The 55,939-nt window shown below is 48.3% G+C and carries 51 protein-coding genes and 1 riboswitch (1 of these 52 cut by a window edge); of the genes, 11 read left to right on the top strand and 40 right to left on the bottom strand.

Annotated features, from left to right (window positions below; translation table 11 throughout):
• Positions 1-267: 267 nt before the first annotated feature.
• The 25 genes from spoIID to prfA form a co-directional block, all read right to left on the bottom strand.
• Entirely contained in the window at positions 268-1,608 is a 1,341-nt protein-coding gene (gene spoIID / locus OM416_RS21695; protein ID WP_264932858.1) for a stage II sporulation protein D, read from the bottom strand.
• Positions 1,609-2,076: 468 nt separating this feature from the next.
• On the bottom strand, positions 2,077-3,423 hold the full coding sequence (murA, locus tag OM416_RS21690) for a UDP-N-acetylglucosamine 1-carboxyvinyltransferase (protein ID WP_264932890.1): 1,347 nt from the start codon (positions 3,421-3,423) through the stop codon (positions 2,077-2,079).
• Between the two features lie 521 nt (positions 3,424-3,944).
• The gene (locus OM416_RS21685; protein ID WP_076332551.1) at positions 3,945-4,202 is read right to left on the bottom strand and encodes a DUF1146 family protein; all 258 of its coding nucleotides are present in this window, start codon (positions 4,200-4,202) and stop codon (positions 3,945-3,947) included.
• Positions 4,203-4,809: 607 nt separating this feature from the next.
• A complete protein-coding gene (locus tag OM416_RS21680) occupies positions 4,810-5,214 on the bottom strand; it encodes a F0F1 ATP synthase subunit epsilon (protein ID WP_264932855.1) in 405 nt (134 codons plus the stop codon).
• A gap of 60 nt (positions 5,215-5,274) precedes the next feature.
• Positions 5,275-6,678: a F0F1 ATP synthase subunit beta gene (atpD, locus tag OM416_RS21675; RefSeq protein ID WP_047840699.1), complete on the bottom strand. Its 1,404-nt coding sequence runs from the start codon at positions 6,676-6,678 to the stop codon at positions 5,275-5,277.
• Between the two features lie 94 nt (positions 6,679-6,772).
• Positions 6,773-7,645, bottom strand: coding sequence for an ATP synthase F1 subunit gamma (gene atpG, locus OM416_RS21670; protein ID WP_036612560.1), 873 nt, complete (start codon positions 7,643-7,645; stop codon positions 6,773-6,775).
• 129 nt (positions 7,646-7,774) lie between these two features.
• Positions 7,775-9,289 carry a F0F1 ATP synthase subunit alpha gene (atpA, locus tag OM416_RS21665; RefSeq protein ID WP_047840700.1) on the bottom strand — a complete coding sequence of 505 codons (1,515 nt, stop codon included), beginning with the start codon at positions 9,287-9,289 and terminating at the stop codon, positions 7,775-7,777.
• 16 nt (positions 9,290-9,305) lie between these two features.
• Positions 9,306-9,854 (bottom strand): F0F1 ATP synthase subunit delta, encoded by a 549-nt coding sequence (locus tag OM416_RS21660; protein ID WP_062836964.1) that lies wholly within the window; start codon positions 9,852-9,854, stop codon positions 9,306-9,308.
• Positions 9,851-10,339, bottom strand: coding sequence for a F0F1 ATP synthase subunit B (gene atpF, locus OM416_RS21655; protein WP_145324424.1), 489 nt, complete (start codon positions 10,337-10,339; stop codon positions 9,851-9,853). Before atpF ends, OM416_RS21660 begins: the two co-directional genes overlap by 4 nt.
• Before the next feature lie 115 nt (positions 10,340-10,454).
• A complete protein-coding gene (atpE, locus tag OM416_RS21650; RefSeq protein ID WP_017691934.1) occupies positions 10,455-10,679 on the bottom strand; it encodes a F0F1 ATP synthase subunit C in 225 nt (74 codons plus the stop codon).
• A 78-nt stretch (positions 10,680-10,757) separates the two neighbouring features.
• Complete coding sequence (atpB, locus tag OM416_RS21645) at positions 10,758-11,576, bottom strand: F0F1 ATP synthase subunit A (protein ID WP_264932846.1); 819 nt, start codon at positions 11,574-11,576, stop codon at positions 10,758-10,760.
• 44 nt (positions 11,577-11,620) lie between these two features.
• On the bottom strand, positions 11,621-11,998 hold the full coding sequence (locus tag OM416_RS21640; protein WP_062836961.1) for an ATP synthase subunit I: 378 nt from the start codon (positions 11,996-11,998) through the stop codon (positions 11,621-11,623).
• Positions 11,991-12,245, bottom strand: coding sequence for an AtpZ/AtpI family protein (locus OM416_RS21635; protein ID WP_024632723.1), 255 nt, complete (start codon positions 12,243-12,245; stop codon positions 11,991-11,993). The genes OM416_RS21640 and OM416_RS21635 overlap by 8 nt, the downstream gene beginning before the upstream one ends.
• 186 nt (positions 12,246-12,431) lie before the next feature.
• Positions 12,432-13,589, bottom strand: a complete 1,158-nt coding sequence (gene wecB / locus OM416_RS21630) for a non-hydrolyzing UDP-N-acetylglucosamine 2-epimerase (RefSeq protein ID WP_062836960.1) — start codon at positions 13,587-13,589, stop codon at positions 12,432-12,434.
• 50 nt (positions 13,590-13,639) lie between these two features.
• Positions 13,640-14,269, bottom strand: coding sequence for a uracil phosphoribosyltransferase (gene upp, locus OM416_RS21625; protein WP_017691929.1), 630 nt, complete (start codon positions 14,267-14,269; stop codon positions 13,640-13,642).
• Positions 14,270-14,693: 424 nt separating this feature from the next.
• Positions 14,694-15,941, bottom strand: coding sequence for a serine hydroxymethyltransferase (gene glyA / locus OM416_RS21620; RefSeq protein ID WP_167350929.1), 1,248 nt, complete (start codon positions 15,939-15,941; stop codon positions 14,694-14,696).
• Positions 15,942-15,982: 41 nt separating this feature from the next.
• Positions 15,983-16,576, bottom strand: coding sequence for a TIGR01440 family protein (locus tag OM416_RS21615; RefSeq protein WP_264932834.1), 594 nt, complete (start codon positions 16,574-16,576; stop codon positions 15,983-15,985).
• 141 nt (positions 16,577-16,717) lie between these two features.
• Positions 16,718-16,799: riboswitch (ZMP/ZTP riboswitch) on the bottom strand.
• Between the two features lie 96 nt (positions 16,800-16,895).
• Complete coding sequence (locus OM416_RS21610) at positions 16,896-17,468, bottom strand: low molecular weight protein arginine phosphatase (RefSeq protein WP_062836957.1); 573 nt, start codon at positions 17,466-17,468, stop codon at positions 16,896-16,898.
• Positions 17,469-17,526: 58 nt separating this feature from the next.
• Positions 17,527-18,087 (bottom strand): manganese efflux pump MntP family protein, encoded by a 561-nt coding sequence (locus OM416_RS21605; protein ID WP_264932832.1) that lies wholly within the window; start codon positions 18,085-18,087, stop codon positions 17,527-17,529.
• A gap of 175 nt (positions 18,088-18,262) precedes the next feature.
• The gene (locus OM416_RS21600; protein WP_413775815.1) at positions 18,263-19,435 is read right to left on the bottom strand and encodes an L-threonylcarbamoyladenylate synthase; all 1,173 of its coding nucleotides are present in this window, start codon (positions 19,433-19,435) and stop codon (positions 18,263-18,265) included.
• Positions 19,436-19,699: 264 nt separating this feature from the next.
• Positions 19,700-20,359, bottom strand: a complete 660-nt coding sequence (gene spoIIR, locus OM416_RS21595) for a stage II sporulation protein R (RefSeq protein WP_264932828.1) — start codon at positions 20,357-20,359, stop codon at positions 19,700-19,702.
• 921 nt (positions 20,360-21,280) lie between these two features.
• Positions 21,281-22,501 (bottom strand): FtsW/RodA/SpoVE family cell cycle protein, encoded by a 1,221-nt coding sequence (locus OM416_RS21590; protein ID WP_264932826.1) that lies wholly within the window; start codon positions 22,499-22,501, stop codon positions 21,281-21,283.
• Between the two features lie 272 nt (positions 22,502-22,773).
• On the bottom strand, positions 22,774-23,994 hold the full coding sequence (locus OM416_RS21585) for an FtsW/RodA/SpoVE family cell cycle protein (protein ID WP_062836952.1): 1,221 nt from the start codon (positions 23,992-23,994) through the stop codon (positions 22,774-22,776).
• Between the two features lie 85 nt (positions 23,995-24,079).
• On the bottom strand, positions 24,080-24,964 hold the full coding sequence (prmC, locus tag OM416_RS21580) for a peptide chain release factor N(5)-glutamine methyltransferase (RefSeq protein ID WP_264932888.1): 885 nt from the start codon (positions 24,962-24,964) through the stop codon (positions 24,080-24,082).
• A 24-nt stretch (positions 24,965-24,988) separates the two neighbouring features.
• A complete protein-coding gene (gene prfA / locus OM416_RS21575; protein ID WP_076319226.1) occupies positions 24,989-26,056 on the bottom strand; it encodes a peptide chain release factor 1 in 1,068 nt (355 codons plus the stop codon).
• A gap of 508 nt (positions 26,057-26,564) precedes the next feature.
• On the opposite strand from prfA, the gene OM416_RS21570 reads away from it, so the two are divergent.
• Entirely contained in the window at positions 26,565-27,428 is an 864-nt protein-coding gene (locus tag OM416_RS21570) for a carbon-nitrogen hydrolase family protein (RefSeq protein ID WP_264932823.1), read from the top strand.
• 140 nt (positions 27,429-27,568) lie between these two features.
• Here the strand turns inward: OM416_RS21570 and ychF are convergent, their stop codons facing one another.
• Both ychF and OM416_RS21560 read right to left on the bottom strand, forming a co-directional pair.
• Positions 27,569-28,669 (bottom strand): redox-regulated ATPase YchF, encoded by a 1,101-nt coding sequence (gene ychF, locus OM416_RS21565; protein ID WP_017691917.1) that lies wholly within the window; start codon positions 28,667-28,669, stop codon positions 27,569-27,571.
• A gap of 192 nt (positions 28,670-28,861) precedes the next feature.
• The gene (locus tag OM416_RS21560; protein WP_264932822.1) at positions 28,862-29,332 is read right to left on the bottom strand and encodes a GNAT family N-acetyltransferase; all 471 of its coding nucleotides are present in this window, start codon (positions 29,330-29,332) and stop codon (positions 28,862-28,864) included.
• A gap of 214 nt (positions 29,333-29,546) precedes the next feature.
• Between OM416_RS21560 and OM416_RS21555 the strand changes: the two genes are divergently transcribed.
• Both OM416_RS21555 and OM416_RS21550 read left to right on the top strand, forming a co-directional pair.
• Positions 29,547-29,981 (top strand): hypothetical protein, encoded by a 435-nt coding sequence (locus OM416_RS21555; protein WP_264932821.1) that lies wholly within the window; start codon positions 29,547-29,549, stop codon positions 29,979-29,981.
• Between the two features lie 72 nt (positions 29,982-30,053).
• Positions 30,054-30,506, top strand: coding sequence for a hypothetical protein (locus tag OM416_RS21550; RefSeq protein WP_264932820.1), 453 nt, complete (start codon positions 30,054-30,056; stop codon positions 30,504-30,506).
• 150 nt (positions 30,507-30,656) lie between these two features.
• Here the strand turns inward: OM416_RS21550 and fni are convergent, their stop codons facing one another.
• The 9 genes from fni to OM416_RS21505 all read right to left on the bottom strand — a co-directional run bounded on the left by fni (position 30,657) and on the right by OM416_RS21505 (position 41,273).
• The gene (gene fni / locus OM416_RS21545; RefSeq protein ID WP_264932819.1) at positions 30,657-31,724 is read right to left on the bottom strand and encodes a type 2 isopentenyl-diphosphate Delta-isomerase; all 1,068 of its coding nucleotides are present in this window, start codon (positions 31,722-31,724) and stop codon (positions 30,657-30,659) included.
• Positions 31,725-32,058: 334 nt separating this feature from the next.
• The gene (locus tag OM416_RS21540) at positions 32,059-33,540 is read right to left on the bottom strand and encodes a phytoene desaturase family protein (RefSeq protein WP_264932818.1); all 1,482 of its coding nucleotides are present in this window, start codon (positions 33,538-33,540) and stop codon (positions 32,059-32,061) included.
• Positions 33,537-34,685, bottom strand: a complete 1,149-nt coding sequence (locus OM416_RS21535) for a glycosyltransferase (protein ID WP_264932817.1) — start codon at positions 34,683-34,685, stop codon at positions 33,537-33,539. The genes OM416_RS21540 and OM416_RS21535 overlap by 4 nt, the downstream gene beginning before the upstream one ends.
• 1 nt (position 34,686) lies before the next feature.
• On the bottom strand, positions 34,687-35,448 hold the full coding sequence (locus tag OM416_RS21530) for a lysophospholipid acyltransferase family protein (RefSeq protein ID WP_264932816.1): 762 nt from the start codon (positions 35,446-35,448) through the stop codon (positions 34,687-34,689).
• Entirely contained in the window at positions 35,417-36,184 is a 768-nt protein-coding gene (locus tag OM416_RS21525) for a carotenoid biosynthesis protein (protein WP_264932815.1), read from the bottom strand. The genes OM416_RS21530 and OM416_RS21525 overlap by 32 nt, the downstream gene beginning before the upstream one ends.
• On the bottom strand, positions 36,184-37,056 hold the full coding sequence (locus tag OM416_RS21520; RefSeq protein ID WP_264932814.1) for a phytoene/squalene synthase family protein: 873 nt from the start codon (positions 37,054-37,056) through the stop codon (positions 36,184-36,186). The genes OM416_RS21525 and OM416_RS21520 overlap by 1 nt, the downstream gene beginning before the upstream one ends.
• Positions 37,053-38,516, bottom strand: coding sequence for a phytoene desaturase family protein (locus tag OM416_RS21515; protein ID WP_264932813.1), 1,464 nt, complete (start codon positions 38,514-38,516; stop codon positions 37,053-37,055). Before OM416_RS21515 ends, OM416_RS21520 begins: the two co-directional genes overlap by 4 nt.
• Positions 38,513-40,063 carry a phytoene desaturase family protein gene (locus OM416_RS21510; protein ID WP_264932812.1) on the bottom strand — a complete coding sequence of 517 codons (1,551 nt, stop codon included), beginning with the start codon at positions 40,061-40,063 and terminating at the stop codon, positions 38,513-38,515. Before OM416_RS21510 ends, OM416_RS21515 begins: the two co-directional genes overlap by 4 nt.
• Positions 40,064-40,328: 265 nt before the next feature.
• Positions 40,329-41,273 (bottom strand): MerR family transcriptional regulator, encoded by a 945-nt coding sequence (locus tag OM416_RS21505; protein ID WP_264932811.1) that lies wholly within the window; start codon positions 41,271-41,273, stop codon positions 40,329-40,331.
• A 287-nt stretch (positions 41,274-41,560) separates the two neighbouring features.
• Here OM416_RS21505 and OM416_RS21500 point away from each other — a divergent pair, with 287 nt between their 5' ends.
• The 8 genes from OM416_RS21500 to OM416_RS21465 all read left to right on the top strand — a co-directional run bounded on the left by OM416_RS21500 (position 41,561) and on the right by OM416_RS21465 (position 51,236).
• Positions 41,561-43,027, top strand: a complete 1,467-nt coding sequence (locus tag OM416_RS21500; protein ID WP_264932886.1) for a phospholipase D family protein — start codon at positions 41,561-41,563, stop codon at positions 43,025-43,027.
• 126 nt (positions 43,028-43,153) lie between these two features.
• Positions 43,154-43,777 (top strand): TetR/AcrR family transcriptional regulator, encoded by a 624-nt coding sequence (locus tag OM416_RS21495; protein ID WP_264932810.1) that lies wholly within the window; start codon positions 43,154-43,156, stop codon positions 43,775-43,777.
• Positions 43,774-44,115, top strand: a complete 342-nt coding sequence (locus OM416_RS21490; RefSeq protein WP_017691902.1) for a DMT family transporter — start codon at positions 43,774-43,776, stop codon at positions 44,113-44,115. The genes OM416_RS21495 and OM416_RS21490 overlap by 4 nt, the downstream gene beginning before the upstream one ends.
• A complete protein-coding gene (locus tag OM416_RS21485) occupies positions 44,115-44,429 on the top strand; it encodes a DMT family transporter (protein ID WP_062836933.1) in 315 nt (104 codons plus the stop codon). The genes OM416_RS21490 and OM416_RS21485 overlap by 1 nt, the downstream gene beginning before the upstream one ends.
• A gap of 206 nt (positions 44,430-44,635) precedes the next feature.
• Positions 44,636-44,767: a hypothetical protein gene (locus tag OM416_RS21480; protein WP_260986597.1), complete on the top strand. Its 132-nt coding sequence runs from the start codon at positions 44,636-44,638 to the stop codon at positions 44,765-44,767.
• Positions 44,768-45,000: 233 nt separating this feature from the next.
• Positions 45,001-45,948: a TetR/AcrR family transcriptional regulator gene (locus tag OM416_RS21475; RefSeq protein WP_264932809.1), complete on the top strand. Its 948-nt coding sequence runs from the start codon at positions 45,001-45,003 to the stop codon at positions 45,946-45,948.
• A 33-nt stretch (positions 45,949-45,981) separates the two neighbouring features.
• Positions 45,982-49,218 carry an efflux RND transporter permease subunit gene (locus OM416_RS21470; RefSeq protein WP_264932808.1) on the top strand — a complete coding sequence of 1,079 codons (3,237 nt, stop codon included), beginning with the start codon at positions 45,982-45,984 and terminating at the stop codon, positions 49,216-49,218.
• Between the two features lie 341 nt (positions 49,219-49,559).
• Positions 49,560-51,236, top strand: a complete 1,677-nt coding sequence (locus OM416_RS21465) for a PucR family transcriptional regulator (protein ID WP_264932807.1) — start codon at positions 49,560-49,562, stop codon at positions 51,234-51,236.
• Positions 51,237-51,251: 15 nt separating this feature from the next.
• On the opposite strand, the gene OM416_RS21460 is transcribed toward OM416_RS21465, so the two are convergent.
• From OM416_RS21460 to OM416_RS21445, 4 genes are all read right to left on the bottom strand, one after another.
• On the bottom strand, positions 51,252-51,479 hold the full coding sequence (locus OM416_RS21460) for a hypothetical protein (RefSeq protein WP_264932806.1): 228 nt from the start codon (positions 51,477-51,479) through the stop codon (positions 51,252-51,254).
• Complete coding sequence (gene hydA, locus OM416_RS21455; protein ID WP_264932805.1) at positions 51,479-52,924, bottom strand: dihydropyrimidinase; 1,446 nt, start codon at positions 52,922-52,924, stop codon at positions 51,479-51,481. Before hydA ends, OM416_RS21460 begins: the two co-directional genes overlap by 1 nt.
• Entirely contained in the window at positions 52,921-54,216 is a 1,296-nt protein-coding gene (gene preA / locus OM416_RS21450) for an NAD-dependent dihydropyrimidine dehydrogenase subunit PreA (protein ID WP_062836927.1), read from the bottom strand. The genes hydA and preA overlap by 4 nt, the downstream gene beginning before the upstream one ends.
• A 657-nt stretch (positions 54,217-54,873) precedes the next feature.
• Positions 54,874-55,939, bottom strand: the 3' portion of a protein-coding gene (locus OM416_RS21445) for an NAD(P)-dependent oxidoreductase (RefSeq protein ID WP_264932884.1). Its footprint extends 302 nt past the window's final position; only the last 1,066 of its 1,368 coding nucleotides appear in the window; its start codon lies beyond the right edge, outside the window; it ends in the stop codon at positions 54,874-54,876.

The raw sequence follows: 55,939 nt of genomic DNA, 5'->3' as shown, positions 1-55,939 counted from the left end.
CTAGACACGCTAATTACTCTTATGGGAGCTATTATGGCTCCAATTCGGTGGTATATCGTGATATAACGTGTCTGAGATTCGTTAGAATTTCAATTCGTTGTGATAACGCCTGATAAGGTCTCTCAGATTCGTTAGCGCGCCAATGGTATATGGGAAGTCTGATGAGTTCCGAACCTAAACCGCTCTCATTCCCATACATTTGCATACATTCGCACATATTCCTACCCATTCGAATTATTTCGCTTTATCCATCCCTGTACTTCTCTCCTACTTCGATGCCAGCATCTTGGATGCCTGTCCGAATGAGATGCCGGTATAGTAGTGTTTGAGAATCTGGGTGGCGGTGTGACCCTCTTGCGCCATGCCGTTTGCTCCCCATTGGCTCATACCAACCCCATGTCCGTATCCGTACGTTGTAATCTGCACCTCGTCACCTGCGGTCTTCCAACTGAACTGGCTGGATCTTAATCCAAGCAGCTTGCGGACCTCGGGTCCGCTGAATGTTTCACCGGCGATCTGCATTTCCTTAATCCGATGTCCTTTGGTGGTAGATAATACTTCAATCCATGATCCATCCTTCTGAGCAGTAACCGGAATGGCATCCAAGTTTAGCTTCTGCAGAATCTCGTTACGCTTCATGGTGACCGTCTGCTCGAAGCCGGGTGCCAGGTGTTTATCCCAGGGACTGTCTACACTTTGCAGATATGGCACAGCGTTCCCCCACACATCTTCTGCATTCTCCGTATATCCATTACTTGTAGAGAAAAAGGAAGCTGTGATCGCTTTGCCCTGATATGTCATGACCGCATCTCGACTTTCGCGTACAGCCTGTTGCAGCTTCTCCCATTCCTTCGCCTTCCCCAGACGAGTCCATTCCGATTTCACCTGATCTGGCGGAATAAACACCTGGTGGCTGACCGTATCCGTCACATCCGCCGTACCCGATGGAACACCGCTTGTATCACTCGCAGCGAGTCTTCGTACGATAAATGTGCGAGCTGCAATGGCCTGCGCTTTTAACGCCTCCAGTCTGAATTCCGCTGGCATCTCAGCAGCCACTACGCCGGTAACATAGTCTTCCAGTGGCAGATTCATCGTTGTGCCCGTTGCAGACAGGTATACGCGTACTTGGGGTTCGGGATAGGTAACAGGAACCGCTGGCGCAGGAGCTGGGGTTCTTGTACTGCTGGCATCTGTTGGAGCAGGGATCGGCTTTGGTGATTCGCTCGCCCGCGGCCATACCAGAATTACCGGAATCAGTAATGCCATTGCCAATAAGGCAGATACAGCGGCAGCAGGTTGCCATCGCGTCGTATTGCGTCCCCATCGGGGCTTTCGTCCGAATGTCCTCATTCGGCGACGCTTCACTCGGCGGAAGTGGTCCAGCTCAATAACGGGTATATGGATGTGCTCGGTTGCCTGTCGGTTTAGCTCATCTGTCGACACCCGTCTTGGACTTGATATTTTTGCAGGCTGAGATGCAATATTCCTCAAGTTCGCTGAGGCAAGCTTGTCTTGTTCCACTCCAGCAACGGCATTCTCCTCTGGCTCTTGCATACCCGGGCGAGGGACAAGGGGTACCTTTACCTGTACACGAGCTTCTTTCATTCGAATATAACCCTCCGTTGTCTATGGCCGGTTAAGTGCCGGTCGTGTTGTTCAAATCCATAGTTTAGAGTATGAGCTGGCTCGATCTGATAGAACCTGATTTAAGAGAAACGAGGCCCTTTTCGTTCCGTTAAATTACAACCTTTCTATCGCCGTGTAGGTCTAAAAAACGTTGACTCGTCGCTGATTATAGGTGTTTATTCGAAAATGAAACTTCTTAAAAACTACGCTCTTTCAATTTGTTCAGAATCGGTACAGAATACGATGTTATGCTATACAAGTTAGGACCAGCTATTAATAGAATCAGGTATTAAATGTCTCGTTATTTTCTTGAAAATAAACACAAAAAAAGCCAAGCCGGATGGCTTAGCTTTATCATCTTTTACAACATATGTTCCGTCGCATTCGTAATCCACACAACCGTGTGACTCATATTACAGAACAGTATTCTTTTAAATCAATCCAGTGTTAAGCCAAAGTCGGTTGTACCTTAAACATAGGTACTTCTTTCTCCACTTTTTCACTAGGTACTTTGGTTGCTTCCAGCTTGGGCTCATCAACCGAAATCCGATAGATGTCAGCGCCAAGTCCGTTGAGCTTCTCAGCGAGATGTACATAGCCACGGTCGATGTGATGAACACCGCCCACTTCCGTTGTACCTTCAGCAACAAGACCTGCGATAATGAGTGCGGCACCCGCACGCAAATCGGTAGCCGTTACTTTGGCACCCTTCAGTTTGGCATTACCTGTGATGATGGACGAACGTCCTTCAACTTTGATCTCCGCATTCATCAATTGGAATTCATCCACATGCATGAATCGGTTTTCAAAAACAGTCTCTGTCACGACACTTGTTCCTTCAGATGCGAGCAAGAGTGCCATCATCTGGGATTGCATATCGGTTGGGAATCCTGGGTATGGTAATGTTTTTACATCCACAGCCTTAAGAGGACGATCTGCGATTACACGCACGCCATTCTCATCCGGTTGGATCGTTACACCCATCTCTTCAAGCTTCGCAATAACGGAGCCCAGGTGATCAGAGATCGCACCTTCAATGTACACGTCACCACCAGAGATTGCAGCAGCAGCCATATACGTACCAGCTTCTACCCGATCCGGAATAACTGTGTGTGTAACGCCTGTCAGTTTCTCCACACCTTCGATGCGGATCACTCCAGTACCAGCACCACGTACAATGGCACCCATTCCATTCAAGAAGTTGGCAAGATCCACAATTTCAGGTTCTTTTGCCGCATTCTCCAGAACAGTTACACCTTCGGCCAATGTTGCAGCCATCATAATATTTTGAGTGGCACCTACGGAAGCCACATCCAGATAAATTTTCGCGCCACGCAACCGACCTTGGCTACGAGCTTCGATATAACCTTGGCCCAAGCTGATCTCTGCGCCCATGGCTTCAAAACCTTTCAAATGCTGATCAATAGGTCGTGTACCGATGGCACATCCACCAGGAAGTGAGATTCTTGTATGACCCATTCGCGTCAACAAAGGCCCCATGACCAGGAAAGACGCCCGCATTTTACTTACCCATTCATACGGGGCTTCACAGGAAGTAAGTTTCTCCGCATTTACGGTAATCACTTCGTCCCGGTATGTAACTCCCGCTCCCAGCGATTCCAACACCTTGTTAATCGTCATCACATCGTCTAGAGGAGGCGCGTCAATAATAACGCTTTGTCCTTCTTCCCCTAAGAGAGAGGCAGCGATGATCGGAAGAACAGAATTTTTAGCGCCGCTAACTTTGACACTTCCGGTCAACCTTTTGCCACCGCGGACGATAAATTTGCTCATCATGGTTCCCTCCGCGCTTTTATTCCCTTTTCTTCATTCCGGAATACGTAAGCCCCACTATGCTAGAAAGGACTATTGCTGTGTGTGGAATTTCGACATATTTTGGCATATTGCCACAGATGTCTGTTCAGAAAAGAATTGGTTTTTATAATCGATATCAATGATACCATGTGCCGTGCATCTTGCTATTCAGCATGTAAAATCAGTGTCTTACAAGCCAGCAGAGCATCAGAGCAGACAGAGTGGGATGGTTATTAGCCGGCATCAACCGGATATCCCGTTTATAACTACAAAATAAGTGATCAATTGTGAATTCCCTAACTTCCATCATAACATTGTTGAATTGTACGATACAAGCATTTTTACATAAAACATCTCAAATTCATCCAATTTCACGTCACATTTTTTTCTTAATTTCTTTACCGACAACTCATACTCTAATTGTTAACACAATTAATCGATGTTATTCGACAATGAGCTCCTTGAAGATCCTAACAGATGATTAACCAACCATCTCAACATTAAAACAAATTCTTCAACATTTGGGTCCAAGACAAGTAGTCAATGACAAAGCCAGCAACGGCGTGCCCCAAAATGATGGCGAGCAACAAATGTAACAGTCTTCCCTGAGCACCTCGTGGCTGTCTGATGATTAAATCGAGTTTGAGATTCTGCAAAGCCCACCAAGATAACGCTATACATAACAGGGAGACGATAATTGAGACCAAGCCGTTGGTGCTCAGCGCCTGGTTCACCTGATTCGTCAGATCAGTATCCATATATTCATTACCTCCACATTTGTTGCAGCGATCAGCATATCATATGCCCAGCACCCATAACTTGTTAGTGTACTGGAATGCCTTGAGCATAACATACTGAGCGTACTGTCAGTTTTACTCCTGCCATGCAGGAATCTCCTGATGCCCAAAGGGCGAGCAGCAACAATCCGGCTGTGCATGACTATGGAATCTACTACGCAGCTTCCTGCTTCTGCTGACTCTATGGAATATAGGCTCTTTCATCATACATTGTCAATTACATTGATTTCCACTTCTAAAATATTTTAATTTTAAAATGCCGGGATTTTGTGACTAAAACGACATAAAAGAGCGCTATTTCGATATCGATTCTGTCATTTCCTCGGAAATAATTTGTATTCCTCCATGAAAAAAATGGTTCTCCTAGTGGTAAATGCGCCCACTACTTTAGTCCTACATTCTATTCAAATCCTCCTAATCGGTGAGTAATCTTCTTAAGAAACATCTGTTTAATGAAGGAATGTCATTGAATTTGAGGGCAGCTGTTTTACTATATTCGATAAAACAATTCTATTAAACAAACTCAAAAAAGCCCGGCAGACTAAGCCGCCGGGCTTCCAAGAATCGTTTATTTGCCGAATACATTGATCCGGTTAACCGCTTTTTGCAATGCAATCTCTGCACGACGGTGATCAAAGTGGTCCTGATTGCTTTGGCTTGCAAGCCGACGTTCTGCCCGCTCTTTCGCCGCACGCGCACGATCCACATCAATGCTTTCCGGGAATTCAGCACTCTCCGCGAGTACAACAACCTTATCTTTACGTACTTCAATAAACCCGCCACCGATAGCAACTTGTTTATTTTCTTTTCCGTTACGAATATAGATTGGTGCAATCTGCAAAGGTGTAACCATAGGAATATGACCAGGCAGAATGCCCAGTTCTCCTTCAATACCACGAGCCGTGATACTATCCACTTGTTCTGAATAGACCAGACGCTCAGGTGTTACAATTTCCAACAAAAAGGTGCTCAATTCCATCCCTCCTGAAACTATCCGAAGGATAGCCCACATAAGGACAATCCTGGATTCAGACTAAACCAGTGTTTTGGCTTTCTCCACTGCCTCTTCAATTGTACCAACAAAGAGGAAAGCTGCTTCCGGAAGATCATCATACTTACCTTCGAGAATCTCTTTAAAGCTGCGCACCGTTTCTTTAACCGGAACGTATTTACCCGGAATACCGTTAAATGCTTCAGCAACGTGGAATGGTTGGGACAAGAAACGTTGGATTTTACGAGCACGATATACAAGCGCTCTGTCTTCCTCACTCAACTCGTCCATACCCAAGATCGCAATGATATCTTGCAATTCATTGTAACGTGCCAAGATACGTTTAACGCCTTGAGCTACGCTGTAGTGTTCTTCACCTACAACTTCAGGGGACAAGATCCGGGAGCTGGATGCCAGCGGATCTACCGCAGGGTAGATACCCATCTCGGAAATTTTACGCTCCAGGTTCGTCGTTGCATCCAAGTGAGCAAACGTCGTTGCAGGAGCCGGGTCAGTGTAGTCATCCGCAGGCACGTAGATGGCCTGGATGGATGTTACAGAACCTTTTTTCGTTGAAGTGATACGTTCTTGCAGTTGACCCATTTCTGTTGCCAGCGTAGGTTGGTAACCTACCGCGGAAGGCATACGTCCAAGCAAGGCAGATACTTCTGAACCGGCTTGGGTGAAACGGAAGATGTTATCGATAAAGAGCAACACGTCACGGCCTTCTTCATCACGGAAGTATTCCGCCATCGTCAGACCTGTGAGGGCTACACGAAGACGTGCGCCTGGAGGCTCGTTCATTTGTCCGAAGACCATTGCTGTTTTGTTGATAACGCCGGAATCACTCATCTCGTGATACAAGTCATTACCTTCACGTGTACGCTCACCAACACCCGCGAATACAGAGATACCGCCGTGCTCTTGTGCGATGTTGTTGATCAATTCCTGAATCGTTACCGTCTTACCTACACCTGCACCACCGAAGAGGCCAATTTTACCACCTTTAGCGTAAGGTGCGAGCAAGTCGATAACTTTGATTCCTGTCTCCAGCATTTCTGCTTGGGTAGTCAGTTCATCAAATGCAGGTGCTGAACGGTGAATCGGGTTCTTGTGCTCAGCAGCTACAGCACCGCCAGTATCAATTGCTTCGCCGAGTACGTTAAATACACGACCCAGTGTTGCTTCTCCGACGGGTACAGAGATTGGCGCTCCTGTATCTAAAGCTTCCATACCACGAACAAGTCCATCCGTGGAGGACATCGCAATACAACGTACTCGGTTGTCACCCAGATGTTTCGAAGCTTCGAGTGTAAGGTTTACACTAACGCCGCTCTCACTTACTGTAGTGATCGTAATGGCATTGAGGATTTCCGGCAGACCGCCGCGATCAAACTCGACGTCAACAACCGGACCCATGATGCTCACAACGCGTCCTTTGTTCATCTTAACGTTCCCCTCCTACAAGCCTGCTACTTTTGCAAAAATAATGTACCGTTCGTTTATCTTTGCTCTGCAAGCCTTCATTAATAAAAAACGGTTAGCCTTGTGCTGCGTTGGCACCTGCCACAATTTCCGTAATCTCCTGCGTAATCGCCGCTTGACGGGCACGGTTGTAAGTCAATGACAAGTCATTAATGAGTTTGGATGCATTTTTGGTTGCATTACCCATTGCCGTCATTTTCGCGCCGAGCTCACTTGCCTTACCGTTCAGAAGTGCACCATAGATCAGCGTTTCCGCGTAACGCGGAAGCAAAACCTCCAGTACAGCTTCAGCAGACGGCTCGTATTCGTAGCTTGCCGTTGGTCCTTCCGCAGCAGTTACCTCAGGTGTTTCCATCGGAAGAAGTTTTTCTACCGTAGGAATCTGGGTCAACGCATTCACAAAGCGGTTATAACAAATGTACAATTCATCAAATTCAGCCAGTTCAAACCCATGAACAGCTTCGTGTGCGATGGATTTGATATCTGCAAATGAAGGAGAATCCGACAGATCCGTTGTTGTGGATGCCATCGCAATTTCACGACGTCTGAAGTAATCGCGTCCTTTACGTCCAATGACGAACAATTCGTAGTCATCCTGAGAGTTGTGGCGCTCTTTGAGCGTCTGATTAACCTGACGCAAAACGTTCGCATTGTATCCACCTGCAAGACCACGGTCCGATGTAATGATCAGGTAAGCTGTCTTTTTGACCGGACGGCTCTCCAGCATCGGATGCTGTATACCTTGCGTGCTTGATGCAATACTAGCTACAACTTCTTTCAGCTTCTCCGAATAAGGACGGGCTGCTTCCGCTTTTTCCTGCGCTTTACGCAGTTTTGCAGCAGCTACCATCTCCATTGCTTTGGTGATTTGCTTGGTGCTTTGTACGCTTTTAATTTGCCGCTTAATTTCGCGCATGCCTTTTGCCATGATTTCACCACCTCAAAACTTTGGCAGAGCCAAAGTTACTTCGTAAGCATCATCTTTTTTGACAGAGTCAAAGTATTACATGCAGACATGCGGAATCAGTTAGACAACTCCGCACCTGCAATCATTTATTTAGACAGAGACAGCAAAGCTCTTTCTGAACTTCTCAATTGCACCTTTCAGTGCATTTTCGTTGTCTGCAGTCAGTTCTTTAGTATCACGGATGGATGCGAGAATCTCCGGATGGCTGCTCTCCATGAACGCGAGGAACTCACGCTCGAAACGAGTAACATCACCTGTTGGAATCTCATCCAGGAATCCTTTAACCGCGGTGTATAAGCTGACAACCTGTTGTTCAACAGGCAAAGGCTGGTTAACACCTTGCTTCAGGATTTCCATCATGCGTGCACCACGATTCAGACGGGCCTGAGTCGCTTTATCCAGATCGGAACCGAACTGGGAGAACGCTTGAAGCTCACGATATTGAGCGAGGTCGAGACGCAGGGAACCTGCAACCTTTTTCATCGCTTTAATCTGAGCAGAACCACCGACACGGGATACGGAAATACCTACGTTGATCGCCGGGCGTTGTCCAGCATTGAACAAGTCAGCTTCCAGGAAGATTTGTCCGTCCGTAATGGAGATTACGTTCGTTGGAATGTATGCAGATACGTCGGAAGCTTGTGTTTCAATAAACGGAAGTGCGGTTAAAGAACCACCACCAAGTTCATCATTCAGCTTCGCAGCACGCTCCAGCAAACGGGAGTGCAGGTAGAAGACGTCACCCGGATAAGCCTCACGGCCCGGTGGACGACGAAGCAACAAGGAAAGCTCACGGTATGCAGAGGCTTGTTTGGTCAAGTCATCATAGATAACCAGAACGTGCTCGCCTTTGTACATGAAGTACTCACCCATCGAACAACCGGAATACGGTGCGATGTACAAGAGTGGTGATGGATCGGAAGCTGCTGCAGTTACAACAATCGTGTACTCCATTGCGCCTTTACGACGAAGAGTTTCCACAACTTGAGCAACCGTAGACTGTTTCTGACCAATAGCCACGTAGATACACTTCATGCCGCTACCTTTTTGGTTCAGGATCGCATCAATTGCGATGGATGTTTTACCTGTTTGACGGTCACCGATGATCAACTCACGTTGTCCACGACCGATTGGAACCATTGCATCAATGGCTTTGATACCTGTTTGCATCGGCTCATGAACCGATTTACGATCCATTACGCCTGGTGCTTTACCTTCAACTGGACGGAATTCCGTTGTAGCGATTGGCCCTTTGCCATCTACTGGAATACCGAGTGGGTTCACAACGCGTCCAATCAATGCTTCGCCTACAGGCACTTGCATGATTTGTCCAGTACGTTTCACTTGGTCGCCTTCACGAATATCGTAGTAAGGTCCCAGGATAACGACACCGACATTGCTTTCTTCCACGTTCATGGCGAGTCCCATAACACCGCTTGGGAATTCAACCAACTCGTTGGACATGACGTTCTCAAGTCCGTAAACACGAGCGATACCATCACCAACCTCGATTACCGTTCCGACTTCGACTACATCGATATCGGTCTTGTATTGTTCGATTTGGCTCTTAATTAATGTACTGATTTCTTCTGGTTTGATACTCAAGTGTCCTCACCCCAATCTACTGTACTCGTCTGTTAAAAGACTGCTCAAGACGTTCGAGCTTGCCAGCCAAGCTGCCGTCATAGATCGTATCGCCAATGGCGACTTTCAATCCGCCCAGCAGAGTCGGATCAACAATGTTCTCGATACGAATCTTTTTATTCACACGGCCTCCGAATTCACGGGCTACCGCTTCTTTTTCTTCATCATTCAATGCATAAGTTGAGTAGACACGCGCATCAGCGATGCCGAGTGACTCACCTTGGATCTTCCGATAATCATTCAGCAAATCTCCCAGCAATTCAACGCGTCCGCGTTCAATCAACAACAAGACTGTACGAAGGACTGACTCGGATACCTTACCATCAAGACTTGAGTGAAGCACGTTCTGTTTGGCTTCATCAGAAATATTAGGGGATACGATAAATTTCTCGATATCTGCATCTCCGGTCAATGCACTGACTACTGCAACCAGTTCCTGTTCAACCTCAAGCACCTGCTGTTGCTGAAGAGCAACTTCGAACAATGCTTTCGCATAACGCTTGGCAACAATCGTATCGCGGCTCATTGTCGGCCTCCTACCTCATTGAGGTATTGGTTCACAAGCTCTTCTTGTGCAGGACCGTTCTCAACTTCTTTTTTGATCAACTTGGATGCAATCTGAACGGAAGCTGTACCCAGTTCGCTGCGAAGTGCTGCGACTGCTTTGTTCTTCTCGCTCTCGATCTCGCGTACTGCATCGTCTTTCAGACGATTAGCTTCTGCTTTCGCATCAGCCAAGATCGATTCAGCTTGTTTGCCACCCGTTTGTTTGGATTGTTCAATGATGTCGTAAGCATCTTGGCGCGCTTGCTCAAGAGCTTGTTTTTGTTCCTCCACATAGGCGATGGCCTGTTCCCGAGTCTGTGCAGCCTCATTCATCTGCGTCAACACGAGTTCACGACGTTTTTCCATAATGGAGAACAAAGGACCGAAAGCATAACGGCTAAGCAGCCAATATAAAATTGCGAATGCAACAATCGCAAGAAGCGTATTTTCCCATATGAAACTCAATCTGTTCACTCCTTCCTGGAGGTATCCTTGGAACATTCATCTGCACGTAGCAGACATTACCTAAAAAGAAGGCGCGGATGGCTATGGCCTTCCCCGCCAAACCTTTAAAATTTAATTAAGCCATACCGTAGAACATGAACGCGAGTACCACACCGATGATCGGCAATACCTCGATCAAACCTACACCGATAAACATTGTTGTTTGAAGAGTGGATTTTGCTTCCGGTTGACGGGCAATACCTTCCACCGTTTTGCTGATTACCATACCGTTACCAATACCAGCGCCAAACGCGCCCAGTCCTGCAACAATTGCTGCTGCGATTAATGCCATTGCTCCCATTTGTATATCCTCCTTAAAATGATAAATCGAATTTTTTATTGTTCAGCCTGGTGAAGAAATCTTCGTAGGGCTTGAAACTTAATGCTCGTCGTGCGTCTCGATGCTCTGTGAAATGTACACCATCATCAAGATAACAAACACAAATGCCTGGATCGCACCGATAAAGATACTAAAGCCTTGCCACACCATTAGTAGCGGAATCGCTGCAATAGCACCAAACACTTTGAATGTGGTCAGTTTCAGGATCGTTGCGATCAGTACCTCACCCGCAAAGATATTCGCGAATAGACGCATACCGTGTGTCAACAGCTTGGATGCCGTCTCAATCAAGTTGATTGGCAAGAACAAAGCGAATGGCTTAAGGTAATGCTGGAGATATCCTTTGGTGTTGCGGAACAATCCGAGTCCATGAGATACAAGGAACGCTACGAGAGCGAGTCCCATCGTTACAGACAAGTCGGCTGTCGGTGATTTCCACCAGGCCAGTTCAACGTGTGGGTGTGCTTCCGGGTCCTTGGCATGCGCTTCTTCAAACGCCTCCACCGCTGTAACGATCGGCTGACCGAATACCTGTGCCTGATTAACATCTGTTACTTCAGATACAGCCACGAGCGGAAGACCGAGCATGTTCCCTACAAAAATGAACATAATCATGGAAAGAGCGAGAGAGATAAAATGTTTACCTTTCTTCATATCCATTGTACTGGAAATCAGATTGCGGACGAATTCTACTGCCCACTCCATAAAATTTTGCAGCTTGCCGGGGTTTTCAACGGATAATCTTCTTGTTGCCAGAACAGCAAAAATAAAAACAATTGCACCTGTAACAACCAGCATCAACAGAACCGATAGATCCAGTCGAAATCCGCCAAGCATAATAATTGGAGCTTCATGCATATTTTTCTCACCCCTTTCTCGACTTGAAAGCTGCAGCACCTAAATCATTCTGCTCTGCGGGAATGGACAATCCCTATAATCAGTAAGGAAAATTGTGCAATGACGAGACCGCCTGCAACCGCATATGTATTGAAGTACTGCGGGAAGCGCATCGATATGAATATACCGAGCACAGCGAGTGCCGCTCTTGTCAAAAATCCCAGGTTCACACGCTTCAAGTTACCTTCTGCCGCATCATCAGACATTTTCCTTACTTTGTAGCCCAAGTAAAATGCATTGATCCAGCTAATTCCTGTACCCAGGGCTAGTCCCAAAGCAATTGTCTCCACACGTGGCATAAAGGCCGCTGCGAGAAAACAAATCATAAGAAAGTACATGATGAAAACAGTCATCGATCTGCGGTATCTGGTTAGTTCACTCATCACTTTCCCCCATGAATTTTTTCGCGATAAAGTAGATGCTTACACCGCCTGCCGCAAGAAAAAAGAGAACGCTTACGGCGATCCATATTCCGTTACCTCCAATGGTCTTGTCCAACCAGGAGCCAGCGTAATATCCGGCAACAGCGAGAATGGCAATCTCGATCCCAAAAGCTGTCACGAGTCCCATCGCTTTCCATACATTATCGTCATGGTTACGGGATGAATTTGGTTTGTTCGAATCGGCCATTTTCCACGCCACCCTTGCAATCCCAGTTAATTTTACTGAATGATGAGAGCCTTTGTCAATTGAATGATTTTAGCGTTTTAAAGGGTAAAACGACGGGAATATAGACCCTCAAAGCCCATAAACCCGCGTAAACCGTACAGTTTAACTGTATGCTATACCCTTTATAAATCCGTCAGAAAAAATGTATTATTTTTTGAATTTTCTGTGAAATGATTCCGGACGGTCACTATTTACACCGAAATGATGCAAAATCGCATTGACAATTCTTTCCGAAGCATGTCCATCACCGTATGGATTAGCAGCCTGGCTCATGCTTGCATACAGTGTTTCGTCTGTAAGCAGAGCTTTGGTCCGTTCATATACACGTTCCTCTTCGGTACCAACCAGTTCCAGCGTTCCAGCTTCAATACCTTCCGGGCGCTCTGTTGTATCGCGCAATACGAGTACAGGCACACCAAACGAAGGCGCTTCTTCCTGCAAACCGCCTGAATCGGTCAAAATCAAGTGAGTATGCGGGTAAAAGTTATGCAAATCCACCACGTCTAGTGGATCAATTAATTGAATACGGGGATGATTCCCCAAGATCGCGTGAGCCGGCTCCTTCACAGCAGGACTTGGATGCACCGGGTACACGATGGCAATATCTTCGAATTCGTCGGCAATCCGTTTGACGGCCTGGAAAATGTTGCGGTGAGGCTCGCCTTGAGATTCACGGCGATGAGCTGTCATCAGCACAAGGCGCTTGCCTTGGGCCCAATCAAGTACCGGGTGCTTGTAGTCCTCCCGTACTGTATATTGAAACACATCTGTTACCGTGTTGCCTGTGACGTACGTACTAGACTCCGATTTATTTTCTTTGGCAAGATTGGAAGAAGACCAATCCGTAGGCGCAAAGTGTAGATCAGCCAGTACTCCCGTCAGTTGACGGTTCATCTCTTCCGGATATGGAGACAGCTTGTTCCACGTCCGTAGCCCCGCTTCCACATGTCCCACCTGAATCTGTTGCAGGAATGCTGCATAGCTCGCTACAAAGGTAGTCAATGTATCTCCGTGAACCAGTACAATATCTGGCTTAGCTTCGGCTAACACCGGCTCCAGACCACCAAGTACACGAATTGTAATTTCATTCAATGTCTGGCGGTCTTTCATCACATCCAGATCATAATCGGGATGAATGTCGAAAACTTCAAGTACCTGATCCAACATTTGGCGATGCTGCGCAGTTACGCAAACAATAGATTCAATAGACTCGGGATGTTTTTGCAATTCCAAAATCAGCGGAGCCATCTTGATGGCTTCCGGACGCACCCCGAAGATCGTCATGACTTTAATTTTTTTGGACATTCGAGCAAAGCCCCTTTTCTATAAGTTCCGATTACAAGCATGCAATATGCTTATTTAGTGCCGTATAGACGGTCTCCTGCATCTCCAAGTCCTGGAACGATGTAACCATGATCATCCAGACGGTCGTCCAGTGCTGCTACATAGATATCCACATCGGGATGTGCATCCTGTACAGCTTTAACGCCTTCCGGTGCTGCCACCAGGTTCATCATCTTAATTTGAGTACAGCCACGTTTTTTGAGCACGTCAATGGCTGCAATTGCCGAACCGCCAGTCGCGAGCATCGGATCAATCACAATCAATTGACGCTCTGTCACGTCTGTAGGCAGTTTGGTGTAGTATTCTACCGGTTGCAGTGTTTCCGGGTCACGGAACAGACCAACATGTCCAACTTTTGCCGCTGGCAACAATTTCACAACGCCATCCAGCATTCCGAGTCCTGCACGCAGAATCGGCACCAGTCCGAGCATACGTCCAGAGATGACTTTACCTTGTGTTGCAGCTACAGGTGTCTGTACATCAATCGTTTCCAGTTCCACATCTCTTGTAATCTCATAAGCCATCAACGTTGCTACTTCATCCACCAATTCACGAAAATCTTTCGTATTCGTACGCATGTCGCGTATAAACGTCAGTTTGTGTTGAATCAAAGGGTGATCACATATTACTAATTTTCCCATCTAATTTGTCCCTCCGGTAAGTTCTTCATGTTCAGCATTTCCAAATATACCTAGCCACCATTCATGGGCTCGATAAATCCTGTATATTATATCATCACCAACAACGAATTACACCATCAAAGGGCACGCAATCATTACAGAATACCGAATCCTATAAAAAACAGGACCGGAAAATGATCCATCCGGTCCTGTTTTACTCATGCTGTTGTGTTATTGAGATAAGGAAATGATAAATACAATTGCACTCCGCCACCAGAATGCTCCTTCGATCGCTGTTATTCCCGAATTTTATGAATCACCTTATAAAGGTGTAAATTCGGGAATAAATGCGAACGCTTCGCTTCTACGGCCTCATTCTGTCTGCTTCGTTATTTTGTATTACATTTTAGAGAAACTCAAATACAAACAGCATGAGCAATTTTTTTTAGTATTTAAGATCTGTATAGAGCGGGAATTGGTCTGTCAGTGCAGTCACTTCTGCACGCGCTTCATCCAGCTTCGCTGTATCTTTTGGATTTTTCAGCGTTTTGGCAATGATCTTACCGATCGCTACCATAGCTTCTTCGTTCATACCACGGGAAGTTGCAGCAGGTGTACCAATTCGAATACCGCTCGTTACAAACGGGCTTGTAGGGTCGAATGGAATTGCATTTTTGTTCACGGTAATGCCGATGGAATCGAGCACATGCTCAGCTTCCTTACCAGTGATGTTCACGCTGCGTGTGTCGATCAGCATCAAGTGGTTATCTGTACCACCGGATACGATGTTCAATCCTTCAGCGATCAGTGTTTCAGCCAGAACCTGTGCGTTTTTCACAACATTCTCTGCATACGTTTTGAACGATGGTTGCAAAGCTTCACCGAACGCTACCGCTTTGGAAGCGATCACGTGCATCAGAGGTCCACCTTGGGAACCAGGGAATACGGCTTTATCAATTGCTGCTGCCCACGCTTTGCGGCACAGAATCATACCACCACGAGGTCCACGCAGCGTTTTGTGTGTTGTTGTTGTTACGAAATGCGCATGTGGAACTGGGCTTGGATGCAAACCAGCTGCAACCAGTCCTGCGATGTGAGCCATGTCCACCATGAACAACGCACCTACATCATTTGCGATGGAAGCAAGCTTTTCAAAATCAATGGTGCGCGGATATGCACTTGCACCTGCAACGATCAGACGAGGGCGGTGTTTAAAAGCCGCTTTGCGCACTTCATCATAATCAATCAGGAATGTATCTTCCTGTACGCCGTATGCTACGAAGTTGTAAAGCAAACCGGATGCGTTAACCGGGCTACCGTGTGTGAGGTGTCCACCATGGGCAAGGTTCATACCAAGTACAGTATCACCAGGTTTCAACGCTGCAAGATATACTGCCATGTTTGCTTGTGCACCGGAGTGAGGTTGAACATTCACGTGTTCTGCTCCGAACAATTCTTTTGCACGATCACGCGCGATGTCTTCAACGATGTCCACATGCTCACAACCGCCATAGTAACGTTTACCTGGATATCCTTCAGCGTACTTGTTGGTCAGAACAGATCCCAATGCTTCGATTACTGCTTCACTTACGATGTTCTCGGATGCAATCAGTTCGATGTTGTTCTGTTGACGTTTCAGTTCAAGATTCATCGCTTCCAGTACTGCCGGGTCATTCTTGCGCAATTGTTCCATGATTAAATTCCTCCCAAGTATAGTGAAGTAGGTTGAATATGTTAGTCACAAAATGTCGAATCTGGTTGTTCTTCCATACGATACACCGCGCGTTCGCCGCCAATCAACTTCGGACGAGTCAACGCTGTGGTCACACGTGCATCTCCAACATAACGGAGCGCTGTACGAAAAGGTACGGCTACATGCCTTAGATGCATGCCAATCATCGTCTCCCCAATGTCCAGTCCCGCATGGGCCTGCACATGTTCAGCCAGGCATGGATCGGTCAGCGAACGATATGCTGCGGATGCCATTGAACCTCCGGCCTTGGGCACGGGTACTGCAATAACTTCAGTCAATCCAAGACGAGTAAGCACAGAACGTTCCATTACTAACGCACGGTTCAGATGCTCACAACATTGGAATACTGTGTCAAAACCGAACTCCTCCTGCACCTCGCGTATACCCGCAAGAAGCTGCTGCGCCACCTCAATGGCACCACTCGTACCAATCCGCTGGCCTGCGACTTCACTTGTGCTTGTACCGATCACAACGATCTGTCCAGGCCCAAGCTGTCCGGCAAGCGCCAGTTCATGCAGAATGGATGCGGTCTGTTCCTGCAATCCGGGTTGTTCCGAATCTAACTCAATAGTCATCCTATCATCGCCTCCCGATAAAATCATGCCCGCTTTCTCTTGGTTGTCCTTCGTATTCTTGCACGGCATCTCAGGTACTATTATAGCGAATAATCAGATGAAAGACGAAAAAAAGAGCAGTCTGCGGGTAACGCAGAATTGCTCTTTTGCCCAGGCGACCGGCCGTTTGTTCCGGTGCTCCATCGTGGTTATGCCCACTTCGTCGCCAGTTACACCGGATCCCTGTTTTCCCCTTCATCATAAAACAACCCGCGCCTAAAATCAACGGTTAATTTACATCATGTGTCCTGTTTTTATAACCTGCCCCGCAGGATCAGAATTATCCCAGCTTATCCAAAAGCCGGTCCAATGCAGTCCGAATCTCGGCCGCAGCGATATTGTAATCATCACGGCTGCCGCCAAACGGATCAGAAATGTCGAAACTTGGAATCCGTTGCCTGATCTCGATAGCTCGCTCACGCTCTGATGCCAAGATTTCTTGCCCAAGGGCACGTTTCATCTCCAGCGTCGCAAACAGGCTGTCCAATTCCTGAACATCATTTAATACCTGTTCATCATCTTCCACATATTCTTTCAATGTATAGGTTTTGTGGACCGAGTCGGGAAACACCTGCATGACATGCTGCTTATGACTCCGAGTTAATGTAAGAACCAGGTCAGCCCAACCTACCAAGTTGGAGCTAAGTTGTGTGGAATGAGGTGGACCCTCAACGTTGTGATCTCTCAACACCGCTTCGGCATGACGGGAAATCGGCATACCCGACGTTGCTGCCACACCTGCGGAGCGAACCTCTACCTGAATGCCGCGTTCCGATGCCAACTTTCGCAAAAGCCCCTCTGCCATGGGGCTGCGGCACGTATTTCCTGTACATACGAATAAAATATGTTTCATTGTGTTAGCCTCCCCATTTTACATATGATGCGAATGATATGATTTCTCAAGTTTTATTCTAAAATATAAACAAAAGTCCAAACGCAAGCAAGATTGCGCCACCAATAGCTTCGCCGTAATCACCAAGATTATGACTCACCCGGCGCCCTAATAGCAGGCCCATAACCGACATCAGCCCGCCACACACCCCGAAAGCAAGTACGGTCAATACCAGATCACTGCTGAACATTCCTAGTGAAACACCCACGGAAAACGAATCTACACTTACACTGAGGGAGAACAAAACGACGCCGAGCAGGGAACGGTGGTCCACCAGCTTCGTATCGCCTTCTCGGAATGCATTCAGAATCATATGACCGCCCAGCAGGATAAGCAATCCACCTGCCGCATAGGTCGTAATGTCACCCAGCAGCGAGCTGACGTATTTGCCCATGTACATGCCGATGAGCGGCATGATGATATGAAACAGCGCTGTTACTGTACTGATCCGCATTACATCCCGCAGCCGAATGCCCTTCATGCCAATTCCGATTCCGAGCGAGAACGCATCGAGGCCAAGCGCAACAGCCATGATCAAAATGGTTACCAACTGCCCTACATGGGCAGACACATCCCACATCCCCATACCCCCAAGTCACGTAAAGGTTCTTGTACACGTTATGCGGACAAGGACTTAAACATGACCGATGAAAGGTAAACGGCGACGGATCTATGGTTGGATACCGGCTTTATAGGTATCTTGATGTTGTTTTAAAAAAAGTTGAGTGCTCTCCTGACTGTATGATCAGGAGAGGTTAGGAGGGTCGCTGGTTGCCAACTTGTATGAGTTGGTTCCCCGCAGCCTTGAGCAGCCGATTCATGACGGCTGCTCCCAGCCCTTCGCGTGAGCAGGCTTCAGCCACAATATATGTGGCGCCCTGCTCATCGCAGCTGCGCAGCGCGGCGTATAGCCGGCGCGCTGCTTCTTCCAGCTCGCTGGCGTCGCCCAGCGAGAACACGGCATCGGCGCGGTACTGCTCCGCGTGCTCGGCGAATGCCAGCACCGCGGTGCGCTCTCCGCGCTGCGCCGCCTCTGCGAGGGCGGCGCTGATCCAGGCCGCCACCGCTGCGGGCGGCCCCTCCACCACGCACAGCGCCCCTGCGGGTGCGTAGTGCGTGTACTTCATGCCCGGCGAGCGCGGCGCCGGGCTGCCCACGCCATCGGACCCCTCCGCGAGTAGCGCGGGGTCCGTGGCGACACGGGCGGCAACGGCGGACAGCTGTTCCGCCGTAATGCCGCCAGGGCGCAGGATGGTGACGGTACCGTCGTCACCGACCTGCACAACCGTGGACTCGACGCCCACCCCGGTGGGGCCGCCGTCCACGATGCCGCCGATGCGGCCATCCAGATCCTCGCGCACATGGGCTGCGAGTGTCGGGCTTGGCCGCCCGGAGCGGTTGGCGCTTGGGGCAGCCACAGGGCACGCCGCAGCCGCGATCAACTGCAAGGCCACCGGATGGTCCGGCATGCGCACGGCCACCGTGTCCAGACCGGCGGTGACACGCGGGGACACCGCCCCCGGCCTGACCGGCAGGACAAGCGTCAGTGGTCCCGGCCAGAAGGCCGCCATCAGCGCTTCCGCTGTTTCGTTCACTTCCGTGACCAGAGCATCCAACTGGTCACGGTGCGCGATATGCACAATCAGTGGATTGTCAGAAGGTCGGCCTTTGGCGACAAATACAGCCTCCACGGCTGCCGTGCTACGCGCATCAGCACCCAAGCCATAGACCGTCTCGGTCGGGAAGGCTACCGTCTCACCTTGACGAATGCAGGCTGCGGCAGCCTGCAAGTCGGCGAGCGCCTGTTGATCGGCGCTCCCCTTTTTCACAGCCAACAATTCAACATCACCCAATCCCTGATCATTCTCTGCGGCCAACAAAACACATACATCCCATATCTTGGTGACCAGCTCTCCCGGAGTTTTCATCTCGCGATCTTCTCTAATATTCCTCAACTCAGAGGTGTGTTGCACAGGTTCGTTTTCTCTGCTCATATATCATCATTCCTAAGTTTCAAGTAGGTTAGTTCATATCCATATTCACTATAAGTAATTATAACATACCTGTCCCAACTCGGATGCCCTTCACACTTCACTCCACGCATGAGTCTCAATGTAACTTCTCCACCATTTCATATCAAAAGGGCAGCTTCATGAATCGAAGTCGCCCTTATCTATAGTATAAGTTCGTTGTTATGCGAATAAACCAGTCACCCAACTCCACAGTTTCACAGCCATATCCCACAGAAAGAATCTCGCCTCCGGTGTATCGCCCTGTACGGTTGCCTCTGCATCTCCAGATTCAGCTGCTGCAGCCGATACCGTTGAAGGTTTCGCCAGGGCATCCCCAGTCCCTGCATCAATGAAGCACAGCGGCGGGAACAACACACACCACCAGTTCTGACCTTCGCCTTCGCCCAACGTGATCCGAACTGCTTCATAATCTCCGGCAGGATACACGGTGCCACCATATAGTTTGGTCGGGAATGGAACAGATCCCAGCTCCACCTGATATGCATAATGCAAGCCACGACTCGTCAGCTCTTCTCCCACCCGATCCTCAATCTCGGACAGATGTTCACGAATGACCTTGCGTGCTTCTTCCAGACTTTGCGGATTCTCCAGCTCAGCTACCCACTCGCCCATCTGAGCAACGACAGCATCCCGAATCTCGCGTTTCACCAATTGATCTCCCGGTGCATCCGAGTTTGCTAGAATACGCAAGCGAATCGATTGTTCCGGAATCGCTGTGGCCGCCACAGCTGCATCCGTTTTCTGACCTTCCCACATCATGATAATCATCATAAGACATACAACAATAAGTCCAATTTGCTTTACGATTCGTCTGTTCATTCCGTTCTCCCCCTCGGCTCTCTGATCACGTTGCCTGCAACTCTCTCATGTCTATCAGTATGCCCGGTAGAGACGGAAGTAAACCTAGCATTTGTAATAAATCTACTAGAAGTTGTTCAAAAAGTCCGCTTTGATTACGAAGGATGCCCAGCTGCATCATCAACGTCGAATATCAAATTCAGCGGAAATAAGCGGGAGACTTAAGGAGTATGTTTACCAATGAACCATTTTGATTGCTCACGTAGTTTATCCTACGTTCCACTACTCCATTTCTAGCTTCATCCCATCTTCTCGGTACTGAAAACCCAACTATTTGAACACGTACTACTAGAATGTGTGTTTAAACCCAGGCAAGTTATACGATGATAAATATCAGCTTCAAAAAAGTCCGGAAGACTGTACTGGCTTGACCCTAGGCGAATGACTCTCGCGAATGACCAGTCGATGTTCTAAGGAACCGAGGACGTCCTATTTGCCCTTTAGGTCTTCTTTTGAAATTGTAAGGAACATGATGCACGTTATTTCCCAAAATCATCTAATCAACACGCTACAAAAGACTATTTATGCTGATATAACGTGTCTCAGATTCCTTAGTTTTCTCCAGGCACTTCAAATCCCTGAATAAGATGCGTCAGGTTCGTTAGCTTCTAACTCTTAACTCCTAACCCCCTCACAGCTGGCACCTGAAGCTCCGCACCATGCCGACACTCTGTTCCCGGCTCTTACAGCTACGCCTCTGCTTACAGCAGGCTCGAAGACACCTATGCATTGCCTCTCTCATCTATAATTAACACTTTCTCACCAGACATATTAAAAAGGCTGATCCGCACCAGGTTACAGGGCAAATCAACCTCTTCATTCCTACGAACGATTACGCTATACGTCCCGCCGCTTTACTTTTCACCTACACCAACTCAACAGTTACACCGCACTTTTCTCTTTCTTGAGCATATTCCATAAACGTTCCGATAACCGGGGTTGCTGCTCCCCCATCAGAAGTTCATCCTCCTCTTCTTGCCCGTACAACTTAATACTCATGACTACACCAATACAAGCCATATTAATAAGCAAAGAGGTTCCCCCGTAACTGATGAACGGCAACGTAATGCCTGTGAGCGGCATCAGCCCGAGGAACGCACCCACATTCTCGAACACCTGATACAATAGCATCCCGATAATGCCTACAATGATGACGGGTCCCGCGCGATCTCTGCATCTCAGAGCAATCAGCACCATGCGGTGGATCAGAATAAAGTACAACAGAATCAGTATGGATGCACCAACAAACCCAAATTCCTCTGCAATCACGACAAAAATGGAATCCGAATACGTATAGGGGACTCGTCCACTTTGAACGGATGTTCCTTGCAAATAACCCTTGCCGATGATGCCCCCTGAACCAATGGCTAAACCTGCATTCTTCGTATGCCAAGAAGCCTTGGAAGTAGCCTTTTCCGGTACAAGCCACGGGTCAATCCGTTCCGCCCAATGCTCACGTTTTATCTTTTCAAGAAAAGTGAATACTTCATCATGATAGAAGGTGTAAGCCTTAACAAAGCCAAAGAACGCCACTCCCACAATCGCCAGCGCAATCAATGCGTGCTTCAGTCTCATATTCCCGATCCATAACACTGCAGCCAGAATAACCACATATCCCAGCGCATTACCCAAGTCATTCTGAGCCATAACCAGGGCAAACGGAATAAACGCCCAGCAGCCAATCGGCACAATGTCTTTCCAGAACTCCAGCGTACCTCGTTGTCTCTTCACGATCAAATGAGCGAGAAACAGAATCAGAATCATCTTGAACAGCTCTGCCGGTTGAAAAGAAAAATTGTCGCCCAGCTTCAGCCAGCCGTTGGCATTATTGATCGAACTGCCTAGTACATTGGCCAGGATCAACAATATGATCCCCAAGCCATACAAATAGAACGCATATTTCACGTATAACTTATAATTCACAAGCCCCATGACGAGCACTGCAATGAACCCGGCCACATAGAAGTACAGCGTTTTGACATGATGATTCGCCAGGTTGGCATCTGTCTGAGTCCCGCTGTAAATCGCAAATATACTTATAATCATGAGCAACAGCATTACAAAAAGAATCACACCATCCATCTTTTTCAGCATTCTCAACATGACTCCGTCCAGCCCCCTGAATTCTAGCATTCTATCATTTCCAATTAAACTCAATATTACCATTGTATATAATTGGATAATAAAATGGAAATCTGGATCGCTTCAGTTTAAAAATTGAACTATTCAATGGACTTGAATTACACCGTAAAACCAATAAAAACCCTAGAACATCCATCCCCATGTGACTTGGGCTGATCTGTTCCAGGGTTCTATAGTTAACGGACTCATATGCAAATATTTTACGCGCTATTCCACGGTTTGATCCGATAGCATTATTGCTCCTGCTGGGATGGCTTGCGTCTTAGCAATTTCATCACCAAATCGGTAATACTCGGTTGTTCCGCAGAGCCGAGAATATCCTCGTTCTCTTCCGTGTGAACCTTGATACTCATCACAATCCCCATACTGATCATGTTGATCATGATTGAGGTACCACCGGAACTTATAAACGGCAACGTAATCCCTGTCAATGGCATCAGACCAATGAACGGACCAATATTGACAAAGATTTGGTAAAGCAGCATCGCTATAATACCTACAATTAGATAAGGCCCCGCGCGATCCTTACACTCCAGTGCAATCAGCACCAGCCTGTGAATCAGGATAAAGTACAGGAGAAGCAATACCGAGGCACCGATGAAGCCGAATTCCTCCCCAATCTGTACGAAGATGGAGTCAGCATAGGCCAGTGGCACCCGATTCGACTGAATCGTCGTGCCTTCCATATACCCTTTGCCCGTGATACCGCCAGAACCAATCGCAAGCTTCGCATTATACGTCTGCCAGAGCACATCTCTTGAGGTCAGCTCTGGTACAAGCCAGGGGTCAAAACGATCCGCCCAGTGCGAACGTCCAATGTCATTCAGAAATTTAACAATCTCATCATGGTAATGAATATACGCCTGTGTACCACCGATAAAAGCAGCCACTGCGATCATAAAGCCAATGAGGGCATGCGTAAATTTAATGTTACCGATCCATAGTAGGCCCACAAGTATGACTACATAGCTTAACGCATTTCCCAAGTCATTTTGAAGTAATACGAGTAGTAACGGCGGCAGAACACAGAGTGAGATCGGAATAACATCACGTCCGAAATAGAGCGGACGATTCTTCTTTCGGGCCAAAAAGGCCGATAAAAACACAATCAGGCATAACTTGAACAATTCAGCAGGCTGCAAACTGACCCCGAAGATGGACAGCCAACCTTTTGCACCGTAATACTCCTTACCAAAGAACATAACGAATATGAGCAGGAGCATACCCACGCCATAGATATATAAATAATTTTTAATTATGAATTTATAGTTGATCATCGACATCCCAAAAAAGACTACGAAGCCCAAAATATAAAAGATCACTGCGCTTTTCGGGAGTCCCTCTAGCTTCGGACGACCAAACGTTGTACTGTAAATCGACAAAATACTGATACCCATCAGAATAACGAGTATAAAGACAATAGAATAGTCTATCTTTTTAAATTTGTGCAGCATGTAATTATGTTCCCCCAAGCATTCAGAAATCTTCGGTATATCTCATTGTAGAGGATTTCACGGCAAAAAGAAAACCCGCGGAACCTTACATTTTCGTCACCTGTTCCGAAGTACGAACACCCAGGACATGCCGCTCGATTCCGGCAAGGTCCGGTACAATGATTATTTCCGGCCAATGTCCCGCTGATTCAAGCAAAGCTGCGATGTCGCGAGCCTGCCCCTGACCCAGCTCAAAACCAATGATCTGCGGCGGCGCAGGCAGCAGCGACAGTTGCTCCAGCATGATACGGTACGGTGAAAGCCCGTCCGGACCGCCATCCAGTGCCATACGCGGCTCATGATCGCGCACCTCTTGCTGCAACCCGGCGATATCCGCCGCCGGGATGTATGGCGGGTTGGACACCAGGATGTCCACCCGAGCCCCGGCGAACGGGGCCAGCAGATCGCCTTCACGGAAGTCGATCTGTACGCCGTTCGCGGCCCCGTTCCGCGCGGCCACTTGCAGGGCAGCCGCCGAGAGATCCCCGGCGCCTACCTGCCAGCGCGGGCGCAGTGAAGCCATCGTCACCGCGATGGCACCACTGCCCGTGCCAATATCGACGGCGAGCGGAGCGCCGTCAGGAAACACGCGGTCGGCTTCGCGCAGCACAGCCTCGACCAACAGCTCCGTCTCCGGCCGCGGAATTAGCACGGCCGGCGTGACCTCGAACGGCAGCCCATAGAATTCCTGGCTGCCGATAATGTATTGCGCCGGCTCACCCGCAGCCTTGCGCGTGACGGCGTCCTCCCAGCGGCTGCGATGCTCGCTGGGAAAAGGCTCCGGCTGCATCATGTAGTACGCGGCGCCATAGACGCCGAGTACATGTTCCAGCAGCAGCCGAGCATTGTTTTGCGGCTCGTACACGCCGCACTTCTCCAAAAAAGAGGAAGCCTCCACGAAGGCTTCCCGACAGCTCTGTTCCGGCGTCATGACAAACTGCGCGCGGGTCACAGATTATTCTCCTCTATCCATCAACTCGGTCTGCTGAGCAATTGTCAGTGCAGACAAGATATCTTCAATCTCCCCGTTCATGATCTGATCCAGCTTGTGCATCGTCAGACCGATACGGTGATCCGTCACACGGCTTTGCGGGAAGTTGTACGTACGAATCCGCTCACTGCGGTCGCCCGTTCCCACTTTGCTCTTCCGCTCAACGGAAATCTTCGCTTCCTCTTCCATACGTTTCATATCGAAGATACGTGTACGCAGAACCTGCAACGCTTTTTCCTTGTTGGAGTTCTGTGATTTTCCATCCTGACATGTCGCAACGATTCCCGTTGGAACGTGCGTTACCCGTACTGCGGATTTCGTGGTATTAACCGATTGTCCACCGGCACCACTGGAACAGAACGTATCAACACGGATGTCTTTATCATGAATTTCGATATCAAAATCTTCGGCTTCAGGCATAACCGCAACCGTTGAAGTTGACGTATGAATACGTCCGCCAGACTCAGTTGTTGGAATACGTTGCACACGGTGTGCGCCGCTTTCGTATTTCATTTTGCTGTAAGCGCCGCGTCCGTTGATCAGGAAAACAACCTCTTTGAATCCACCGAGATCATTCGTGTTAACGTCCATCAGCTCTACACGCCAGCCTTGTGCATCTGCATAACGTGTGTACATCCGATACAGATCTGCTGCAAACAACGCTGCTTCATCTCCACCAGCTGCTCCGCGAATCTCCACAATAACGTTTTTGTCGTCATTCGGATCTTTTGGCAGCATAAGCACACGAATCAATTCGTCCAGTTCTTTCTGGCGAGTGCTCAGTTCGTCAATTTCCATTTTGACCATTTCGCGCATCTCATCATCCAGTTTTTCGCCCTGCATTTCCTTGGCAGCATCCAGATCTTCACTTACCTGTTTGTACTCATTGTACGCTTCATAAGTCGGTTGCAGATCCGATTGTTCTTTGGAATATTCCCGCAGCTTTTTGTTGTCACTTGCTACATCCGGGTCACACAGCAACTCACTCAACTTGTCATAACGGTCGGCTAACGCCTGTAATTTATCCAACATGTATAGTCACCTCACGCATTATTTTGTCCATGCAAATATCGTTTTCAATAATTATTTCGGTTTCATTATTCATAACATCTATAATCTATATTCCACAACGCACAGGATTCTCACCGAATCCCCTGACCGCAGCATGTATTCACATTCATGTATGATCGACGTATAACATCGCTACAACGTCATCAAATCCTTTACTTTTAAAGTGATATCAAGAAATCGTGTACCCTGTGTGAAGCCCGCTTCAACTCATCCGTTCGAGCGCGAAATCCAACGTGGTATACGACTCTTAATTATAGCATATTCTTATGGTTCTGAATAGTAACTGTTCCGCAGGCGGATGAACTAATTTTTATAATACAAATTTATCACCCTTCACTCGTTGCCATCCTGCTCATGGATTAGCTTACCTGAAATGATTGTAACAAATAGATCATTCAAGTTTCTTTCTAATGTTGTAAAATATATACAATGGACTCTATAATTCAAGGTTCTGATATTTTAGGAGGGAATGGATGATATGAACTTAACCCCAGCTGTTTTTCCAACAGAAAAATTAAAGATTGCTTTGGCACAGTGTTCTTCGATCGACGGAAATATTGAAGAGAACGTTAACAGGGCTTATGAGATGATTGAAGAAGCTGGAAAAGAGCATGCCGATATTATTATGTTTCCAGAAAAATATCTTACAGGGTATGTGCCAGAAATCGTAGAATCCAATTTAACTGAATATACGCTCTCCATTAATGATGCGAGGATTGCAAAGTTGCGTCAAGCATGTCAAAAGTACGGCATTTGGTCAATCATCGGAACGCCTGTAAGAAGAGGCGAGGATGTGTTCACCTCTTCAATTATAATAGATTCCAACGGACATGAAGTAGGCGTTTATGACAAGTCTCATTTGTTTCAAACGGAGAAGGAAATATTTTCAACCAATAATGAGCAGGTCATCATCAAATTAAAGGGCTGGAACATTGGGATGGCCATCTGTTATGACGCAGGTTTCCCTGAACATTCTCGTCTTTTAGCACAGAATGGCTGTCATTTATATATGGGTAGCTCTCTTTTTAGTAAAGGAATGGGGTACAAAGAGTCACGAGTATGGTTTCCTGCGCGCGCTCTGGATAATACGATATTCACAGCGATGTGTAATCACGTTGGAACAACCGGAATCTGGGATACATGTGGACATAGCGGTGTATGGAACCCTCTAGGTGATAATATAATTGATGCCTCGCAAGACAACGTTGAGTTGCTCATAGCTGAATTAGACCCCGATCTTCTTAATCAAGCTAGAAATGGCGAAAGAATGCTTGCGGATTCGTTTGATATAAATAAAGAACACTATTCTTTCAAGACTATTGTTGGTAACTAAGCAAACCTCATATGAACTGAAGAGTACATAAGTACATTACGATTGAAGTGGCCTCATACATCGATACTAAAAACCCTACAATCTTCACGAGAAGATCGTAGGGTTTTGGTTATTGAATCTACATATCAAGGTGTAACAACTTATACGTTGAAACGGAAGTGCATAACGTCGCCGTCATTTACAACGTACTCTTTACCTTCAAGACGAAGTTGTCCGCGCTCTTTGGCACCGTTCATGGAACCCGCTGCAACCAGATCGTCGTAGGAAACAACTTCTGCACGGATGAATCCGCGTTCGAAGTCGGTGTGAATGACACCCGCTGCGCCTGGTGCTTTAGTACCCTTACGGATTGTCCACGCACGAACTTCCTGTACGCCTGCTGTGAAGTATGTGTAAAGACCGAGCAATTTGTAAGCCGCTTTGATCAACAGGTTCAGACCGGAATCCTCGATACCGAGTTCTTCCAGGAACATTTGTTTATCTTCGCCTTCCAGCTCAGAGATCTCTTCTTCAACCTTCGCACTGATCGGCACCACTTCTGCGTTTTCAGCAGCTGCAAATTCTCTTACTTTTTGCACGTAAGCATTGTTCGCCACGTCGCCGATTTCGTCCTCAGCTACATTGGCTGCGTACAGAACAGGCTTCAGGGTAAGCAAATGCAGATCGCGCACGATCAGAAGCTCGTCATCCGTAAGTTCCATGCTGCGTGCCGGCTTGTCATCGTACAGAACAGCCTTCACTCTCTCCAATACTTCTACTTCTTGAGAGGCAGTCTTGTTGCCGCCCTTCATGTTTTTCTTGGAGCGATCGATTTTCTTCTCAACACTCTCGATATCGGCCAGGATCAGCTCCAGATTGATCGTCTGGATGTCGCTCACCGGGTCAATTTTACCATCAACGTGTGTGATGTTCTCATCTACAAAGCAACGTACCACGTGTACGATTGCATCTACTTCACGAATGTGGGCAAGGAACTTGTTACCCAGACCTTCGCCTTTGCTCGCACCGCGAACAAGACCAGCGATATCTACAAACTCAAACGCCGTTGGTACTGTTTTCTTAGGTACAACGAGTTCTGTCAGTTTGTCCAAACGCTCATCGGGTACTTCAACGATCCCCACGTTAGGGTCAATCGTACAGAACGGATAGTTTGCCGATTCGGCACCTGCTTGTGTAATTGCGTTAAACAACGTAGATTTTCCGACGTTCGGAAGCCCTACAATTCCTGCTTTCAAAGCCATGTATATGACAACTCCTCATTGATTACTTGTTCGGTATGGATAATCCTATACATTATATATGACAAACCTCAAGGCATCAAGGAACTTCGCCAATTCGACCAGAGTCCCATCCGCTTCCCGAAATCCCCGGTTACTGCGGATAATTCGTTTTGCACAGATCTTAAGTTCGGCCTAGATTATCCGCTATTAGGTTTATCCTTTAATTTCCTTATACATCGTCAGATCCGTTACCTCATATCCCATCTTGCGATACAGGCTGCTCGCCCGCACATTATGTCCAAACACATGCAAACCAATGCGATCCACGCCAAGACTCAAGGCCGTCTGTTCAAGCGCCTGCATGGTCTCTGTTCCGTATCCCTTACCACGGTGTGCTTCTTCAACCACAATATCCAGCAAAAAAGCATCTTTTCCACGGCGATTATCCGTGATGTTAAACCAGATATACCCCACATTCCCATCCACAGGATGCACCAAATTGTAGAGATACGCTCCGGGTGTGTTCAAGCCTTCTGGCAGATAACGTTCATAAGATTCCTCCGCCAGTTGCTGCGCCTCTTCCTCCGCCCAGGTACCTGCTTCTACTTTTTCTTCTGCAAAATCCTTAATTGAGCGAACACGAAAACTCGCATAATCTTCCTGATTCATTGGAGAAAGTTTCAACTTTTTCCCCTCCTTATTTCGAGTGATCTTCATTATGTATGATCTCTGTGCAATCCTTTTTGCACTACTAGTATCTTATTGTATCCTGTTCTCCCGCTTAGCGCATGAAGTTATTTTGACGATTCGAGCTTCAATTTCATATTTATCCATTTTATTTATAACTTTTGATCTCTTCCCATCGTTTATACCTCATGAAGGAAGGGAGTGGATCATATTGAACACACGTCGCCGATTCTCCAAAAAGAAAATGATTATCTTGTCTGCTATCATACTCGGAATCGCCATCGTCGCTTTTATGAGCTTTCTGAATGCAATGGATCCATTTCGCCACTTAAGGATCACAATCCACAATCAATCCGACTATGACCTCACCCATATTCAGGCTAGCCTAGTCCAAGGCGACAACTCGTTAAACAACAATGAGAGTGGCTCCACCTACGTATTTGATAAGGATATTCCCAGCGGAGTAAAAGTGAAATTCGCCCCGCAGCTGAAACTTTCCGGGGAGGGGGTCGTCTCCTTGGCGTTCACGGACAGTCGTGGAAAAACCTATAACAAAACAGTTTGCGGTTATACCGAATACTTGTCCGGCAAATCCTACGTTACTGTAACCAATGAGAATGTCACCGTGAAAGATGAATGTATGTAATAATTTAGAAATACCATTATGTGAATTACTGAAACATTTTTACATACTACTAGCATAGAGGAGGAAATCAGATTGATATTCAACGTAATTTTAGGTGCAGGGTTAGCTCTATCTATATTACTTTCTACACATCCAGCTAGTGCTATTGAATTAGAGGATAGAGTGCAAGATGCTCTTACCACCTCTCCAATCACTGTGGAGAACACTGAGGATCCGAATATTACTCCAATGGAAATACAGCTTATCAGACCATTTAATTACAGCAGTTACAATGCATACGAAAAATCCTTCACATTGGATCCTGACAATGGAGAGACTGCTAATCTTTGGATTAACAATACTAGTACGGATACTGTTTATGCCAAAATTACCGTGGGCAGTCTCTCCCCAATTGACATTCCAATCAAGAAAGGGACTCAAAAAACAACAAGAATAGGTGTCATAGGAACAACAAACGTCAAAATTTATATCTATAGTTCAACAGGTCATAAAATGGATATGAATATAAGTGTCCGACAATTTTAATATAATAAATAGTGTAGAGGCTATTTATTAATGAAGTAGCCTCTACACTATTTTTGTTGCAGATTATATAGGAAGCAATATGAGTAGACTCAAAATATATAATTAAAGAGCCCCAATTAAGCTTATATCATCTTCATTTTCACCCTCGACCTAACGCCGTTCCACCAGTCGCTCCGTCTGCTGCAAATCCTCGATCCGGCCTGCGCCAATGCCAAACATCACGGTACGAAGTTCAAATTCAACCTGTTCCAACCGCTCATTCAGCGCATCATCGGAAGCTACTGCGGATTCGAGCAGAGATCGACCGAAACCAGCGAGATCTGCCCCGAGCGCGAGGGCTTTGGCCGCATCCACGCCAGTGTGCAGTCCGCCGCTGCCGATCAGAGCACCAGTAGGGTTCAACGCTCGTACTTCCTGAATACACTCCGCTGTGGGAATGCCCCAGTCGGCAAAAGCTTCAGCAGCTGCCCGGCGTACCGGGTTATTGTTGCGGTACTTCTCCACCTGTACCCAGCTTGTGCCACCAGCACCAGCCACATCGATGAACGACACGCCCGCTTCATACAACGCTTTCGCAGTAACACCATCGATGCCAAAACCTACTTCCTTTACACCAACAGGCACGTCTAGCTCACGACACAAGTTCTCAATCCGATGAAATAATCCGCTGAAGTTGGTGTTACCTTCCGGCTGGAAAACTTCCTGCAACGTGTTCAGGTGAAGCACAAGCATGTCCGCACCGGCAATATCTACGGCACGCTGGAAGTCGGCTGTGGTGAAGCTATAGTTCAGCTGGACCGCACCCAGGTTGGCAATGACCGGGATGTCCGGTGCCCAGCGGCGCACATCGAAGGTACTCGCCAGTTCCGGCTGTTCCACGGCAGCCCGGATCGAACCTACACCGAGTGCCCAGCCTCTGGCGTTCGCTACTCGAGCGAGGCGCTCATTGATGGCGCCCGTTGTTTTGCTTCCACCCGTCATCGAACTGATGAGCAAGGGTGTGCGCACTTTTTTGCCAATAAACGAAGTCTCCAGATGCACCTCTTCAAAATCCAGTTCCGGCAGTGGGTGATGGCGAAACGCATACCGCTCCATGCCGCTGGTTACCCCTTCTCCTGCCACATTCTCCTCAAGACAGAGGCGCACGTGTTCCAGCTTCCGTTCTCCCGTAGCCACTTCGGGAAGCAGCCGTTCGCCGGCTCGCTCTTGTTCATTCATGATGAGACCTCCTATGTGAGAATCGTGCGGATCGACAGGATAACCTGCCCGTCCCTTACTTCTATGTATACGTCTTTTTGCAAAAGACAAAAACATTATTCCTATAAGCATTGCAGCTAGCAGTTTAACTCTATCCAGTATAACGTTCCAAACCATCTATTGAAAGGATGCCCCGACACCAAATGTCTCACTTAAATCCCGGAGCACCACTATCTCATACCTACTCAACAGCACGGATCATCCGGCGCATCTTCAAAGTTCTGGTTAGCACAGACAACGCACATAGGTGTGGCTCGAAGAAATACATTTTCACTCCATCATCTGCAAAACGAGCTTATCTCAAAATTTCCGATGCCAATTGCTCACCAACAAGCTGTCCGGACAATGTCACAATCGGGGTTCCACCGCCGGGATGTGTCGTTCCGCCGACGTACCAGAGTCCTTGGACATCTTTGCTTCGGTTGCCTGGTCGCATGAAGGTCTGCTTCACCGAGTTGGAGGAGATGCCGTAGATCGATCCTTGATGCGCCAACGTATCCCGTTCGATATCTCGCGGCGTGTACCGGATCAGTACATCGGATTGGTTCAACCCGGTAATTCCCCGCGCTGCCAACTGTTCCAATACAAACTCCCCGTAACGTTCCGTCTCTTGCTCCCAATTCCATGAATCTGACAAGTAGGGGGCATTAACCAGAATGAACAGGTTACTGGCTCCCGCCGGGGCCATACCTGCTTCCGAATAACCGGAATAACAGATGTAGATCGTGGGATCTTCGGGCATTTTACGGTCACGGAAAATATGGTCGAACTCCGGTTCATACCGCTCCGGAAAAAAGACTGTATGGTGCAGCAGTGCATCATATTGTCTTCGCACACCTGCAAGCGTCACAAATCCCGAAATGGATGGCTCATACTTCCGTATGCGAGCGTCGCTCATCTCTTTCCGATGTTCCGGTGCGAGCAGCAGTCGGTTCACACTAAGCACATCTCCATTGGCAACCACCTGATCGGCTTCGCGGAAGCCTTGATCCGTATCCACGCCTGCCACTTTGCCATTCCGGACAACAATCTGCCGGACCTCTATGCCGGTCATGATTTGTACACCTTTTTCCTGTGCCAGACGAGTCATTCCTTCGATTAACTGATAGGTTCCACCTTTGACCCCGTAGATGCCCACCTCTGCTTCCACATGACCCATCATGGCAAAGATGGAAGGCGATTGATACGGCGATGATCCCACATAGGTCGCGTACCGTCCGAACATAGCCAGCGTATGCGGATGTTGGAAATATGAGCGCAGTAACTTATCCAGCTTCACCGTTGGCCGCACGCGGAGCAGGCTGCGCAACATCTGAAGATTATATTTGTCAGAAGGAGACAGCAGCAACTTACCCAGAAAATGACGATTGGCTTCCGCATACAGTGCAGCAGACTCATCCATAAATGCATCATAACGAGCCGCATCCTCCGGACTGTACGCCGCGATCTGCTCCTTCATCCACCCGCGATCACCTGACAAATCTACCACTGTGCCATCTGCGAATATATTACGCGTGCGCGGTTCTAACTCATATAGCTGTACGTAGTCTTCCATTGCTACACCCGCGTGATCAAACACTGAGCGAAAGGTGGATGGCATCGTGATCGTGCTCGGTCCTCGGTCAAAATGATACCCGTCCTGCTCAATCTGCTGTAGCTTGCCACCTACGTGTTGCTGCCGTTCCAGAATGGTCACCTGCACACCTTGTGAAGCCAGTCTTATTGCACACGACAGACCTCCGAATCCTGCACCGATAATAATGACGTTACCTCTCAACTGTACCGCCTACCTTTCCATACGTACCCCTTGCCGGAGCGACCTGCCTGCCAGGAAGCGAGTCCGATGGCAATGACACAGGCCATGCTGACCGGTTGCAGAAGGGCCAGCCACCACGGTTGTCCGCCAGCATGATCCGCTACTCTTTTCACAGCCATACCTAATAAAGTTCCTATCAATCCAAACAGAATGGACATCGAACTTCCCGTTATGAGTCCAATAATCAAGCCCAGTGGAGGCACAATATACATTAGCGTATACATCAGCATCGTGCCAAGCAGCAGTACGTCTTTGCGTCCCATACCTTCGTACATATTCTTCTTATATCCGTTCCATACTTCTGCCCCGTTCTGATACATGCGGGTATTTGTTACGTCATGCACGTCTGTCAGCATCACCGGATGACCCGCACGCTTGACCGCTTTGGCAAGACTCATGTCATCCACCAGATGCGCCTGAATGGCAGCATGACCGCCGGATGCTTCGTAACTGGAGCGATGAATCAGCAAAAAAGCCCCCGTAGCGGCCACAAACATCGGACTGGATGATCTGCGTATCATGAAAATGGGCAGATGACTGATGATGGTGAAGACCATCATCGGCACGACAAGCTTCTCCATCCACGTCTTCGTTACTTGATAAGGAAAACCGGTTACCAGCCCCCCGCTCTGCTCACACCCTGCCGCAAGAGTCTGACGAATGGCACTTGGCTCGAGACGCACATCCGCATCCACAAACATAAACCATTCTCCCTCGGCCTCCTGAACCAGCCTGTGACACGCATGGGATTTCCCCATCCAGCCCTCGGGAAGATCGACGCCATGCAACAGACGCACACGTGCATCGCGATCCGCAATCCCTTGTACCATGGCCGCTGTCTCATCTTCGGAGCGATCATCCAGTACCAATACTTCCATCCGGAATCCTGACGTATCGCTTGCGAGCACACTTTCCAGACATCCTTCGATATGTAGTCTTTCATTTCTGGCTGGAATCAGCACCGAGACCAACAGGTCTGGCGGTTGTATTCGGTCTGCTCGGAATGAACGCACTTTGGGCAGACAGGAGACGTTCCATAGAGCGAACAGCAACTGTATGCCTAATATACAAGTAAGCACAATCCAGAAGATTTCAGTTGCATTCATGCTAACGGTTCACCCGCTTTCGCGTGGCATCGTATTTTTCACTTGTCGAACGTACATGACGAATCAACGGAAGCGCATCTGGCAAACTTCCCTGCCCCATCCGTACAAGCGCTGATCTATGATCGTCTAACTGCTGTTCCAACAAAAGGCCGAGTCTGAAGGCAATCTCTTCACTCTTCAGCGCCTTCCAGTCTTCCATTACAGGAGGTCCTGCCTGCATCGATATTTCCGGTAGATCATGCTGCACCATCCCATGGCACAAGGTTACCGGTACGGCGATGGCATTCGGGGAGCGACGAAGCAACAATCCGATGCCTGGACGGAACTGAATCGGTCTGGCCTCTTGATGCAATATTTCCCCTTGAGGAAAAATCCAGACCCTTTTGCCCGAATCCAGCAGTTCACTGGTGTACTGTAGAGAGGTCCGAATACCGGACGCACTCTCCTTATTGATCGAATACGCACCTAATTTTCGAAAAAAAGCATATTGCTGAAGCTGTTGCTCCTCCATCATCACATAATGATCTCCTCGCGATGTCTGCCTGGCCGCATGATAGAGCAGCAGACCATCCCACCAGGAGCTGTGGTTCATGAAGTAAATCACCGGGCGGTTTGGCTCAATCGGAGAGTTGTCCCTAATATCCACCTGCGGGTCAAGTGACCCCGAGAGAGTGAAGGAGCGGAAGCGCCGACGCAGTAGATAATAGTGATTGTATAAGGCAAAAATCTGATTAAACGGTTTTGATTTTACGGCGCGAATCATAGAGCCAGCTCCCTTCGGCAAGAAGCACACCAGCAATAGCGATGATAAAGCTGCCCGTAATTCCTTCCTTTAAGGCCAGTAGGCCGAACAGAAGAATAAACAGCTGATACAACCATTTGGCACGCAGCAATGAGCTACGGTCATTAGGCATGGCCGGAAGGAAGAGGGAAAGGAATGCACCCATGATAAACCAGCTTATGTAATTGGTCCACGGAACACCGTAGAATCCACCTGGAGCCTGCCACTCCCAGAATCCCCTCGCATGCGCAACAGGATCGAGTACCAGATCGAGTACAATCGCCCAGAACCCGGTTTTCACTGCTCGAAGCAATTTGCCAGTCCAAGTTGAACCACCACCACTTAACAGCGCGGAGTTACCGACCACTGCAATCCAGGCGAAACCCAGCGTAACTGGCACACTGAAGAGATGAATCCCGAAGAAGTCCGAGTACGCATACTCACCAAAAGGCCAATGCGTATGCACCCCTACCCACTCTACGCCCATACCTCCAAGCCAGATAATTACAGAAGCAATCCAGAGTCCGGGCTTCAGCCAGATGACTGACTGGTCGGACAGACCTGTCCGATTACGCCCTTGGTAGATCAGATCCAGCACATACAACGCGTAGAAGATTAGAAATAAACCATTCGAAAAGGATAATACGTCAGGCACGCCAATCGTAAGCATCAAGACGGCTCCAATGACATACCACGCCCAGTAAAGCCACTGGATCATCAGGATACCGCCGTTCGGGAAGCTTGATAGGCCAGCATCGGGTAACGTTTCACAATCGCACCCAGCATCTCCAGTTTCAATTCATCGCTCACATATGCCCGCTTGGTATATACGTCATAGTCGTTGCGTTCAACCGCGTGTAGAATGGTGGAGTAAAAGGCTGCTGCCAGCTCGATGGAAAACGCACTTTCCGTTGGGTACGTATCCAGGCGATCCATGCCAATACGGAACCAGTTCAATGCTGCCGCTTTTAATTCGTGAACAATGGCAATAAAGCGTTCGTCCACGATCCCGTCCTCCCAGTCCTGCTCGGTGTAACCATGCTTCTCCATGATCTCCAGCGGAACATACCGGCGCACTCTGGCCCGATCTTCACCAACATCCCGAATAATATTAACGATCTGCATCCCTTTACCCAAAGCAATCCCGTTCATGGCTACTTCAGCGCCGTTATCATCCCGCAATACAGGCAACAACATCTCGCCTACGGTTCCAGCCACAAGATAACAATAATGCTCCAGTTCCTGCATCGTTGTATAATGTGTCACTTTAAGATCCGTGAGTTGCCCTTCCATCTGACGGAAGAATGGTCCCTTATCCAGATGAGGGAAACTGCTGAACAACCATCTCAGTGCTGGCCAGATAAAGTGTCCTTCCGCGTCATCCAACTGATCAAACAAATCATGGATTTCGTGAATCGTATAGGGCGAATGCTCCGGCTCGTCTACACTGTCATCAATCATGCGGCAGAAGGCATAAATGACATATACCGCTTCCCGACGTGGACTAGGCAGCCCTCTAAAGGCCTGATAAAAAGAGGAAGAACCCTTTTGCATCAACTCTTCACACCTGCTCAAAATCGCTTCATTCATGTTTCCATCTCCTTCATGAGTTGATTGACGGCCATACGTGCACTTTGCATCACAATCGGCACCCCGCCTCCAGGATGTACAGATGCTCCTGCGGCATATAATCCCTTTATATTAGGGAATGGTTTGGGTTGTGGTCGGTATACACCAGACTGGAACAATACTGGCGCAATACCGAAGCTTCCGCCCCCATAGAGCCCGTCTCGCTCTGCATCAGCGGGTGTACGCACCTTTTTCCACTTGATCGCTGCACGTAGTCCCGGGAATCCACGTTGCTCCGCTTCTTCCAGTACCCGTTCTGCCAATGCTTCGCTCTCCTGATCCCAGTCGACACCTTCGGCATCGGGTACGGGAATGAGGAAATACAATACACTCTGTCCTTGAGGCGCTGCAGTTTCATCCAATGCGACCGGATTAAAAACGTAAAATGAGGACTTTGCCGGAATGCGTCGCTGATTGAAGACTTCCTGTAAACTACCTTCCAGACTCGGTGGCAGGAAGAACTGGTGTGTTGTTGCATCTTCCCAGGTTTTGTCCACGCCGACATAGAGCAATACACATCCGGAAGAGGGACGATACGGCTTTCTTTTCCGCGCTACCTCTGGTGATTGACCAAGCAAACCCGAAAGGTGGGGGAAATCGCCATTGTAGATAACTGCATCCACATTTTCTGCGCCTGCTGCCGTTTCTATACCTTCACACACGCCATTTTTTATCGTGAGCCCGGTAACTTCCGAATTCAGCACGACACGTCCACCACGCGATATCAGTTCCTGTTCCAGAATAGCCGGCAATGCTGCATATCCGCCTTTGACCATCCAGATGCCATATTCATGCTCGGCGTAAGGTAAAAGGGAATAGATACCTGGCGTCCCAAACGGTGATCCACCGATGTATAGACTTTGCAAAGAGTACGCGTCGAGCAACTCCTCGTGCTGAAAATAATCGCCTACGGCTTTCCGGACACTTTTGTGTGCACGCAATCTGCCCATGAGTGACATGAGCGAAGGTGTGAAGAAATCCCTTTTGCGCGGAAAAGCTCTTTCCAGAAACGCGGCCCGGCCTGCCGGAAACAACGTGTCCATGTCTTTCATGAACCGTGTGAATCCCCGGCTCTCTCCCGGGAACAAACGCTCAATCTCCGCCGTCTGCTCTTCACGTGACGTCATCTTGGTCATGACACGACCACTGTGGTAGTGCACTCTGTATAGCGGATCACAGCGAAGCAGCTCAATCTTCGAACGATCTACGCCTGCCTCCTCCATGATGCCAAGTAACATCTCAGGCAGAAGCACAATCGTCGGCCCCTGATCGATCCGATACTCCCCTTCCTGCTCATATCCAATGCGTCCGCCAACGCGGGAGCCCCGTTCATACACGGTGACATCCCACCCTTGACGGTTCAACAACAGTGCCGAAGTGAGTCCGCCAATCCCTGCACCTACAATAGCGGCCCGCTTCATGAATGCCCTCCGGCTTCCGCTGTCTTCACATAAGAGGATGGTTTCGAACGTGTGCGTGCGTCCTCTTCCTGAATCAATCTGACACTGATTCGTGCCGATTCGAAAATCGTTGGCAACCCGCTGCCCGGATGTGTTCCACCGCCCACCAGCCATACACTTTTCAACTCTTCAAACTGGTTATGGGGACGAAGATACATCATCTGACCCAGATTATGCGCCATATTGAACGTTGCTCCGCGGTACACATCCAGTTCATTCTCCCAATCGAGTGGAGTGAACAGCATACATTCTTCAATGCGGTTGCGGATGTCGGCCAGCTCAGGAATGCCTTCCATGCGTTTCATCATGGCCTCCTGCACATTCTGCCGTTCTGCCTCCCAATCGATGTCTGCCGTAAGGTTAGGCGTAGGCATAAGAACATATAAAGCAGATTTTCCTTCCGGTGCCAGCGTCGAATCGAGTCTGGAAGGGTTATGAATATAGAGAGATGGATCGGCAGACAACATTTTGTGCTTCGTAATCTCGTCGACGTTCAACCGGTAGTCCTCGGGAAAATAGATCGAGTGATGTGGCAGATCCACTTCACCATCCACGCCCAGATACAGCATCGCTGTAGAACAGGAATACTTTTTGCGTTTCATTTTCTCCGGGGTATATTTCTTAAGTACGCCAGGTTCGAACAGATGGTTCACTGCATGCGCAAAATCGGCGTTCACAACCACATGGTCCGCTTCGATGCGTTCACCGCTCTCAAGCAACACACCTTCTGCACGACCATTGTGAACGATGACCTGTTTCACCGGAGTGGAAGTATGTACTCGTCCTCCGTGTTCTTCCACAACATCGGCCATGGCTTGGAAAATCCGATTCACACCGCCAATGGGGTGGAACAACCCATATTGATGCTCAATGAACGATAGTATGGTAAAGGTGCCCGGACAATCCCAGGCAGACATGCCGAGATATTTGGATTGAAATGTAAATGCCCAGCGCAGACGCTCGTCTGTAAAATAGCGGGACAAGATTCCATAGACCGTATTGTGGACATCAAGCTTGGGTAGAGCTGTTACCGCATCTTTGCGCAAATAGTCAGTCAGCTTGCCAAAAGGACGACGGAGCAAAGGCATGACTTTGCCAAACTTCACTTCTTCTTCTTGCATGAACCGAAGGTAATTGTCTTCATTGCCCGGGAACAATTCCTTAATCTGTGCAGCTGTATCTTCCCGATTACGAGAAGGCTTAAACACCTTGTCACCAAAGTTCAGTGCGTAAAGCGGGGTTAGCTCTTTCATATCCACATAATCGGATAATTTGCGTCCCACCACATCGAACATCTCTTCGATCAGCTGTGGCATCATCAAAAACGTTGCACCCCGGTCGAATCGATATTCGCCCAGTTCCAGTCTGGCAGAACGCCCCCCGATGACTGGCTGTTTCTCATACACATCTACTTCGTATCCCTGACCGGACAATAGCATCGCTGCTGCAAGGCCGCCCGGACCTGCGCCGATGACAGCTGCACGTTTGCGTTGTTGATTCGGTATCATGCCACTCACCTTTCTATGTAGGGAATTCCTATAGTTCTCTAGCCCCTAACCTATTATTAAACCGCCCAAGAACACTTTAAGCGGGTAACTAGCAAAAACATTATACAAATATAATACAAATATTATACGAGCTTGTAAACCAAAAAATGACCCGTCGGTCAAATTACCTGGTAATCCATTTATAAACACAAAAAACACCCTTTGATCACTTTCGTCAAAGGATGTCCTTTATACACTAACCTATTCATATCATTTGAGATTATGTTTAATTATTGGCCTGTCCGAACCTTGAACCAAGTGGTCGCTCTGCAAGATATTCCCGTTCCACCCATGACTGCCAGTCAGCAGAACTCTCTGGCATAATCCAATGCGGATAACGTGCATGCTCTGCACGCTCATAGCCTTTACCTCCAAGTACAAAGCGAATATGCGGGAACTCGTTCATAATACGCTCGACGAGTTGATCGCATTTTTCAAGAAGCCCTGGACTTGTAATCGACAGGCAGACCAACTTGATCTTCTGCTCCCGGATAATCGGGAAGATGCCTTCCTCTGGCGTGTTGGCACCGAGATATAATACTTCCGCTCCATTTTTGCGCATAAAGAGAGAGAACAGCAGCAACCCCACCTGATGATGCTCCCCTTCCGGACATAACGCCAGAACTTTGGGCAGATGCGGATAGATCGGGAACAGATGGAAAAACTGATAAAAGCGCTGTGATATCAGCTGTGTCATGAAGTGTTCCTGCGCCACCGAAGCCCTGCCTTGCTCCCATGCATCTCCAACACGAACCAGAATGGGTACCAGCACATGATAGAACATCGAGTCATACCCATACATGGTAAAACCAAAATCGATCAGACCATTGGCACGTTCACCTTGAAAGTTGTAGAGCGAGTCATAGATCTGATCTGCCATGCGTGCATAGGCTTCTTCCATCGTAGGCACCGGAGCCATGATCGGCGTGGGCACAGCCTCGGGCGGATTTAATTTGTTTACTTTCAACATCCGTACCGCTTCCGAAATATTGGTCTGATGCAGCTCTACCTGCTCTTTCAACCAACGCAGATCCGCAACATTCTCTTCGGTGTACATTCGATAACCCGATTCCGTCCGCTCAGGGGTGACCGCACTATACCGATTCTCCCAAGCCCGGATTGTTACCGCCCTGATACCGAGCATGGCAGCGACTTGTTTGATGGAATACACTTTATTACCCACTTTCTTTCCTATATGTGTCCATAATGCACAGGTTATAACATTAGTTCCCGTCCTTGTCAGGCATATGAAAACCCCAACATTCTACAAAAATAATACACTCATTATACACAACGGTCACAGACCTGTCGATTGCATCCTGCCCCATCCTGCCAATTTTGTGATCTGCATTTTACAGATATATTTGCTCTCCTTCCGGTCTATACTGCGTCAACGTTAACATCCGTGTGGTAATAGAAGTCAGCTAGTACAGAAGGGGGAGTCCACCGTTGGTCTCAATGCGCCGCCATACATCAGACCGCAAATCTTCACGCGGCAAATTTCCATACATACGAACAGGGCTTGCCCTATTGGCACTATGGCTCATCGCCGTCATGCTCTATCAGACCTACAAACCCTTACCTGCGGGCATTTCCTATGAAAGTCCAGAGTATCGTGTCAATCAAGTCGAGTTTCTGCATGACCTCACCTATCCTTCCTCGGACGGACAGATGCAGCATGAACAACAGATCTTCCAGCGCATGCTTCAGATTGTGGAGGAAGCAGAGCAGTTTGTCGTGGTCGATATGTTCCTGTTCAACAATTATCAACATAAAGGCCAGAGCTTCCCACCTGTCAGTTCCGAATTCACTGAAGCGCTGGTCGCCAAAAAAAACCAGCACCCCAACATGGATATTTGGTTCATTACAGATGAAGTAAATACCAACTATAACTCAGCACCCAATCCGTTGCTGGAACAAATGACACAAGCAGGCATTCACGTGGTCATCACCGATGTGGACCCTCTGCGTGATTCAACTCCAGTATACTCTGCGGTCTGGCGGACTTTCTTTCAATGGTTTGGTCAATCCGGGGATGGCTGGATCAAAAACCTGATGGCCACGGATGGTCCGGATGTCACTGTGCGTTCCTATCTGAAGCTGCTCAATGTGAAGGCGAATCATCGCAAAGTTGTTGTTAGTGAGAAGACGGCGATTGTCTCTTCTGGCAATATCCATGATGCGAGTGCCTACCACTCGAACATTGCTTTTGAAGTAACAGGCCCGGTCATTGGGGATATTCTTCAGTCAGAGCAAGCTGTGCTCGACATCTCAGGCGGAGGCCAGATTCCTGCTTACACTGCCCCTTCCACGGATTCGAACACAGGAGACTTGCGAATTCGCTATTTGACTGAAGGTAAAGTGAATGACGCCGTTCTCCATGAGATCAATCAGACTGGCAAAGGTGACACCTTATGGATGGGCATGTTCTATGTGGCCTCTCCGAAAGTATTGGAAGCCCTGCTGGAAGCCTCCAAACGAGGAACCGAGATCCGGCTTGTACTTGATCCAAATGAAAATGCCTTTGGTCAGGAAAAGATCGGCATTCCGAACCGTCCTGTCGCCGCCGAATTGCATGATAAATCGGACGGTAAAATAAAAATCCGCTGGTATAACACCACCAAAGAGCAATACCACACCAAGATGATTTATATTGCCAAAGCGACCGGAGATCATATTGTCCTTGGCGGTTCAACCAACTTTACACCCCGAAACATGAATGACTACAATCTGGAAAATGATCTATGGGTTGCTGCACCTCCAGACAATAAGTTCACGCTTGATATCGCGAATTATTTTGAGCGTATTTGGAATAATGATGATGCCGAGTTTACGTTAGACTTGGATGAATTCCAGGAGAAGACTACGTTTTTGAAAGGTATCCTATATAAGCTGCAGCTTATTCTGGGTCTTACGACCTTCTGATCAGAAACCACATTCATACCTGTCATATCCGCCTGTACTTTACTGTGCAGGCGGATATTTTCATCTTGACAGGCGATGTGAAGTGTGAAAATATAATTACCTAACGACCGTTAGGAAGGTGATTGATTGACTGCACAATCCATTCGGGATGCGGCCCTGTTCCATTTTGCGAGAGATGGCTATGAGGGGGCTTCTCTGAGAGCTATTGCTGATGAAGTCGGGATTAAAAAACCGTCCATATATGCACATTTTAGCTGCAAGGATGACTTATTTTTACACACACTGGCCTTTGCATTTCAAGAAGTGCAGCGGCACACGCTGGAGTATTTCCGTGATCATGCAGATATGCCATTGGAGCACAGGCTGAAGGGTTTACTGGTCTGGTTTGAACAAGAGTACAATGCCCACGCCTCTGCTCGCTTGATGCTGCGCAATTGTTTCTACCCACCACTTTCCCTGTATAGCGAAGTGATGGATCTGGTATATCCGTTTATCGACGGAATGGAACGCGCGCTAACTCGTCTGCTACAACGGGCAATGCGTCATGGAGATATTCCGGCCATTCCCGCGGAGCAGGCTGCCATTGCATTCATGACGTTTCTCGACGGTATTACCGTGGAGATTATCTATGGAAGTTCCCGTCGGTACAAGAGACGGTTGGAAGCATCCTGGCCTGTCTTTTGGCATGGCATTCATCATTTGAGCGAAGAGGCACAAAGCGTTGTGCCGGAAGGAGATTCAACAACATGAACCGCAACTGGTTATATGTATTTATCGGTGGAATTATTGAGATTGTCTGGGTAAGCGGGCTGAAACACGCCTCCAATGCCTGGGAGTGGACTTTGACGGGGATTGCCATCGTGATCAGCTTTGGACTGATCATTGCCGCTTCCAAAAGACTACCTGTGGGTACGGTGTATGCCGTCTTTACGGGAATTGGTACAGCGGGTACCGTGCTTACGGAAATGGTACTGTTCGGTGAGCCGTTCCGCTTAGCCAAAGTATTGCTCATTGGGCTGCTGCTCTGCGGCGTAATCGGACTGAAGCTGGTTACCGATCAGCAAGAAGCCAAAGGAGGTGCAGTATAATGGCTTGGATGGCAATTGTAGGTGCAGGGATATGTGAAATTTTCGGCGTGATCGGTATTAATGGTGCTTCTACTCGCAAAGGATGGCCTTATATCGTCCTGATGTTAGTATCGTTTGTGTTCAGCTTCTCGCTGTTGTCCTACGCCATGACGTCCATTCCCATGGGCACAGCGTATGCGGTGTGGACGGGGATCGGGACGGTCGGCAGTACGTTAACAGGCATGTTTCTGTTCGGTGAACGGAAAGAAGCGAAGCGTATTCTGTTTATCGCGATGATTTTGGTGGCAGCAGTTGGTCTGAAACTGATCACGTAATGGAACAACTGAATTACACTTTACAACTCTGATTGCAGTACCACTTTCCAATCTCCGTTATCGTGTAATTCTTAGCCTCCATTATTAATTTAATATATTCAGCAATATAAATTAGACGACTTCGATCAGGAAGTCGTCTTTTTTGGGATATGATATAAATAGGGAACCTCTCTAAACTCTGATACGTAAGAAAGGATGTCGTAATCATGAAAAAGTTATTGGCACGGATAGGTTCATATACAGGGTATACCCTCCTGATCGCCATGGCTATCTTCTATCTCATCGCACTTATCGTCATTATTATACTCGCTTTGTACGCTTTCACTGGAGAAAACTAGCTTATCCTTCTTGATAGCTTATCAATACCGTACATACAGACTGCAACTTCTTACTGGTTATACCTACTTCTTGATTCACCCTCATGTCACTATACAGATATCCCTTCTTAACCCGCTCTTATTTTCCAATTTACTCCCATTTGAATTCCTTCATGAAGATCGTTTATACTTGGTTTGACCTTAAAGTCAATTCAAGAACTCACAAGTTCCCTGATGAGGTGAATGTATCGTTAATGAACCCTATACATGAGATGAATGAGAAGAAAAAACTCATCATTACTACAGCACTCAAGTTATTCTCATCCAAAGGCAGTGCTGCAACATCCATGCAAGAGATTGCAGAATTATGTGGGATGTCCAAAGGCAGCCTCTACATTATGTTCAAATCCAAAGAGGAATTAGAAGCCAGTACTCTGGAGTACTGCATGTACACGCTAATGGACGAGATGACGCAGATTGAGCATGAAACCAGCCTCACCTCGCGAGAACGTCTGCACAAGCAGATTGAGACACTGCTCATCCATGTATCCGAGCTCAAGGAATTTTTACGGGTACAGATGCGCAGCATGATGATGGATGATGAGCAGCAACGCAAGGAACACTGCCATCCGCAGCAGAGAGATCTGGAGATCCGTACCTTACATTGGTTCAAGGATAAGCTGGAGGAGCAGTACGGATCGGAGATTGAACCTTATACGATTGACCTTATTTTGCTCACACACGGGTTGTTCCTCTCCTACGTCAAGATCTGGTTTACAGAGATGCCCTCCCTTACCGTGACCAAAATGGCAACAAACTTGCTGCAAATGATGGACTATGCAGCGCACGGATTCCTTAACCAGCGACCTGTGCCTTTAATTCCTTTGGAGGATTGGCCTGCCTGGATTACCGAACCCCATCCAGATTCCACCGTGATGCGGCATCCCATTCATATCATCAAGCAAATGCAGGATATCGCTGCTTCTGATTTGCCCGCAGGGCAACCGAAGAATGATGCGCTTGAAACCATTGCCATTCTCAGGCAGGAGATGATGGAATTCACACCGCGGCGTGCCATTATTCTGGGCATGATGCACAATCTGGAGAACGTTACTGCCATTCAATCCTTGCACTCCGAGCTTCAGCATATTCTGGATGCCATGTTTAGCCGGTTCATCCCAGCTGACTCGTCACACACATAAACAGGAGAAACAGAGAGGAGAAGAAACCATCGTATGAAAGGTATTATTAATTTTTCACTGAACAACAAGTTTGCGATCTGGATTCTGACGATTATCATTTCTTTCGCAGGTTTGTACAGCGGATTGACGATGAAACAAGAGACAATCCCGAACATCAACGTACCGTTTCTGAATGTCACTGCCATTGATCCGGGGGCTGCACCGGAGGGAATTGTTGAAGATGTCACGAAGCCACTGGAAGTAAAACTACGCAATGTAGATGGCGTGAAGACGGTTACCTCCACTTCCATGGAGAATGCAGCTTCAATCACACTCGAATTTGATTATGGAACAGATCTGACCAACGCAACTGCAACCGTTCGCGAGGCACTGAATGAAGTTCAATTGCCTGACAGTGTGCAGAAGCCGACCATTTCCAAGTTCAGCATTAACTCTTTCCCGGTTGTATCACTAAGCCTGTCCGACAAGGACGGCGGTGACCTGGAACAATTGACACGACTGGTTGAATCGGATATTCAGCCTGCACTCGAAGATATTGACGGTGTAGCTCAGGTTCAGGTGTCCGGCCAATATGTGAAAGAAGTTCAATTGAAGTTTGACCAAGCCAAAATGGCCGAGCTGGGCCTAACGGAAGATACGGTAAACGGCATCGTTCAAGGTTCATCCATTCGTGTGCCCCTTGGACTGTTCGAACTGGATAAATCCCAGAAGGCCGTTGTCGTGGATGGAAACATCATCGACATCGATGATCTGAAAAATCTCGCCATTCCAGTAGTTCCCGGCGGTGCTGGAGCTTCTACAGGCAATGGTGCAAACGCAGCCCCACAAGGCTCTGTAGCACCAACTGGTGAAGCTGGTCAAGGTACCACTCCTGGCTCTGCACAAGGAACAGACCAGGCTGCAGGTCAAGCTGCCGGAGGTAATGCCAGTGTAGGTAGTCCTTCAGGCGCTGCCAACGCGCCTGGCATTCCAACTATAAAATTAAGTGAAATTGCCAAAATCGAAGTCATCGGTCAAGCGGAATCCATTTCCCGGACCGACGGCAAGGAATCGATCGGTATTTCCGTTGTAAAATCCAACGATGCCAACACGGTTGATGTCGTTAACGCAGTCAAAGATAAAGCGGAAGAATTGCAAAAGCAGTTCAAAAATGCTGATTTGACTGTACTGCTTGACCAAGGTAAGCCAATTCAGGACTCGGTGAACACAATGTTGGGCAAAGCCGTATTTGGCGCCTTGTTTGCCATCCTGATCATCCTGCTGTTCCTGCGTAATATTCGTTCAACCATTATCTCCATTATCTCAATCCCGCTCTCCTTGCTGATGGCATTGACTGCGCTCAATATGATGGATATTACCTTGAACATGATGACGCTGGGTGCCATGACGGTTGCCATTGGACGGGTTGTCGATGACTCCATCGTTGTTATCGAGAACATCTACCGCAGATTAACACTCAAAGGTGAGAAGCTGAAAGGCCGTGAACTGGTTCGCGAAGCAACGCGCGAGATGTTTGTGCCAATCCTTTCTTCCACCATCGTAACGATTGCAGTATTCCTGCCACTGGCATTGGTAAGCGGTATGGTGGGCGAGCTATTCCTGCCATTTGCACTGACCATGGTATTCGCCTTGCTGGCATCCCTGATCGTTGCCATTACCATCGTGCCAATGCTTGCGCATACCCTGTTCCGTAAAGGGTTGAAGAACAAGCAAAATCACGAAGAAAAACCAGGCAAGATGGCGGAAGGTTACAAACGCTTGCTGAACTGGACCCTGTCACACAAACTTATCACGGTCAGTATTGCAGTAATCTTGCTGGTCGGCAGTTTGTTCCTGTACCCGTTCATCGGTGCAAGCTTCTTGCCAGAACAACAGGATAAATACGTGACCATTACGTACAGCCCGCAAACCGGATCTTTGCGCGAAGATGTCGAAAAAGAAGCACTTGTTGCCGAGAAGTGGTTGCTGGAACAACCGGGTCTGGAGAAAATGCAATATTCCATCGGCGGCACGAACCCACTGAGCAGTATGGGTGGCGGTGGCGGAAACTCGGCTCTATTCTATATCGAATATAATGAAGACACGAAAGACTTTACCAAAGTGAAGGAACAGCTTGTCGAAGGTCTGAAGAAGGAAGTTACCGTAGGAACCTGGAGTGAGCTTGATATGTCCGGCGGTCTGGGTGGTAGCGGCCTGAGCCTCTCCATCTATGGCGATAATGTAGAGCAACTCAAACCTGTATCGGACGAAATTCTGAAACTGGTTGAAGCGGATACGGATAATTTTGAAAAAGCAGACACTACACTCGCTGACACCTACGGGCAATATACACTCGTGGCAGATCAGGAGAAATTAAGTTCTCTGGGTCTGACTGCAGGCCAACTGGCGATGACGCTGAGCCCGGCACGTGAACGTCCGGTGCTCACGGAAGTCGATATTGATAACAAAACGTATAAAGTATATGTAGAAACAGACAACAAAACATTCAGCAGTATTGATGAGATTGAGGATGAAACCGTCACTTCACCGCTTGGTATCGAAGTACCGATCAAAGATGTTGCCAAAGTGGAAGAAGGTACGTCCCCGAACTCCATCATGCAAATTGATGGTAAGGTTGTCGTGCAAGTTACAGCCAACATCCTGGCTTCGGATGTAACGAAAGCTTCGAGTAACTTACAGGCTGAGATCGACAAACTGGATCTGCCTGATGGCGTTGAAGTGAAGTTCGGCGGTACAACCGAACAGATTAATGATACATTCACTCAACTGGGTCTCGCCATGCTGGCGGCCATCGCCATTGTATACTTCGTGCTCGTAGTTACATTTGGCGGCGGATTGGCACCATTCGCAATCCTGTTCTCCCTGCCATTTACGGTTATCGGTATTATGGTAGGTCTGTTCATCGCTGGTGGTACGCTTGACGTCTCCGCCATGATGGGTGGACTGATGCTCATCGGGATCGTGGTCACCAACGCCATCGTATTGATCGACCGTGTTATTCACAAAGAAAAAGAGGGTATGCCTACCCGTGAAGCCTTGCTGGAAGCCGGTGCAACACGTCTGCGTCCAATTCTGATGACCGCTCTCGCGACCATCGGTGCCCTGTTGCCACTGGTAACGGGTCTCGAAGAGAGTGCCGGTATCATCTCAAAAGGACTCGGAATTACCGTAATCGGTGGTCTGATCAGCTCCACGCTGCTCACACTGGTTATCGTACCGATTGTATATGAGTTCCTGATGAAATTTAAAAAGAAAAGAATCGAAGATTAAGAATTAGAGAGTCGTTTTCATGTAACGGTTTGAGTACAACTCAAAAGTAGACTATACTATCTAACTTCTCGCCCCTTAGCACATATTGGAATGATTGAATTCCGATGTGATGTTAAGGGGCTTTTTTTCATGTAAATTCACACGAGACATAGACTGACATAGAAATGCTGCATTTTAATCAAAATCACAAAAAGAATAGATCCGTTTGTCATTTGAAACAAATGAGCGTGAGATTTCAGCCCATCTGCTGTAAATCAACTTATAATATGGATTAATTATGTAAGTTGACGGATTCCAGACTTCAGATAGATCACATGTGATTGGGGAAGGATGGTGGTTGTGTGGGGGAGACAATGCTTCATATTCAGATCAGAGACATGCTAAAACGTCCCGTATTTCGCAAGGCGGAAGTTCTGGCTAGTGATCGCGCGCTGGAGCGGTATGTTCGCTGGGTTCATATCATGGAGGTTCCTGAGGTAGGGGACTTGCTCAATGGCGGGGAATTGGTACTTACGACAGGCATTGGCTGGCAGGAAGGTGAGCAGCACGGCCTGTCTTTTTTGCGTCAGTTAATTGCACGTGGAGCTGCCGGACTCTGTATGGAACTGGGGGATCACACGAAATCGCAGCTCGGTGCGATGAAAGAAATTGCAGTCGCCGCGGATTTCCCGCTGATCTGGTTCCACGAACAAGTCCGTTATATTGATATTACGCAAGACTTGCATTTCACCTTGATTCGCAGTCATCAGCGGATGATTGCCGAACTCGATAGTCTCACCACCTCCTTTAACCAACTTCTTCTGAATGGAGATGGCGTACAACCTCTGCTTCGATTATTGTCACGAACAACCGGATGTGCCGTGGCGTTATATCCACTTGAAGGGGAAGCAAGCGCCGTTCCCTACTGCCCTCCAGAGGAGCTGGAGACTCGACGGCAGGATTGGTTTTTACAGCGAGGACAGTCGGCGGGGGAACATATTACAGCGTTAAAAGCATATACGGAGTGCGCATTGGATGTGATCAGCATGCCTGTTCAGGCGCTAGACTACATCTTTGCCGATCTTGTGCTGATGCACCAAAAACTGTCGGATCACGATTCAAGTATATCGATCAAACCCTCGAATGAATTCATCATTCAGGCACTGGAACGTTGCGCAGCCGCGATTGCCCAGGACTGGATGCGAACCAAGTACATGGAAGAGAAACGTCGCTACAAAGAAGATATGTGGGTCATTGACTGGCTTAACGGACACCACTCCACGAAGGAAATTCATGAATATGTATCTGCCGTTAATCCCCTACTCGCAACGAGCAAAGCCACCATTATCTTATTTGACAGCAACCCCGCATACACAGACAGCCTCAGACTTCAGAAATTATTGATCCAACGCAACATCGTCGCCCGTTCCGTGTTCGCTCGGGAGAACTTCACCCTCTACAGTACAGTTCTGAACCACCAGATCATTCTTATCATTCTCGACCCACTACCTGGATCTCAGCGCAAAAGCAGTCTCTGGCGCTGCATCGAACAGCTGCAGCAGCACGAGCAGGAACAGACCCACCGCCTCTTCTCAGGCCTGTTCGGTATCGGTCATAGCTGCGCGGACCTCTCCCGTCTCAAGGATAGCCTGGATTCCGCGAAGGAAACACTGCGAATCCAGAAGGACATCGGCGAGATGCAGCAGCCCTTTTACAGTAACCTTCATTGTTATCGCATCATTGCCAGCATGAAGCAGAGCGGTAATCTGGATGATTTCATCGAAGAATATCTGGGGCCGCTCATCCGGTACGATGTAGAGAAAGGAGGTCAGCTGCTGCGCACCCTCAAGCAATATTTGGTCCTGTGCTGCTCCAAGCAAGAGACGGCCACCGCTCTATATATTGTCAGACAGACGCTGTATCACCGTTTGGACAAAATCGAAGCCCTTTTGGGAGAAGACTATATTCTCCCTGAGAAAAGGGTTGCGATCGAACTTGCCATCTATGCCTATGAGTATGTTCATGGCCCAATCGCGTGAAGAGCCGGGCATGGTCTAAGCTCCCCTCTGCTCCTGAAGCTGACGAATCAGGATGTGACTGAACCACTTCCGCCCAGACGCCGTGCCCACATATTGCTCTTGTTTCTCTTCGGGAAGATCCGGGTGCCCCCATATGACGTGAGCACCCTCCAGATGTTCCCGTACTGCATAGATCCGATAACCTTGTGCAACCATTCGCTCTATGGTGTTCCTCTCCGCCTCAAACACATCATGATCCGACATCAGCTTATCCCTCCATTCACTGCGGTCACGGGCTGTCTCAACGGAATAGGTACACCCGCATCATATTTATCACGCTTCACATACTGCCCCGCCCCTGCCAATCCGGCAAATTGCCGATCACGAATAACATACTCCCCGCGGCACAACACCGTCACTGGACATCCCTGTACCCGCATACCTTCAAATGCGCTGTAATCCACGTTCATATGATGAGTTTCTGCCGAAATTACCCTGTTTACAGAGGGGTCAAAAATAACGATATCCGCATCTGTCCCGACAGCCAGAGTTCCTTTCTGCGGAAATAATCCAAATAATTTACTCGCTCTTGTCGAACACAGATCGACCCACTGATTGAGCGTGATTCTTCCTTTGACTACACCTTCCGAATACAGAATGCTAAGACGATCTTCGATGACAGGCCCCCCGTTTGGAATTTTGCTAAAATCATCCTTGCCCAGGTCCTTCTGCCCTTTGAAATTAAATGAGCAATGATCGGAGCCAATTGTCTGCAACTGACCACTTTTCAATGCATTCCACAGTACTTCCTGATGGGCTGATTCCCGCAGCGGTGGGGACCAGACATACTTTGCACCCTCGAAGTCCGGCTGATCCATAATCGACTGATCCAACGTCAAATACTGAGGGCAAGTCTCACCCCAGATCCGATAGCCCATTTCACGCATGCGCGCAATCTGCTCCACCGCTTCCGCACAGGTCACATGTACGACATACAGCTGTGAATCCGCAAGTGCAGCCAAACGAGCCGCCCGGCCTGTCGCTTCTCCCTCCAACATGGATGGACGAGTCAGCGCATGATGAATGGGCTTCGTGCGCCCTTCGGCGAGCGCCTGTCGAACCAGCAGGTCAATGACATCCCCGTTCTCGGCATGAACCATGACGAGTGCGCCGTACTCTTTTGCCTTTTGTAACGTTTGAAAGAGAATCCCGTCATCGGCCTGAAATTGGTTTTTATACGCCATGAACACCTTGAAGGATGACACACCCTCTTCTTCAATGATCTGCGGTAGCTCTTCCAGTACCTGATCATTCATCTCCCCGATCATAAGATGAAAACCGTAGTCGATGGCGGCTTTACCCTCGGCTTTGGCATGCCACTCCTGAAGAGATTCGATTAATGGACGGCCTTTTTGTGTCAGACAGAAATCAATGATCGTCGTTGTACCGCCAAAGGCCGCTGCTGTCGTTCCGGTCGCAAAATCATCCGCCGTTACGGTTCCACCGAATGGCATATCCAGATGCGTATGCGGGTCGATACCGCCCGGAATGACGTAACAGCCCGCTGCATCCACGACTTCCATTCGTTCGTCAGGGATGAGCCCAATGCCAATCTGTGTGATTTTACCTTTTTCGATCAAAATATCTGCTTCAAAGGTATCTGACGCTGTGACCAAAACACCGTTACGAATCAATTTGCGGGTACTCATGATATCGCCTCCTTGGTTGATTGATCTCTAACCGATTGCAGCATCGCAATTGCAGACTGACGTTCATTCCAGGTTACAGGTTCCTGCTCTGGTACAAGTTCGACCATCTCAATTGCCCCATCCACCGGGCAAACGATCGAACACAGATTACAGCCAACACAGTCCTCTTCCACCACTTCCAGATAGGAGCCGGACGGGTCGGTCAACATATCAATACATTGATGCGAGGTGTCCTCACAAGCAATATGGCATTTGTTGCAATTGATGCAGACATCGCGGTTGATGCGGGCGACCACTTTGTAGTTCAGATCGAGATTGCCCCAATCCGAGTAACGCGGAACCGTCTGTCCTACCAGTTCTGCAACGCTGCTCAGACCCTTTTCATCCAAATAATCGTTCAGCCCATCAATCATGTCCTCCACAATGCGGAATCCATGATGCATGGCTGCTGTACATACTTGGACTCCTGTAGCGCCCATGAGCAAGAACTCTGCCGTATCTCGCCAGTCGGATATGCCACCAATCCCTGAGATCGGTACACCTACCTCAGGATTACGCGCGCACTCAGCAACCATGTTCAGTGCAATTGGCTTCACCGCTGGGCCACAGTATCCGCCATGCGCTCCTTTGCCGCCCACATGAGGCACGGTATTCCACGAATCCAAATCCACACCAGCTAGAGAGTTAATCGTATTGATCAGGGAGATCGCATCCGCGCCACCTCGTACAGCTGCACGGGCAGTCGCCGTAATATCCGTGATATTTGGCGTGAGCTTCACGATCACCGGTGTGGTCGCTACTTCCTTCACCCACATCGTCTGAAGCTCGACCAGGTCCGGCTGCTGACCAGAGGCAGCTCCCATGCCACGCTCAGCCATGCCATGCGGGCAGCCAAAGTTCAACTCCAGGCCATCGACGCCGACGGCCTCCACCTTTTTGACAATCTCATGCCACTTCTCTCGCGTAGGTTCCACCATGAGTGAAGCGACAACCGCACGATCCGGGAAGCGCTTCTTGGTCTCGGCAATCTCACGCAGGTTCACTTCCAGCGGACGATCGGATATCAATTCAATATTGTTAAACCCCGCCACCCGTTGCCCACCAAAATGGACCGCCGCGAAACGGGAGGATGTATTGATAATCGGCTCACCCAGCGTCTTCCACACCGCGCCACCCCAGCCCGCCTCGAACGCACGCTGAACCTGATATCCCGTATTGGTCGGTGGTGCAGAAGCCAGCCAGAATGGATTGGGTGATCGAATACCTGCCAGATTAATGGATAAGTCAGCCATAACGATCCCTCCTTGGTGTTGTTTGAACTTACTATATAAGTTGAACTAATGATTATTTACACTGACACTACGATGACAGAATAACCTTCCAATCGCTGTTATCCCCAGATTTTTTTGATTCCCTTTTCCGAAAGGGAAAATCCGGGGATAAAGGCGAACGCTTTGCTTTTTCAGGTTTTTTCTGTCCTCTCCGTTATCGTGTAAATGATTAGTTCAACTTATATAGTTACACTGAAATATTTGGTCATGCTCAGGACTTCTGCGTAGTAATAGGTTCTAGATAGCACGTAACTAAATTCTAACGAACCGTACAGCTCTTATTCGGGCCCTATGGGGCAATTTCAAAATCTAACGAATCGTAGAAAGCTTATTGGGCTGTAATAGCTCATTTCGGCTTTATTTCGACGGTTTTTTATCAAAATAAGATGTGTGAGATTCGTTAGATTTTTCAATCAACCATAATTGCCACTATAAGGTGTGTAGGGTTCGTTAGCGCGTCAGGGACACAGGGTTTCGATGCACACCAGACCAATTGCTTAGATCTAAACTTCATCAACACTCTAGCAGTCCCTTACGCCCTCCCACCCATACTCTCCTTGCATGCTTTCATTCCACGCTTTCCGTGCACTCTCCACTTTTCTTTGTCTCCCTCACAACTCACGCCGTCTCTTCCACCTGTCCTGGCAATGCCTTCATGACTGCCGCAGCAGCAAGCTTACCCTGCTGTGCAGCCGAGACAACCATCGCCTCACCCTGGCCCTGACCAAAAATCACATCTCCTGCCGCATAGATCTGAGGTTGTGAGGTACGATACGTATGCGGCTCGATCTCGACGACGCCCCAGTGGTGACGCAGCCCGAACGCTTCGATTAATGGTAGTAGCCGATGCTGCCCAATCGCCCGGATGACGGTATCACATTCAATCATGAACTCCGATCCCTCCACGGGCACAGGCAACGCGCGCCCACCACCAGGCGGGGTAATCAACTCCATTTTCACGCATTCCACAGCCTGAACCCGACCGTTCTCGTCTCCAATAATACGCTGTGGCATCGTAAACCAGCGGAACTCCACACCCTCCTGCTTGGCAAACGTATATTCAAACGCATACGCCGTCATCTGGCTTTCCCCGCGTCGATATAACATCTGCACCCGCTCGGCACCAAGCCGTACCGAACAGGTTGCTGCATCTACCGCCGTATTACCCGCGCCAATAACGGCGACCTTCAGACCATTTAACGCTGGCGGAACACCCTGCTTGGTAGACTCCACCAGTTCAATCGCATCATAGACACCTTCGAGTGTCTCCCCTTCAATGCCCAGCATAGGTACTGAACCCATGCCACAGGCTAGAATGACCGCTTCATGTTGCTCCAGCAGCTGCGAAGCAGGGATATCTACACCAATACGCACTCCATAACGGATCTGCACACCAAGCGCTTCCACCTGCTCCACTTCCCACAGTGCAACCGATTCGGGCAAACGGAAAGATACGATGCCATACGTATTCAGCCCGCCGCCTTTGGGTTTGGCTTCATAGATCGTCACCTCATACCCTGCGCGCCCCAGTTCACGTGCCGCCGACAATCCCGCAGGCCCTGCTCCCACAACTGCGACGGTTCTCCCATTGGCGGGCGCTTCCTGGAATAACGGCTCATTCTTCGCCCGTGCCCAATCGGTGGCATAACGCTGCAAGTCACCAATTCGAATCGGCTTCGACGAT

Origin of the sequence: Paenibacillus sp. LS1 (assembly GCF_026013365.1) — a bacterium.
Taxonomy (GTDB): domain Bacteria; phylum Bacillota; class Bacilli; order Paenibacillales; family Paenibacillaceae; genus Paenibacillus.
Note: the sequence above shows the minus strand (reverse complement) of the source record. Positions and strands in the feature narration are given on the sequence as shown.

Bases quoted from the DNA above. Each gene is read 5' to 3' on its own strand.
- OM416_RS21520 (WP_264932814.1), bottom strand. From the start codon at position 37,056: ATGAATGAAGCGATTTTGAGCAGGTGTGAAGAGTTGATGCAAAAGGGT.
- atpE (WP_017691934.1), bottom strand. From the start codon at position 10,679: ATGGGAGCAATGGCATTAATCGCAGCAGCAATTGTTGCAGGACTGGGC.
- OM416_RS21590 (WP_264932826.1), bottom strand. From the start codon at position 22,501: ATGTTGAGAATGCTGAAAAAGATGGATGGTGTGATTCTTTTTGTAATG.
- OM416_RS21530 (WP_264932816.1), bottom strand. From the start codon at position 35,448: ATGATTCGCGCCGTAAAATCAAAACCGTTTAATCAGATTTTTGCCTTA.
- OM416_RS21475 (WP_264932809.1), top strand. From the start codon at position 45,001: ATGAACCCTATACATGAGATGAATGAGAAGAAAAAACTCATCATTACT.
- wecB (WP_062836960.1), bottom strand. From the start codon at position 13,589: ATGTCCAAAAAAATTAAAGTCATGACGATCTTCGGGGTGCGTCCGGAA.
- OM416_RS21685 (WP_076332551.1), bottom strand. From the start codon at position 4,202: ATGGATACTGATCTGACGAATCAGGTGAACCAGGCGCTGAGCACCAAC.
- OM416_RS21490 (WP_017691902.1), top strand. From the start codon at position 43,774: ATGAACCGCAACTGGTTATATGTATTTATCGGTGGAATTATTGAGATT.
- OM416_RS21470 (WP_264932808.1), top strand. From the start codon at position 45,982: ATGAAAGGTATTATTAATTTTTCACTGAACAACAAGTTTGCGATCTGG.
- spoIID (WP_264932858.1), bottom strand. From the start codon at position 1,608: ATGAAAGAAGCTCGTGTACAGGTAAAGGTACCCCTTGTCCCTCGCCCG.
- prfA (WP_076319226.1), bottom strand. From the start codon at position 26,056: ATGTTGGATAAATTACAGGCGTTAGCCGACCGTTATGACAAGTTGAGT.
- prmC (WP_264932888.1), bottom strand. From the start codon at position 24,964: ATGACGCCGGAACAGAGCTGTCGGGAAGCCTTCGTGGAGGCTTCCTCT.
- OM416_RS21515 (WP_264932813.1), bottom strand. From the start codon at position 38,516: ATGAAGCGGGCCGCTATTGTAGGTGCAGGGATTGGCGGACTCACTTCG.
- spoIIR (WP_264932828.1), bottom strand. From the start codon at position 20,359: ATGAACAGACGAATCGTAAAGCAAATTGGACTTATTGTTGTATGTCTT.
- OM416_RS21585 (WP_062836952.1), bottom strand. From the start codon at position 23,994: ATGCTGCACAAATTTAAAAAGATAGACTATTCTATTGTCTTTATACTC.
- atpG (WP_036612560.1), bottom strand. From the start codon at position 7,645: ATGGCAAAAGGCATGCGCGAAATTAAGCGGCAAATTAAAAGCGTACAA.
- OM416_RS21525 (WP_264932815.1), bottom strand. From the start codon at position 36,184: ATGATCCAGTGGCTTTACTGGGCGTGGTATGTCATTGGAGCCGTCTTG.
- OM416_RS21510 (WP_264932812.1), bottom strand. From the start codon at position 40,063: ATGATACCGAATCAACAACGCAAACGTGCAGCTGTCATCGGCGCAGGT.
- OM416_RS21460 (WP_264932806.1), bottom strand. From the start codon at position 51,479: ATGTCGGATCATGATGTGTTTGAGGCGGAGAGGAACACCATAGAGCGA.
- OM416_RS21485 (WP_062836933.1), top strand. From the start codon at position 44,115: ATGGCTTGGATGGCAATTGTAGGTGCAGGGATATGTGAAATTTTCGGC.
- OM416_RS21605 (WP_264932832.1), bottom strand. From the start codon at position 18,087: ATGTGGGATGTGTCTGCCCATGTAGGGCAGTTGGTAACCATTTTGATC.
- OM416_RS21635 (WP_024632723.1), bottom strand. From the start codon at position 12,245: ATGGCCGATTCGAACAAACCAAATTCATCCCGTAACCATGACGATAAT.
- OM416_RS21535 (WP_264932817.1), bottom strand. From the start codon at position 34,685: ATGAATGCAACTGAAATCTTCTGGATTGTGCTTACTTGTATATTAGGC.
- OM416_RS21500 (WP_264932886.1), top strand. From the start codon at position 41,561: ATGCGCCGCCATACATCAGACCGCAAATCTTCACGCGGCAAATTTCCA.
- OM416_RS21640 (WP_062836961.1), bottom strand. From the start codon at position 11,998: ATGAGTGAACTAACCAGATACCGCAGATCGATGACTGTTTTCATCATG.
- preA (WP_062836927.1), bottom strand. From the start codon at position 54,216: ATGGCTGACTTATCCATTAATCTGGCAGGTATTCGATCACCCAATCCA.
- glyA (WP_167350929.1), bottom strand. From the start codon at position 15,941: ATGGAACAATTGCGCAAGAATGACCCGGCAGTACTGGAAGCGATGAAT.
- atpD (WP_047840699.1), bottom strand. From the start codon at position 6,678: ATGAACAAAGGACGCGTTGTGAGCATCATGGGTCCGGTTGTTGACGTC.
- ychF (WP_017691917.1), bottom strand. From the start codon at position 28,669: ATGGCTTTGAAAGCAGGAATTGTAGGGCTTCCGAACGTCGGAAAATCT.
- murA (WP_264932890.1), bottom strand. From the start codon at position 3,423: ATGAGCAAATTTATCGTCCGCGGTGGCAAAAGGTTGACCGGAAGTGTC.
- OM416_RS21570 (WP_264932823.1), top strand. From the start codon at position 26,565: ATGGATGATATGAACTTAACCCCAGCTGTTTTTCCAACAGAAAAATTA.
- fni (WP_264932819.1), bottom strand. From the start codon at position 31,724: ATGAATGAACAAGAGCGAGCCGGCGAACGGCTGCTTCCCGAAGTGGCT.
- OM416_RS21610 (WP_062836957.1), bottom strand. From the start codon at position 17,468: ATGAAACATATTTTATTCGTATGTACAGGAAATACGTGCCGCAGCCCC.
- OM416_RS21600 (WP_413775815.1), bottom strand. From the start codon at position 19,435: ATGAAAACTCCGGGAGAGCTGGTCACCAAGATATGGGATGTATGTGTT.
- OM416_RS21660 (WP_062836964.1), bottom strand. From the start codon at position 9,854: ATGAGCCGCGATACGATTGTTGCCAAGCGTTATGCGAAAGCATTGTTC.
- upp (WP_017691929.1), bottom strand. From the start codon at position 14,269: ATGGGAAAATTAGTAATATGTGATCACCCTTTGATTCAACACAAACTG.
- OM416_RS21615 (WP_264932834.1), bottom strand. From the start codon at position 16,576: ATGACTATTGAGTTAGATTCGGAACAACCCGGATTGCAGGAACAGACC.
- hydA (WP_264932805.1), bottom strand. From the start codon at position 52,924: ATGAGTACCCGCAAATTGATTCGTAACGGTGTTTTGGTCACAGCGTCA.
- OM416_RS21480 (WP_260986597.1), top strand. From the start codon at position 44,636: ATGAAAAAGTTATTGGCACGGATAGGTTCATATACAGGGTATACCCTC.
- atpB (WP_264932846.1), bottom strand. From the start codon at position 11,576: ATGCATGAAGCTCCAATTATTATGCTTGGCGGATTTCGACTGGATCTA.